The sequence below is a fragment of the Streptomyces lienomycini genome, assembly GCF_027947595.1.
In the GTDB taxonomy this organism is placed as follows: Bacteria; Actinomycetota; Actinomycetes; order Streptomycetales; family Streptomycetaceae; genus Streptomyces; species Streptomyces lienomycini.
Genome location: NZ_CP116257.1, coordinates 4,040,159 through 4,097,829, shown reverse-complemented (window position 1 = coordinate 4,097,829; position 57,671 = coordinate 4,040,159). Strand labels below are relative to the sequence as shown.

General features: G+C 71.9%; 39 protein-coding genes, 1 tRNA gene and 5 pseudogenes (2 of these 45 running past the window's edge). 23 read left to right on the top strand and 22 right to left on the bottom strand.

From position 1 onward, the window contains the following. The 9 genes from BJ961_RS18540 to arr form a co-directional block, all read left to right on the top strand. Positions 1 to 529: the end of a Gfo/Idh/MocA family oxidoreductase gene (locus BJ961_RS18540; RefSeq protein ID WP_271413909.1), read on the top strand. The gene continues 1,535 nt to the left of window position 1, outside the view; 529 of the gene's 2,064 nt are visible here — the last part of the coding sequence; its start codon lies beyond the left edge, outside the window; its stop codon occupies positions 527 to 529. Between the two features lie 7 nt (positions 530 to 536). Next, entirely contained in the window at positions 537 to 1,790 is a 1,254-nt protein-coding gene (locus BJ961_RS18535) for a cytochrome P450 (RefSeq protein WP_271413908.1), read from the top strand. After that, positions 1,787 to 2,656: a thioesterase II family protein gene (locus BJ961_RS18530; protein ID WP_271413907.1), complete on the top strand. Its 870-nt coding sequence runs from the start codon at positions 1,787 to 1,789 to the stop codon at positions 2,654 to 2,656. Before BJ961_RS18535 ends, BJ961_RS18530 begins: the two co-directional genes overlap by 4 nt. 52 nt (positions 2,657 to 2,708) lie before the next feature. Continuing rightward, positions 2,709 to 3,437: a class I SAM-dependent methyltransferase gene (locus BJ961_RS18525; RefSeq protein ID WP_271413906.1), complete on the top strand. Its 729-nt coding sequence runs from the start codon at positions 2,709 to 2,711 to the stop codon at positions 3,435 to 3,437. Beyond that, the gene (locus tag BJ961_RS18520; protein ID WP_271413905.1) at positions 3,434 to 5,302 is read left to right on the top strand and encodes an ABC transporter ATP-binding protein; all 1,869 of its coding nucleotides are present in this window, start codon (positions 3,434 to 3,436) and stop codon (positions 5,300 to 5,302) included. The genes BJ961_RS18525 and BJ961_RS18520 overlap by 4 nt, the downstream gene beginning before the upstream one ends. Beyond that, entirely contained in the window at positions 5,299 to 7,047 is a 1,749-nt protein-coding gene (locus tag BJ961_RS18515; RefSeq protein WP_271413904.1) for an ABC transporter ATP-binding protein, read from the top strand. Before BJ961_RS18520 ends, BJ961_RS18515 begins: the two co-directional genes overlap by 4 nt. Before the next feature lie 83 nt (positions 7,048 to 7,130). Beyond that, the gene (locus BJ961_RS18510; protein ID WP_271413903.1) at positions 7,131 to 8,537 is read left to right on the top strand and encodes a salicylate synthase; all 1,407 of its coding nucleotides are present in this window, start codon (positions 7,131 to 7,133) and stop codon (positions 8,535 to 8,537) included. A gap of 243 nt (positions 8,538 to 8,780) precedes the next feature. Further along, complete coding sequence (locus tag BJ961_RS18505; protein WP_271417089.1) at positions 8,781 to 9,044, top strand: chaplin; 264 nt, start codon at positions 8,781 to 8,783, stop codon at positions 9,042 to 9,044. 197 nt (positions 9,045 to 9,241) lie between these two features. Then, complete coding sequence (gene arr / locus BJ961_RS18500; protein ID WP_271413902.1) at positions 9,242 to 9,652, top strand: NAD(+)--rifampin ADP-ribosyltransferase; 411 nt, start codon at positions 9,242 to 9,244, stop codon at positions 9,650 to 9,652. A gap of 61 nt (positions 9,653 to 9,713) precedes the next feature. Here the strand turns inward: arr and BJ961_RS18495 are convergent, their stop codons facing one another. The 6 genes and pseudogenes from BJ961_RS18495 to BJ961_RS18470 form a co-directional block, all read right to left on the bottom strand. Further along, positions 9,714 to 10,085, bottom strand: coding sequence for a hypothetical protein (locus BJ961_RS18495; protein WP_271413901.1), 372 nt, complete (start codon positions 10,083 to 10,085; stop codon positions 9,714 to 9,716). Further along, positions 10,082 to 11,818 (bottom strand): aa3-type cytochrome oxidase subunit I, encoded by a 1,737-nt coding sequence (gene ctaD, locus BJ961_RS18490; protein WP_271413900.1) that lies wholly within the window; start codon positions 11,816 to 11,818, stop codon positions 10,082 to 10,084. Before ctaD ends, BJ961_RS18495 begins: the two co-directional genes overlap by 4 nt. A gap of 252 nt (positions 11,819 to 12,070) precedes the next feature. Further along, positions 12,071 to 13,033, bottom strand: coding sequence for an alpha/beta fold hydrolase (locus tag BJ961_RS18485; protein ID WP_271413899.1), 963 nt, complete (start codon positions 13,031 to 13,033; stop codon positions 12,071 to 12,073). 257 nt (positions 13,034 to 13,290) lie between these two features. Then, positions 13,291 to 14,037: a thioesterase domain-containing protein gene (locus tag BJ961_RS18480; RefSeq protein WP_271413898.1), complete on the bottom strand. Its 747-nt coding sequence runs from the start codon at positions 14,035 to 14,037 to the stop codon at positions 13,291 to 13,293. A 446-nt stretch (positions 14,038 to 14,483) separates the two neighbouring features. Next, positions 14,484 to 21,986: pseudogene (locus BJ961_RS18475) on the bottom strand (type I polyketide synthase); the annotation flags it as partial. A 143-nt stretch (positions 21,987 to 22,129) separates the two neighbouring features. Continuing rightward, complete coding sequence (locus BJ961_RS18470) at positions 22,130 to 22,984, bottom strand: FG-GAP repeat domain-containing protein (protein WP_271413897.1); 855 nt, start codon at positions 22,982 to 22,984, stop codon at positions 22,130 to 22,132. Between the two features lie 351 nt (positions 22,985 to 23,335). On the opposite strand from BJ961_RS18470, the gene BJ961_RS18465 reads away from it, so the two are divergent. The 3 genes from BJ961_RS18465 to fdh all read left to right on the top strand — a co-directional run bounded on the left by BJ961_RS18465 (position 23,336) and on the right by fdh (position 28,936). Next, positions 23,336 to 24,370, top strand: a complete 1,035-nt coding sequence (locus tag BJ961_RS18465; RefSeq protein WP_271413896.1) for a 4Fe-4S dicluster domain-containing protein — start codon at positions 23,336 to 23,338, stop codon at positions 24,368 to 24,370. Beyond that, the gene (gene nrfD / locus BJ961_RS18460) at positions 24,367 to 25,422 is read left to right on the top strand and encodes an NrfD/PsrC family molybdoenzyme membrane anchor subunit (RefSeq protein WP_271413895.1); all 1,056 of its coding nucleotides are present in this window, start codon (positions 24,367 to 24,369) and stop codon (positions 25,420 to 25,422) included. Before BJ961_RS18465 ends, nrfD begins: the two co-directional genes overlap by 4 nt. A gap of 253 nt (positions 25,423 to 25,675) precedes the next feature. Then, complete coding sequence (gene fdh / locus BJ961_RS18455; RefSeq protein WP_271413894.1) at positions 25,676 to 28,936, top strand: formate dehydrogenase; 3,261 nt, start codon at positions 25,676 to 25,678, stop codon at positions 28,934 to 28,936. A 21-nt stretch (positions 28,937 to 28,957) separates the two neighbouring features. On the opposite strand, the gene selD is transcribed toward fdh, so the two are convergent. Beyond that, positions 28,958 to 29,983 carry a selenide, water dikinase SelD gene (selD, locus tag BJ961_RS18450; RefSeq protein ID WP_271413893.1) on the bottom strand — a complete coding sequence of 342 codons (1,026 nt, stop codon included), beginning with the start codon at positions 29,981 to 29,983 and terminating at the stop codon, positions 28,958 to 28,960. Positions 29,984 to 30,054: 71 nt separating this feature from the next. Between selD and BJ961_RS18445 the strand changes: the two genes are divergently transcribed. Further along, positions 30,055 to 30,148 (top strand) — tRNA-Sec (locus BJ961_RS18445). A 34-nt stretch (positions 30,149 to 30,182) separates the two neighbouring features. On the opposite strand, the pseudogene BJ961_RS18440 reads toward BJ961_RS18445, so the two are convergent. Both BJ961_RS18440 and selA read right to left on the bottom strand, forming a co-directional pair. Beyond that, positions 30,183 to 31,949, bottom strand: a pseudogene (locus BJ961_RS18440) (SelB domain-containing protein); the annotation flags it as partial. Between the two features lie 3 nt (positions 31,950 to 31,952). Then, positions 31,953 to 33,305: an L-seryl-tRNA(Sec) selenium transferase gene (gene selA / locus BJ961_RS18435; protein WP_271417088.1), complete on the bottom strand. Its 1,353-nt coding sequence runs from the start codon at positions 33,303 to 33,305 to the stop codon at positions 31,953 to 31,955. Positions 33,306 to 33,631: 326 nt separating this feature from the next. Between selA and BJ961_RS18430 the strand changes: the two genes are divergently transcribed. After that, a complete protein-coding gene (locus BJ961_RS18430; RefSeq protein WP_271413892.1) occupies positions 33,632 to 34,453 on the top strand; it encodes a YncE family protein in 822 nt (273 codons plus the stop codon). Here the strand turns inward: BJ961_RS18430 and BJ961_RS18425 are convergent. Then, positions 34,378 to 35,301, bottom strand: a complete 924-nt coding sequence (locus BJ961_RS18425) for an NmrA family NAD(P)-binding protein (RefSeq protein WP_271413891.1) — start codon at positions 35,299 to 35,301, stop codon at positions 34,378 to 34,380. The two genes, BJ961_RS18430 and BJ961_RS18425, sit on opposite strands and share 76 nt — an antisense overlap. A 104-nt stretch (positions 35,302 to 35,405) precedes the next feature. Between BJ961_RS18425 and BJ961_RS18420 the strand changes: the two genes are divergently transcribed. Then, positions 35,406 to 35,960: a TetR/AcrR family transcriptional regulator gene (locus BJ961_RS18420; RefSeq protein WP_271413890.1), complete on the top strand. Its 555-nt coding sequence runs from the start codon at positions 35,406 to 35,408 to the stop codon at positions 35,958 to 35,960. A 324-nt stretch (positions 35,961 to 36,284) separates the two neighbouring features. Here BJ961_RS18420 and BJ961_RS18415 read toward each other — a convergent pair whose 3' ends face one another. Continuing rightward, positions 36,285 to 37,061 (bottom strand): CHRD domain-containing protein, encoded by a 777-nt coding sequence (locus tag BJ961_RS18415; RefSeq protein WP_271413889.1) that lies wholly within the window; start codon positions 37,059 to 37,061, stop codon positions 36,285 to 36,287. Between the two features lie 171 nt (positions 37,062 to 37,232). Beyond that, positions 37,233 to 38,789: an FMN-binding glutamate synthase family protein gene (locus tag BJ961_RS18410; RefSeq protein WP_271413888.1), complete on the bottom strand. Its 1,557-nt coding sequence runs from the start codon at positions 38,787 to 38,789 to the stop codon at positions 37,233 to 37,235. A gap of 759 nt (positions 38,790 to 39,548) precedes the next feature. Between BJ961_RS18410 and BJ961_RS18405 the strand changes: the two genes are divergently transcribed. The 3 genes and pseudogenes from BJ961_RS18405 to BJ961_RS36165 form a co-directional block, all read left to right on the top strand. After that, positions 39,549 to 40,814 (top strand): IS701 family transposase, encoded by a 1,266-nt coding sequence (locus BJ961_RS18405; RefSeq protein ID WP_381161038.1) that lies wholly within the window; start codon positions 39,549 to 39,551, stop codon positions 40,812 to 40,814. A 159-nt stretch (positions 40,815 to 40,973) separates the two neighbouring features. Continuing rightward, positions 40,974 to 41,803, top strand: a protein-coding gene (locus BJ961_RS18400) for an IS5 family transposase (protein WP_271417094.1) whose coding sequence is annotated in 2 segments (ribosomal slippage) — positions 40,974 to 41,315 and positions 41,318 to 41,803 — 828 coding nt in all. Because the reading frame shifts where the segments join, the coding sequence is not laid out codon by codon here. A 220-nt stretch (positions 41,804 to 42,023) separates the two neighbouring features. Beyond that, a pseudogene (locus BJ961_RS36165) lies at positions 42,024 to 42,197 on the top strand (transposase); the annotation flags it as partial. Positions 42,198 to 42,539: 342 nt separating this feature from the next. Here the strand turns inward: BJ961_RS36165 and BJ961_RS18390 are convergent. Further along, positions 42,540 to 43,265: an alpha/beta fold hydrolase gene (locus tag BJ961_RS18390; RefSeq protein ID WP_271417085.1), complete on the bottom strand. Its 726-nt coding sequence runs from the start codon at positions 43,263 to 43,265 to the stop codon at positions 42,540 to 42,542. Positions 43,266 to 43,438: 173 nt separating this feature from the next. On the opposite strand from BJ961_RS18390, the gene BJ961_RS18385 reads away from it, so the two are divergent. Next, complete coding sequence (locus BJ961_RS18385; RefSeq protein WP_271413887.1) at positions 43,439 to 43,837, top strand: winged helix-turn-helix transcriptional regulator; 399 nt, start codon at positions 43,439 to 43,441, stop codon at positions 43,835 to 43,837. Positions 43,838 to 44,003: 166 nt separating this feature from the next. On the opposite strand, the gene BJ961_RS18380 is transcribed toward BJ961_RS18385, so the two are convergent. Then, positions 44,004 to 45,053 (bottom strand): hypothetical protein, encoded by a 1,050-nt coding sequence (locus BJ961_RS18380; RefSeq protein ID WP_271413886.1) that lies wholly within the window; start codon positions 45,051 to 45,053, stop codon positions 44,004 to 44,006. Positions 45,054 to 45,129: 76 nt separating this feature from the next. After that, positions 45,130 to 45,258 (bottom strand): annotated as a pseudogene (locus tag BJ961_RS18375) (IS5/IS1182 family transposase); the annotation flags it as partial. Between the two features lie 344 nt (positions 45,259 to 45,602). On the opposite strand from BJ961_RS18375, the gene BJ961_RS18370 reads away from it, so the two are divergent. Further along, the gene (locus BJ961_RS18370) at positions 45,603 to 46,166 is read left to right on the top strand and encodes a GrpB family protein (RefSeq protein ID WP_271413885.1); all 564 of its coding nucleotides are present in this window, start codon (positions 45,603 to 45,605) and stop codon (positions 46,164 to 46,166) included. On the opposite strand, the gene BJ961_RS18365 is transcribed toward BJ961_RS18370, so the two are convergent. From BJ961_RS18365 to BJ961_RS18350, 4 genes are all read right to left on the bottom strand, one after another. Continuing rightward, positions 46,135 to 46,539 (bottom strand): aldo-keto reductase family protein, encoded by a 405-nt coding sequence (locus BJ961_RS18365; protein WP_271413884.1) that lies wholly within the window; start codon positions 46,537 to 46,539, stop codon positions 46,135 to 46,137. The two genes, BJ961_RS18370 and BJ961_RS18365, sit on opposite strands and share 32 nt — an antisense overlap. Positions 46,540 to 46,913: 374 nt before the next feature. Beyond that, positions 46,914 to 50,048, bottom strand: coding sequence for a discoidin domain-containing protein (locus BJ961_RS18360; protein WP_271413883.1), 3,135 nt, complete (start codon positions 50,046 to 50,048; stop codon positions 46,914 to 46,916). Positions 50,049 to 50,684: 636 nt separating this feature from the next. Next, positions 50,685 to 51,080: a hypothetical protein gene (locus BJ961_RS18355; RefSeq protein WP_271413882.1), complete on the bottom strand. Its 396-nt coding sequence runs from the start codon at positions 51,078 to 51,080 to the stop codon at positions 50,685 to 50,687. A 105-nt stretch (positions 51,081 to 51,185) separates the two neighbouring features. Beyond that, positions 51,186 to 52,772 carry a PH domain-containing protein gene (locus tag BJ961_RS18350; RefSeq protein ID WP_271413881.1) on the bottom strand — a complete coding sequence of 529 codons (1,587 nt, stop codon included), beginning with the start codon at positions 52,770 to 52,772 and terminating at the stop codon, positions 51,186 to 51,188. 183 nt (positions 52,773 to 52,955) lie between these two features. Between BJ961_RS18350 and BJ961_RS18345 the strand changes: the two genes are divergently transcribed. Continuing rightward, the gene (locus tag BJ961_RS18345) at positions 52,956 to 53,483 is read left to right on the top strand and encodes a hypothetical protein (protein WP_271413880.1); all 528 of its coding nucleotides are present in this window, start codon (positions 52,956 to 52,958) and stop codon (positions 53,481 to 53,483) included. A gap of 115 nt (positions 53,484 to 53,598) precedes the next feature. Here the strand turns inward: BJ961_RS18345 and BJ961_RS18340 are convergent. Both BJ961_RS18340 and BJ961_RS18335 read right to left on the bottom strand, forming a co-directional pair. After that, positions 53,599 to 53,724, bottom strand: a pseudogene (locus BJ961_RS18340) (phosphotransferase); the annotation flags it as partial. A gap of 601 nt (positions 53,725 to 54,325) precedes the next feature. After that, positions 54,326 to 55,612, bottom strand: coding sequence for an IS256 family transposase (locus BJ961_RS18335; RefSeq protein WP_271321273.1), 1,287 nt, complete (start codon positions 55,610 to 55,612; stop codon positions 54,326 to 54,328). A 267-nt stretch (positions 55,613 to 55,879) separates the two neighbouring features. On the opposite strand from BJ961_RS18335, the gene BJ961_RS18330 reads away from it, so the two are divergent. Then, a complete protein-coding gene (locus tag BJ961_RS18330; protein WP_271413879.1) occupies positions 55,880 to 56,476 on the top strand; it encodes a hypothetical protein in 597 nt (198 codons plus the stop codon). A 177-nt stretch (positions 56,477 to 56,653) separates the two neighbouring features. Here the strand turns inward: BJ961_RS18330 and BJ961_RS18325 are convergent, their stop codons facing one another. Next, positions 56,654 to 57,442, bottom strand: coding sequence for an SDR family NAD(P)-dependent oxidoreductase (locus BJ961_RS18325; protein WP_271413878.1), 789 nt, complete (start codon positions 57,440 to 57,442; stop codon positions 56,654 to 56,656). 63 nt (positions 57,443 to 57,505) lie between these two features. On the opposite strand from BJ961_RS18325, the gene BJ961_RS18320 reads away from it, so the two are divergent. Further along, a protein-coding gene (locus tag BJ961_RS18320) for a MerR family transcriptional regulator (protein ID WP_271413877.1) crosses the window boundary here: on the top strand, positions 57,506 to 57,671 show its start. It continues 218 nt past the right edge of the window; 166 of the gene's 384 nt are visible here — the first part of the coding sequence; the start codon lies at positions 57,506 to 57,508; the stop codon falls past the right edge of the window.

The following is a 57,671-nucleotide window of genomic DNA, read 5'->3' as shown; positions in this document are numbered from 1 at the left end:
CCACCTCGACGCCGAGGGGCGGGCCAGGCTGTGGCGGCGGGTGACCCAGCGGCTGGCGCCCAATGGCCTCGTGATCGTCGAACTCATGCAGTTCGAGGAACCGACGACCCTGGACGAGACCCGGCTCGCCACCGCCACCGCCGGACGCCACCGCTACGAGTGGTCGTTCCGAGGCGCACCCGACGAGGCGGAGGACGGCGTGATGCGCCTGCACTCCACGTGGCGGGTCTACCGGGACGGAGCCCCGCAGGCGGAACGCGAGGTGCACGACTCCTACCGCTGGGAGCCCTTCGGCCTGAAGGACGTGGTCGCCGAGTCCGGCATGACCGCACGCACCCTCCCCACCCGCCCCGGAGCACCCCCGCTGGCCGTCCTCACCCGGGGCCGGGACACACCCGACCCCGCCGCCGCACCACCCCTGCCGTACGCCCGGACCGCGCCCGGAGCCCAGGACACCCCTGGCAGCCCGGCCTCCCCGGACGGCCCGCGCACCGACACCCCTCTCGTCTCCTCCTCCACCGACGGCTAGGACCTCCATGAGAACCCCCGAGACACCCACCCCCGACCGGCCCCGCACGGATGCCGGGCCCCACCCCGAGGCCCCGCCCCGGGACTTCCCCGTCCAGCGCGGCTGCCCCTTCGCCGCGCCCGCGGAGTACGAAGCGCTGCGCACCCACGACCCGGTCGCCCGCGTGACCCTGCCGACGAACAAGGAAGCGTGGGTGATCACCCGCTACGACGACGTACGCGAACTGCTCTCCGACCCCCGGGCCAGCGCCGACATCCGCCGGCCGAACTTCCCCGCCCTCGGTGAGGGCGAACAGGAGGCCGGGGCGAAGTTCCGCCCGTTCATCCGCACCGACGCCCCCGAGCACACCAAATACCGGCGGATGCTCCTGCCGGTGTTCACCGTGCGCCGGGTGCGGGCGATGCGGCCCGCCGTGCAGGCCCGCGTCGACGAGATCCTGGACGGCATGCTCGCCGGCGGCGGTCCCGTGGACTTCGTCTCCGTGTACGCCAACGCGGTATCCACCTCGGTGATCTGCGAACTGCTCGGCATCCCCCGCGAGAACCTGGAGTTCTTCCGGGACGTCACCCGCGTCTCCGGCTCCCGCACCAGCACCGCCGAACAGGTCTCCCAAGCCCTCGGCGGCCTCTTCGGCCTGCTCGCCGAACTGGTCGGCAAGCGGCGCGAGGAACCCCGCGACGACCTGATCTCCCAGCTCGTCACCGAGCACCTCGTCCCGGGCCACGTGACCATGGACCAGCTCCTGTCCACGCTCGGCATCACCATCAACGCCGGCCGCGAGACCACCACCAGCATGATCGCCCTGAGCACGCTGCTTCTCCTGGACCGACCGGAGCTGAGGGAGGAACTCCGCCGCGACCCCTCCCTGATGCCCGCCGCCGTCGACGAACTCCTGCGCGTCCTGTCCGTCGCCGACTCCATCCCCCTGCGCGTGGCCGCCGAGGACATCGACCTGTCCGGCCGGACGATCCCCGCCGACGACGGCGTCATCGCCCTCCTGGCCGGCGCCAACCACGACCCCGAGCAGTTCGACGACCCGGCGCGGGTCGACTTCCACCGCACCGACAACCACCACGTCGCCTTCGGCCACGGCGTCCACCAGTGCGTCGGGCAGCACCTCGCCAGGCTGGAACTGGAGGTCGCCCTCGAGACCCTGATCCGCCGCGTGCCCACCCTCCGCCTCGCGGGGGAGCGGGACGACGTCGCCGTCAAGCACGACTCGGCCACCTTCGGCCTCGAAGAACTGAGGGTCGCCTGGTGACCGCGTCCTCCGCACCCAACGCGTCCGTCCAGCGCTCGGCGCAGCCTCCCGCACAGCCCTCCGCGCGCGCCGCGAAGGCCGACAACCCGTGGATCCGGCGGTGGAGCGGCGCGGCCGCGCCCCGGTACACCCTGATCTGCCTGCCGCACGCGGGTGGCAGCGCGGGCTTCTACCGGCCCTGGGCGGCGCTCACGCCCCCCGAGGTCGAACTCCTCGCCCTCCAGTACCCCGGCCGCGAGGACCGCTTCGAGGACCCGGAGGCGGCCGACATGGCCGACCTGGTGGGAGCCGTGGCGGACGCCGTCGCGCCGCTGCTCGACCTGCCGTACGCCCTCTTCGGGCACAGCATGGGCTCCGCCGTGGCCTGGGAACTCGCCCACGAGCTGGAAAGGCGCCGCATCCCGGGCCCACGCCGCCTGTTCGCGTCCGGCCGGGCAGCCCCCGGCACCGCGGTCACCGGACGGCTGCACCGCCAGGACGACGACATCCTGGGCGCCGAGCTGGCCCGACTGGGCGGCACCGGCCGAGAGGTCCTGGACGACCCCGCACTGCGCTCCCTGGTCCTGACGGCCGTGCGCCACGACTACCGGATCATCGAGACGTACCGTCCGCCCGAGCGGCCGCCGCTGACCTGCCCCCTGCACGTCCTGACCGGGAGCACGGACCCGGAACTCGGCGCGGAACGCACCCGTGAACGGGCGGGCGGCTGGGCGGACCTCACCACCGCGCGCACCGAGGTGCGCGTCTTCCCCGGCGACCACTTCTACCTCACCCCGCGCCGCCGCGAGGTCGTCGCCACCGTCCTGCGCAGGCTGGACCCCTCCCTGACCACCGGCGGCGCGCACACCTGGCCGAGCACCCCGTGAGCCGCCGTCCCACCGCGTCGGCCCGCCCGGCCACCCACGACCGGAGGCCATCGTGATCGACTACTACTCGACCTCGGCCGAGTTCTACGAACTGGTCGCCACCCGGCACACCGCCAGCAGCGGCCCCCCGCTCACCGGAGTCCTCTCCGGCCTCGACGTGTCCCACGGCCCCGTCCTGGAGATCGGCGCGGGCACCGGCCGCGTCACGGAGGTGATCGCCGCCGCCCTGCCGGACGCGGAGATCCTGGCCGCCGAGCCGTCGGCGACCATGCGCGCCATGCTCACCTCCCGGGTCGCCCGCGACCCGGACCTGCGCCCGCGGGTGACCGTCGTCGACGGATCGGCCCAGGACCTCGTCCTGCCCGAACGCCTCTCCGCCGTCGTCGTCTTCGGCGTCGCCGGCCACCTCACCGTTCCCGAACGCGTGACGCTGTGGAAGCGGCTCGCGGACCGCCTGCCCGACGGGGCACCCATCGTCGTCGAACTGATGGGAGTCTCCTCGCCCCGCGTCCTCCCCCCGGTGATGTCCCTCAGGGAGACCATCGGACGCCAGACCTACGAGTGGTGGATCGGCGGCGAACCCACCGAGGGCGACGGCATGCGGTTCACCACCACCTGGAAGGTCCTGCGCGACGGCCACACCGTCCGCGAGGTCGCCGACAGCTACGAATGGCACACCTTCGACGTCGCCCGGCTGGCCCGCGAGGCCGGCATGACCAGCCGCCGCATCACCGAGGCGGGCGGCAGGCCCATCCCCGAAATCGGAGTACTCGTCAAGTGAAGTCACAACCGCCCGGGCCCGGACCGGCCACGGCAGCCGAGGAGGCCGTCGGCGCGGGCACCTCCGCCGCCCCGCCGTCCCCGCTGCGCGGGCTCGCCGAGCCCGTCCGCGGCCGACTGGCCCTCGCCGTCGGCCTCCAGGCCGTCGCCGCCCTCGCCGGAGTGGTCCCGTTCATCGCCGTCTCCCGTATCGCCGAACGCCTCACCGAGGGTTCCGCGGCCGAGGGCGACGCCCTCTGGCCGCTGGTGGCGCTGGCCTGCTCGGCCGGCTTCGCCGCCCTGGTGTGCGGCACGGCGGCCGGCGCCCTCGCCCACCTCGCCGACAACGACCTCCAGCTCACCCTCCGCCGCCGGCTCGCCCGGCACATCGGACGGCTGCCGCTCGGCCGGCTCACCGACCGGGGCACCGGCGAGGTCAAGCAGGCCGTGCAGGACGACGTGAGCGCCCTGCACACCCTGTTCGCCCACACCCTCCTCGACGTCGTCTCCGTCCTCACCGCCCCGCTGCTCACCCTCGCCTACCTGTTCACCGTCGACTGGCGCCTCGCCCTGATCAGCGTGGCCCCCCTGCTGCTCGGCGTGCTCCTGTTCGGCCGGGCCATGGCGGGCGCGGCGGCGCAGATGGCCGAGTTCGGCGCCGCGACGGGCCGGATCTCCGCCGCAGCCGTGGAGTTCGCCTCCGGAATCGCCGTCTTCAAGAGCTTCGGGCGCGGCCACAGGGCCCACGAGCGCTTCGTCCGTGCCACCGAGGGCTTCGCCGACTTCTTCTCCGGCTGGGTCCGGTCCACCCTCGCCACCTCCACCGCCGCGATCCTGGTGGTCGCCCCGGCCGTGGTCCTGCTGCTCCTGGCCGTCCCCGGCGCGGTGTTCGTCACCCAGGGATGGATGACCGGCGCCGCACTCGTCCCCTTCCTCCTGCTCGGCCCCGCGGTCGCCGCCCCCATGGGCGTGGTCGGCCCCCGCATCCAGCAGATCCGGGCCGGCCAGGCAGCCGCCGTACGCGTCACCGCACTCCTGGACACTCCCACCCTCCCCGAACCCACGGCCCCCGCCCTCCCCGACGGCCACCACGTCCGTCTGCGCGCGGTGTCCTTCTCCTACGACGGGAACACCGACGTCCTCAGCGGAGTCGACCTCGACCTCGCGCCCGGCACCGTCACCGCGCTCGTCGGCCCCTCCGGCTCGGGCAAGTCCACCCTGGCCTCGCTGCTGCCCCGCTTCCACGACGTCACGGCCGGCACGGTGACACTCGGCGGCGCCGACCTGCGGGACATCCCCGCCACCGAGCTGTACCGAAGGGTGGGCTTCGTCCTCCAGGACGTACGGCTGCTGCGGGCCGGCGTCGCCGACAACATCCGGCTCGGCCGCCCCGAAGCCACCGACGAGGAAGTCGAACGGTGCGCCCGCGCCGCCCGCATCCACGACCGGATCACGGAGCTGCCCGACGGCTACGCGACCGAACTCGGCACGGCCGTCACCCTCTCCGGAGGAGAGGCCCAACGCCTGTCCATCGCACGGGCGTTGCTCGCCGACGCCCCCGTCCTCGTGCTCGACGAGGCGACCGCCTACGCCGACCCGCACTCCGAGGCACTGATCCAGGACGCCCTGTCCGCGCTCGCGGCAGGCCGCACCCTGCTCGTCATCGCCCACCGGCTGTCGACCGTCCGCTCCGCCGACCGGATCGTGGTGCTGGAGGACGGACGCGTCACCGAACAGGGCCGCCACGACGACCTGCTGGCCGCCGGGGGCCGCTACACCGCGCTGTGGGACGCCCAGCGAAACGCGGACCCGGACGGCGCCGACGGCGTCCCGGACCAGCGGCCCACCCGCGCGGGGGCCGACATCCGAGAGGGAAGCGCACGATGATCCGTCAGCTCTACCGCGTCCTGGGACCGGAAGGCTCCCGGCCGCTGAACCGGCTGCTGCTCCTCCAGTGCGGCGCGGCCGTACTCCAGGGCGCCGCCTTCGCCCTTCTGGTGCCCGTCCTCAAGGCGCTGCTCGGGACCGACCCCGCCGACGTCCGGCCGTGGCTGGCGGCGTTCGCCGGCTGCGTGATCGCCTACGCGGCACTCCAGGGGGCCGCTCTCAGCGGCGGGTTCACGGTCGGCTCACAGCTCTCCCGGGTGCTGCACCGGCGGCTGGCCGACCAGGCGCTGCGCCTGCCGCTGGGCTGGTTCACCGCCGGCCGGACCGCCGAGTTCAGCCGTCTCGCCGGGCAGAACGTCATCCAGGTGATGAGCACACCGGCCCACCTGCTGCGCCCGTTCATCAGCTCCGTCCTCACCCCGGTGACCCTGATCGCGGCCACGTTCTTCTTCGACGTCCGCACCGGCCTGGTGCTCCTGGTCTGCGCACCCGTGCTGTACGCCGTCCAGCAGGGGAGCACGTCACTGATGCGCCGGCTCGACCTCGGCCGTGACGCCGCGATCGGTGAGTCCGCAGACCGGGTGCTGGAGTACACCCGCAACCAGCCGGTCCTACGGGCGTTCGGCCGGACCGCGGAGGGCTACGGCGCGCTGGACGACGCCCTGGTGGCCGAGGCGCGCGCCGACCGTCGGCTCATCGTGCGCGGCCTGCCCGGCCTGGTCTCCTTCACCTTCGCCACCCGGCTCGTCTTCGCCCTGCTGCTGGCCCTCGGCGTGTCCTGGCAGCTCGACGGGTCGCTCACCGTGCCCACGCTGCTGGCGCTCCTGGTGCTGCTGGTCCGCCTGATCGACAGCGTGTCGTCCGCCGCCGAGGCCGGCGCCGGCATGCGCATCGCCCGCAACACCCTGGAACGGCTCGGCGCGGTCCTCGACGAACCGCCCTTCCCCCAGCCCGCCGAGCCGCAGACGCCCCATGACGCGAGCGTGGAGTTCACCGGGGTGACCTTCCGCTACGGTGCGGGTGGGACCGGCGAACGCGCGGTCCTGGACGATGTGACCTTCCGCCTGCCCGAGCGCAGTATGACGGCGCTGGTGGGCCCGTCCGGTGCCGGCAAGACCACGGTCGCCTCGCTGATCGCCCGCTTCCGGGACACCACGCAGGGCACCGTCCGCATCGGCGGCGTCGACGTCCGCGACATCACCGCCGACGACCTGGCGGCTCACGTCTCGCTCGTCTTCCAGGACGTCTACCTCTTCGACGGCACGATCGAGGAGAACGTCAGGATCGCCGCCCCGGACGCGGACTCCGCCGACCTGGCCGAGGCCGCCGCCCTGTCCGGGCTCGACCGGGTGATCGGGGAACTGCCCGACGGCTGGGACACCAAGGTGGGAGAGGGCGGCGCGCGGCTGTCCGGCGGGCAGCGCCAGCGGGTGTCCATCGCCCGCGCCCTGCTGAAGGACGCGCCGATCCTCGTCCTCGACGAGGCCACCGCCGCGCTCGACCAGGAGAACGAGGCGCTGTTCGCCGAGGCCGTGCGCGTCCTCGCCGACCGCAAGACGCTGCTGGTCATCGCACACCGGCTCAGCACCGTCGTCCACGCCGACCAGATCCTGGTCCTGGAGAACGGCCGGATCACCGAGCGCGGCACCCACGACGACCTGATCACGGCGTGCGGCACGTACGCCTCCTTCTGGCAGCGCCGGGCCCGCGCTCACGGCTGGCGCCTGGAGGGAGCACGGCCATGAACCCGCACCCGGAGGCACCGATTCACCCGGATCCGTCGGACCCGGCAGCAGAGGAAGGGCACGACAGGATGGGGCACGACCGGATGAGCAACGGACTCCGTAACACCTGGGACTCCTGGGCGCGCTCCGTGCGGCCTCTCTCGCACGCGAGCACCCTGGAACCCAGCCCCGACCCCGCGGCCACCGCCGCCCGTCTCGCCCGGGCACGCCTGACCGACCAGTACATCGTGTACGAGGCGGAAGGCGGCGTCTGGCACTTCGCGGCGGGTTCCGCCGTCAGCCTCACCGCACACGCGAACTCCGTCACCGCGCGGGCCGCCGGGCGGACCTGGACCTCCCGCACCGAGGGGCGACCGGTGCCCGCGTTCGCCGCCGCGCTGAGCACCCTGTCCGCGACGCACGGCACGTCCGAGGGGGCACGTCCCTTCTACGGCTGGGCAGCCTTCGAACTCGCCCACCTCCTGCACGCCGACCCCGAAGCCGCAGGGGACCAGCCGCTGCTGCATGCCCTCGTCCCGGCCGTCGAGGTGACCTTCACCAGGGAGGGCACCGTGGTGCGCGCAGTGGACGAGGCGTGGCTGCGCAAGGTCGCGGACCTGCTGGCCGAAGAGAGCGCCGAGCAGCCGCCGCCGGACGGAAGGACGCCGGAGGCGGCCGAACGCGTCATCGCCGCGGGCATCGCCGCCTACGGCAGCGCGGTGGCCCGGACGGTCGAGGACATCCGTGCCGGGCTCCTGGAGAAGGCCGTGGTCTCCCGGAAGGTCCCGCTGCCCGCCGCACCGGCCGTGGACTTCGCCGCGACCTATCTCGCGGGACGCCGGTCCAACACCCCGGCCCGTTCCTACCTGCTGGACCTCGGCGGCTACCGGGCGGCCGGGTTCAGCCCGGAAACCGTCCTGGAGATCACGGAGAACGGCCGGGTCAGCACCCAGCCCCTCGCCGGCACCCGCGCACACGGACTCGACCCGGCGGAGAACGACCGGCGGCGTGCGGAACTGCTCAGGGATCCCAAGGAGATACACGAGCACGCGGTGTCCGTACGCCAGGCCTGGGACGAGATGGCCGCGGTGTGCCGGCCCGGCTCCGTCGTGGCCGAGGAGTTCATGGCGGTCCGGCCGCGTGGTTCGGTGCAGCACCTGGCCTCACGGCTGACGGGCCGCCTCCGTGAGAACGCCGGGCCGTGGAACGCCTTCGCCTCCCTCTTCCCCGCGATCACCGCCACCGGTGTCTCCAAGCGCGACGCCCTCCAGGCCTTGGCCCGCCACGAGGAAGGGCCCAGGGGTCTGTACGGCGGCGCGGTCTTCCGCGGCAGCACCGCCGGAGCCCTCGACGCCGCCCTCGTCCTGCGCACCCTCATCGGCGACGGCGAGGAGACCTGGCTGCGCGCGGGCGCGGGAGTCACCGCCCAGTCCAGCCCGGACCGGGAGATCGAGGAGACCTGCGAGAAACTGCGCAGCGTCGCCCCGTACCTGCGGTTCACCACGGATTGACGGGGCGTGGTGCGACCGCGTCCTGCGTCGGCCGGGCGCCGGCGATCTTCCTTCCTGCCGGGCGTATCGAAGTTCGATACTCGGCTTGATACTCGACCGCGTTGGTTCTTTCGAATGAGCATCCCTCTCGCGTGCAATCCGGTTCGCCGTCCAGCGCGGATTACGGTCGCCGCCGCGTTCCGAACCAGAACGGCGACGGCAGGCCCTCCAATGAACGCACACGAGATGGAGAACCAAATGAAGATGCGCGCGATCGTGACTGCCGGTTTCCTCGCCGTCAGCGGTGCCCTGGTCCTGGGCGGAGCCGGAGCCGCGTCCGCAGACAGCGGAGCCCAGGGCACGGCGGTCGGCTCCCCGGGCGTGGCTTCGGGCAACGTGGTGCAGGTTCCGGTCCACGTACCGGTGAATGTCTGTGGGAACACGGTCAACGTCATCGGTCTGCTCAACCCGGCCTTCGGCAACAGCTGCGCCAACGTGAGCGACCACGGCTGGAGCATGGGCCACTGACGGGATCCGCACCTGCCGTCCGCATCCCGGCCGATCCCGGGATGCGGACCGTCAGCGGTGGGGCGTTGAACGGTTCCAGTGACAGGGCACAGCTCACATCGAGCCGGCCGCACCCCACCAGTCCACGCCAGCCTGACGCCGGGTACGGGGCTGACGGAACTCATGCTCGCGACGGCTTGGCTTGATAACCTGCGTCGATGGACGAGGTGTTGGACGAGGGGCCGTTCTTCTACGGCACAAAGGCCGAGCTGCGGGTCGGTGATCACCTCACCGCCGGTTTCCGTTCGAACTACCGACCCGAAGTCGTGATGAACCACATCTACTTCACCGCGTTGCGCGACGGCGCGGGGCTCGCCGCCGAACTCGCCGCCGGCGCCGGGACCCCGCGAGTGTATTGCGTCGAACCGACGGGGGAGTTCGAGAACGATCCCAACGTCACGGACAAGAAGTTCCCCGGCAATCCCACCCGCTCCTATCGCAGCGGGGAACCGCTCCGGATCGTCGGCGAGGTCACCGACTGGACGCGGCAGACACCCGAAGCCCTCCAGATGTGGCGAGACCGGCTGGCCGCGATCCTTCTGGACGGCCGCGGCGAAATCATCAACTGAAGGTTGCCCGGTATCGGCAGCAAGCACGGCCGCAGTGCCCGTGGGCTCCAGCCCCCTACGTCTACCGCAGCCAGAACCAGGCCGCTGTGTGCAGGGCGGCAGCAGAGGCCAGCGCGACCGACACCCCGGCTGCGTGCCGTCTGAGTAGGTCGCGCCGCAGGTGGAGGTAGCGTCCTTCGTACTCTTGGCGCAGTTCTCCCGCGCGTGCCACGGTCGCGCTGAGCATGACGCGCACGAGGACGAGCCGATGGTCGACGTAGTGCCGAGTGAAGTCCTCGGCCTGGGCCGTGGTCATCCACGGCATGCGGCTGCACAGCGCTTCCGCTTCGGTGCGGGCCTCGTCGTAATGAGCCTGGGCCCGCAGATAGCCCTCCGCCTGTGCGGCGATGGTGTCGGTGTCGGCGGGCAGGTGTCGGCGCCGGCTGTGGTTCACGACCGCTCGCCTTCGTGTCCCGCCGCGTCGATGACGTCACGTCGGCCGGTGTTCTCCTTCTGATCCAGAGAGGTGAGGTCGAAGTGGTGCAGGTCGAAGGCGGGCGATTCGGAGCGGATGCGCGGCAGGGTGCAGAAGTTGTGCCGCGGCGGCGGGCAGGACGTCGCCCACTCCAGCGAACGGCCGTAGCCCCACGGGTCGTCCACCCCGACCGGCTTGCCGTACTTGGCCGTCTTCCACACGTTGTAGAGGAACGGGAGCATGGACAGGCCCAGCAGGAAGGAAGCGATCGTCGAGACCGTGTTCAGGGCGGTGAAGCCGTCCGCGGCCAGGTAGTCGGCGTAGCGGCGCGGCATGCCCTCGGCGCCCAGCCAGTGCTGGACCAGGAAGGTGCCGTGGAAGCCGATGAACAGCGTCCAGAAGGTGATCTTGCCGAGGCGCTCGTCCAGCAGCTTGCCGGTGAACTTGGGCCACCAGAAGTGGAAGCCGGCGAACATCGCGAACACCACGGTGCCGAACACCACGTAGTGGAAGTGCGCCACCACGAAGTACGAGTCCGAGACGTGGAAGTCCAGCGGCGGCGAGGCCAGGATGACACCGGTCAGACCACCGAAGAGGAAGGTGATCAGGAAGCCGGTGGACCACAGCATCGGTGTCTCGAAGCTGAGTGATCCCTTCCACATGGTGCCGATCCAGTTGAAGAACTTCACACCGGTCGGAACCGCGATCAGGAAGGTCATGAAGGAGAAGAACGGCAGCAGCACACCGCCCGTGACGTACATGTGGTGCGCCCACACCGTCACCGACAGGCCCGCGATCGCGATCGTCGCGCCGATCAGACCCATGTAGCCGAAGATCGGCTTGCGGGAGAAGACCGGGATGATCTCACTGACGATGCCGAAGAACGGCAGCGCGATGATGTACACCTCTGGATGCCCGAAGAACCAGAAGAGGTGTTGCCACAGCAGCGCCCCGCCGTTGGACGAGTCGAAGATGTGGGCACCGAACTTGCGGTCGGCCTCCAGCGCGAACAGGGCCGCGGCCAGCACCGGGAAGGCCAGCAGGACCAGCACACCGGTCAGCAGCACGTTCCAGGTGAAGATCGGCATCCGGAACATGGTCATGCCCGGCGCGCGCATGCAGATGATCGTGGTGATGAAGTTGACCGAGCCGAGGATGGTGCCGAAGCCGGAGAAGGCCAGACCCATGATCCACAGTTCGCTGCCCAGGCCCGGCGAGTGCTCCGCGTTGGACAGCGGGTTGTAGGCGAACCAGCCGAAGTCGGCCGCGCCCTGCGGGGTCAGGAACCCGCCCACCGCGATCGTCGAGCCGAACAGGTACAGCCAGTAGGCGAACATGTTCAGCCGGGGGAAGGCCACGTCCGGAGCGCCGATCTGGAGCGGCATGATCCAGTTCGCGAAGCCGGAGAACAGCGGCGTCGCGAACATCAGCAGCATGATCGTGCCGTGCATCGTGAACGCCTGGTTGTACTGCTCGTTCGACACGATCTGCAGACCGGGTCGGGCCAGCTCGGCGCGCATGACCAGCGCCATCACGCCGCCGATCAGGAAGAACGCGAACGACGTCACCAGATACAGCGTGCCGATCGTCTTGTGGTCAGTGGTCGTCAACCATTTGATCACTACGTTGCCGGGCGTCTTGCCCCGAAGGGGCAGTTCGTCCGAGTAGTACTCGCCGGCTTCGGGCCTCGGAGGCTCGTGGACTGTGGTCACGGCGCGTATGTCTCCCGCTGCATGAGGTGATGTTCGGGTTCATCCTCGCGATACGGAGCGCGGCACGACTCCTGGGGCAAACGACACGCGGGCCGGTTCACATGGGATGCACTCGGATGGGGGTCGGCCAAGAAGCGCAGTGATCACGTTCACCCCGTCACGCGGGCGAGAGGCCATGCCGGACCACGTCGCCGTCGGGGCCTCGCCGTTGGGCAGCGTTCCGTTCCCCACGGGCCCCGACTCCGGGACCCGTCAGGAGAGTCTGCCGAGCATCCTCTCGATCTCCTCGAGTACCAGGCCGGGGCGGTCGTGAGGGATCGCATGGGAGCTGCCCCACGCGGTGACCAGGGCCCGGTTGGGTGCCGCGGCGGCGAACTCCGCGGCGGCCTCGCGCCAGCGCCGGGCGTCCTGGGGCGATCCGTCGAAGGGTGTCTTCTCGGAGACGACGACGGTGGCGGGGACGGACGAGGGCCAGGTGACCTCGTGGTAGGCCTCGTGCAGGGGGACGTAGCTCTCCGCGGTGGCGATGAGCTGGCGGTTGGCCTTCTTCGAGGTGTCCTTCCTCGCCGCCTCGACCTGCGGTGCGGTGGCGGCGACCAGTCGGGCGATCTGCTCGTCGGTGTAGAGCTGGGGCAGGCTCGCGTCGATGAGGACCGCGCCGGAGACGAGACGTGGGTTGTCCCGGGTGAAGTACGTGGCGACCTCACCTGCCTGGGAATGGGCCACGAGAACCACGTTCCTGGTGACGCCCAGCTCCCGCAGACCCGCCTCGAGGTCGCTGACGGCGTTCTCCACCTTCCAGGGGCCTGGTACTTCGTCGCTGGCCCCCATGCCGGCCCGGTCGTAGGTGATGATCTGCGAGCCGGTGGCCGAGTGGAGCCTCGGCGCGATCTCCTTCCACTGGGAGGAGTCCTCCCCGCCGCCGGCATCCAGGACGATGGCCGGCAGGTGTCCGGGAGTGACGTGGAACGCGAGCCGGTGGCCGCCGTTGGCGATCATGCGAAGTGCCGAGTCGGAAGGTCCTTCCGCGCCGGGTGAGGCCGCCGGCGAGGACGCCCCGGCGGCCGGCGCGGAGGCGGCGGGCGACGACGCCGACGCGGAGGCGTCGTCGTGCCCGTTGCCGCAGGCGGTGAGCGTGCAGGCGGTGATGGCCAGCAGCGCCGTGGCCCGCAGTGCCCGGCCCTTGGGCCGGTGTGCGAGACGAGTGTGGTTCATGAGAGAGGCCCTCTGACTTCCGCGGTTGCCGCTGTGGGCTGGACACGGACCATCTTTCAGAAGCGGGGAGGTGGCGGGCCATCCAGCGAGCTGGCCTCCCGCTGGTGTCGCTGGACGGTGCCGGAAACTGGTGCCACCCCCCCTGCGGAACGGGACGGAGGCAGGGAGAGCGCGCCGGGCGGCGGGGCCCGCAGCCGCGGCATGCGCCGCAACCATGGACTGAACGCATCGGCCCCCAGCCGCCCGACGGGGCGACCTCAGACCCGGTCGGCCAACCACCGGTGGACGGCGAGCGCGGTGGTACGGGCGTGCTCCTCCAGCATGGTGAAGTGATCCCCGGGCACCGTGACTTCAGCGTGCGGCAGACCCCAGCGCGGGGCGGACTCGGTGTCGGGCAGCGGGTCACCCGCCCGTACGTACAAGGTGGGGCAGGAAAGCGGCGCGGGCTCCCATGCATCGAAGAGCTCGAAGTACCCCGCCATGGCGGTGAGCCGGTCGAGGTCTGCCGAGGCGAACTCCGCCGCCCGCCGCAGCATGTCCGACGTCATCGCCGACAGCGCCCGATCCCGGTCGCCGTGACCGGGCGGATACGTGTCCAGGAGGACCACGGCAACCGGCGCGGCGCCCTCGGAGCCCAGCCGCTCGGCGACGGCATGGGCCACCCAGCCACCGGCCGACCGGCCCAGCAGCACCAGGGGGCCCTCGGCCGCGGCCGCGCGAACGGTGGCCGCCTCGGCGGCGACGAGCGCGTCCACATCGGCGGGCAACGCCTCCCCGGGACCGAACCCCGGATGCCGCAGGGCGGAAACCGGCCGCATTCCCCGCAGCCCGGCCCCGAGCCGCGCGTACTCCTGAGGGCCCGAAAGCGCGCTGAGCGCGGGGAGGCAGAGCAGCCGGGGGCCCGCGCCGCCCACCGCGAGCGGGACCGGTTCGTGTGCCGCGCCGACGGTCCCGGCCCGGCCGAACACCGGGCGCAGGCGCGCGGCGACGGTGAGGAGCGCCATGCCGTCCCAGGTCTGCCCACGGGCGCACGCGGTACGGAAGAGCGCACCCAGGGAGTCGGACGTACCCAGGGACTCGGACGTACCCGGGGAATCGGACGCGGCGTCGGTGTTCGCCGCGCTCCCGGCCCGCACCTCGGACCCCGGTCGGGCGGTCGGGGTGGTGACCGGACCTCCGTCCGGGCCGTACGGCGCCGGCCGACCGGGGAGTGCGAAGGGTCCGCGGCGGCGAGCCGTGCCGGGCCCCGGGCCACCGGGCCGGCGCCGCGGGCGTCGCTGGTCGCCGGGCGGCTGGTCACCGACTCGTGAGCCGTCGAAACGTCTTCGGCCACCGAGCCGCCCGCCACGGGGCCGCCGGTGTCGGGGCTGCCGCCGGCCACCGGGGCGTGGTCCGCGTGACCGGCGGGACGCGTCCCGGCGGCACGGCGCCGTGTCAGTTCGGCGGCGAGCGCACGCGCCGTGGGGAAGTCGAACACCAGCGTGGACGGCAGGTCCAGCCCCGTCGATGCGGTGAGCTCATTGCGCAGGTCGACCGCGGCGAGGGAGTCCAGCCCCAGGTCCGCCAACAGCACGTCCTCGTCGATCGCGTTCGCCCCTTCCGGATGGCCGAGCACCCGGGCCGCCAGAGCCCGGACCTCCGCGAGCAGCAGCCCGCCCCGTTCGCCGGGCGGAGCGGACGCGAGTGCCCGACGGAGCCGGTCTCCGTTGCCCTCCCCGGCGACAGGCGTTCGTCGGGTGCCGGCCACCGGACCGCCGTCGTCCGGAGCGACCCGCTCGATGCGGGCCGCCACCACCACGGGGTCGTCACCGGCCACGGCGGCGTCGAAGAGGGCCAGCCCCTCTTCCGGCCCGAGCGGGCCGAACCCGGAGCGGGCCATCCGCATCCGGTCCGCGTCGCCCAGGTGCGCCGTCATGCCGTCGGTCTGCCGCCACGGGCCCCAGACGATCGACGTACCGGGCAGTCCGAGCCGCAGACGGTGCCGTGCCAGGGCGTCGAGTACGCAGTTGGCCGCGGCGTAGTTCGCCTGTCCGGCCGAGCCGAAGGTACCGGCCACCGAGGAGAACAGCGCGAACACGGCCAGGTCCTGCCCCCGGGTCAGGTCGTGCAGTGCGAGGGCGGCGTCGGCCTTGGGCCGCAGTACCCGCTGCAGACGGTCGGTGGTGAGCGACGCGACGACACCGTCGTCCAGCACGCCCGCGGCGTGCACCACACCGGTGAGCGGGTGGGCCGCCGGTACCGTGTCGAGCAGAGCGGCGAGCGCCGTCCGGTCCGCGACGTCGCACGCGCGCACGGTCACCCGGGCTCCCGCCTCGCCCAACTCCCGGACGAGATCCCGTGCGCCCGGCGCGTCCGGCCCCCGCCGGCCGACGAGCAGCAGGTGCCGGACTCCGTGCGCGGCGACCAGGTGCCGTGCCATCAGCACGCCCAGGGAGCCGGTGCCGCCGGTGACCAGGACGGTGCCTTGTGGGTCGAGTGACAGTCGGGTTCTCGGCTCCGGCTCCCCGCCGGCCAAGGACACCAGCTTCGGCACGTACACCGCCCCCCTGCGTACGGCAGCCTCCGGTACCGCTGCGGCCGCCACGGAGGGCACGACCCTCCAGGAGTCCGGGTGTTCGTCCACGTCGATCAGGGCGAAACGGCCCGGGTGCTCCCGCACGGCCGAGCGGACCAGCCCCCAGACCGGGGTGTGCGGCGGTACGGACTCCGTCGTGCCGGGGTCTCCGGCGGCGCCGGACGTCACCAGGACGAGACGGGAGCCGGACAAGTGCGGTTCGGCGAGCCACCGCTGCAAGAGGCCCAGCGCCCAGCTCGCCGTCCACGACAGCCCGGCTGCCGGGTCCCGGCCGGGTCCGGTCCTGCCGGGCGGCGGCGGGCACGGCGCCACGACCACCCCGGCCGACACGTCGCACGTCGCCGGGCCGGAGTACACCGGGACGCCGGAACCCGGCGGCGCCAGGAGGTTCGTCGTCCGGGGGCCCGCCGTTCCCATCACCCCCCACCGGACCGCCGTCACGGGTGCGGGCGGCTCGGCGAGCGGCACCCAGTCGGTCCGGTGAAGAGCAGCGTGAAGAGCAGCGGGGCGTGCGTCCGGCGCCGGTGATCCGTTTCGTGGCAGCGCCCGGAGCACCAGCGAACGCACCGACAGCACCGGTGTGCCCGTCTCGTCGGTCAGCTCCACCGCGGCCCGCCCGTCCGCCGAGGGCGTCACGCGTACCCGCACCCGCTCCACACGGGTGGCAGCCACGCGCACCCCGCTGAAGGAGAACGGCAGAGACAACCCCGCGCCCACCGTCTCAGGCGTCTCAGCCGATCCCGCCACCCCGGCCCGCTCCGTGACGAGACCGTCCAGGGCCACCGCGTGCAGTGCCGCGTCGAGCAGCGCGGGATGCAGGAGAAACCGCGGGCCGCCCGTCTCCGGGTGCGGGCCCCGGGCCGCGTCGGGCAGCACGACGTCGGCGAACAGCTCCTCCCCGTGCCGCCAGGTCGCGCGCAGCCCCTGGAAGGCCGGGCCGTAGCGCAACCCCGAGGCGGTGAGCCGCTCGTACGGTCCGCTTCCCGGGCCGTCGGCGTACGCGTGCAGCGGCACCGCGGCCTCCGGTGGCCAGGGCGCGTGTGGCCGCGGTGGGCCGCCGTGCACACCGGGGACGGCATCCCGGTCCGCGAGCGGCTGCCGCGGCGCGAGCGTCCCGACGGCGTGCCGGACCCAGGCCCGGTCTTCCACCGGTGCGCACGGCCGGGAGTGGAACAGCACCTTCCGCCGTCCCCCGCCGTCCGGTCCCGCCACCTTCACCTGCAACTCGACGGCACCCTCCGGGGGCAGTGCCAGCGGCGCCGTCAGGACGAGTTCGTCGACGACGGCCGCGCCCGCCGCCGCACCGGCGTGGAGGGCCATTTCGACGAACGCGGTCGCCGGCAGCAGGACCTCCCCCGCCACCATGTGGTCGGCGAGCCACGGCTGTTCGGGCACCGAGAGCAGCCCGGTCAGCAGCATCCCGTCGTCGTCGGCCGTCCGGGTGGCCGAGCGCAGGAACGGATGGGCCGGCCCGGCCGGCGAGGACACCGGGCGCTCCGGGGCGGGCTCCTGCTCCAGCCAGTACCGGCGGCGCTGGAAGGCGTACGTGGGCAGGGCGACGCGGCCGCCGCCGCGCCCGGCGAAGACGGTCCGCCAGTCGACGGGGACACCGTGCGCGTGCAGCGCGGCGAGGGTGTCGAGCAACGCCTCCGGCTCCGGCCGGCTCCCGCGCAGTGTCGGCAGGACCTGCGGTGCCGGGCCCGCCCCACCGCCCGGGGCGGCGTCCTGCGGCGCCCCGGCCTCCCCGGGCACGGCGAGGCAGTCCCGTACCAGGCCGGTGAGCACCCCGTCCGGTCCCAGTTCGACGTAGTGAGCCACGCCCCGTTCCGCCAGGTGCGCCACCGACTCGGCGAAACGGACCGGGCGACGGACGTGCTCCACCCAGAACTCCGGTGTGCTCAGCTCCGCGTCGGTGGCCTCCCGGCCCGGCACGGCGCTGACCAGAGGCAGCCGGGGCGCGGCAAGGGAAAGCTGCCCCACCACGTCCGCGAAGTCGGCGAGCACGGGCTCCATCAGGGCCGAGTGGAAGGCATGGCGCACCCGCAGCGGCCGCGCCGCACGACCCCGCTCCCGGAAGTGCGCGACGACGCCGCGGACCGCGCTTTCGTCGCCGGAAACGACCACCGCGGCAGGCCCGTTGACGGCGGCGATCTCCGCGGCGCATCCGCTCGCCGCGAGGTGGGCGGCAACCTCGTCCGCGCCGGCGCCCACGGCGGCCATCGCACCCCCCGGAGGCAGCGCGTCCATCAGCCTGCCCCGGGCCGCGACGAGCGTGCAGGCGTCCGGGAGCGACAGGACTCCCGCCACGTGGGCCGCCGTCACCTCGCCGACCGAGTGCCCGGCCACCACGTCAGGACGCACCCCCCAGGCCTCCAACTGCCGGAACAGGGCCGTCTCCAGGGCGAAGAGAGCCGGCTGCGTGTACCGGGTCGTGCGCAGGAGCGCGTCCGCCCGCAGCCCCGCCCGCCCGCGCGGCTGGGCGAACAGCACCTCCCGCAGGGGCACCGGCAGCAGCGGATCGAGCAGCACACCACACTCGTCGAACGAACGGGCGAATGCCGGATGCAGATCCCGCGACGCGTACAGTTCCCGCCCCATGCCCACGCGCTGACTGCCCTGGCCGGTGAACAGCAGGGCCAGCGGCCCACGCCGACGGGACGTGCCCGCGTGCACCCCGCGTCGGCGGCCGACGTCCTCCGCCCCGGCCCCGACCCCGGTGCCGCTGTCCGCCACGGCACGCAGTGAGCCGAGCAGTTCGGCGCGGTCCCGGGCCACCACCACGGCACGGTGCTCGAACGCCGTGCGCGTGGTGGCGAGGGAGTACGCGACGTCCAACGGGTCCGCTCCGGGGTCGGCGGCCATCCGGTCGTGCAGCCGCCGCGCCTGGGCCCGCAGACCCGGCACGCTCCTGGCCGACACCAAGAAACCCACCGCGGCCGGTCCGGTCCGCGCCGCGTCCCCCGGCACCGGAGCGGGCTGGGCGCCACCGGACCCGGATGAGCCACCACCACGGCGAGTCCTGGCTCCGCCCCGGTCGTCGGCGACGGCGTACGGCGATGCGGCCGCCCCGTGTCGCGGCGCCTCTTCGAGCAGTACGTGGGCGTTGGTGCCGCTGATGCCGAAGGAGGACACTCCCGCCCGGCGCGGACGGTCCGTCGCGGGCCACTCCTCGGCCCCGTTCAGCAGTGCGATCCGACCAGTCGACCAGTCGACCCGGGGCGTCGGCTCGTCGGCGTGCAGTGTGCGCGGCAGCACACCGTGCTCCATCGCCTGCACCATTTTGATCACCCCGGCCACCCCGGCCGCGGCCTGGGAGTGACCGATGTTCGACTTCACCGAGCCCAGCCGCAGCGCCCGCCGCCGCGCCCGCCGCCCGTACGTGGCGAAGAACGCCTCCGCCTCGATGACGTCTCCCAGCCGGGTGCCGGTGCCGTGCGCCTCCACCACGTCGACGTCGTCGAACGCCAGCCCGGCGTCGGAGAGCGCCTGCTGGATCACCCGCTGCTGGGCCGGTCCGTGGGGCGCGGTCAGCCCGTTGCTGGCCCCGTCCTGGTTCACCGCCGAACCCCTCACCACGGCCAGTACCGGCAGGCCGGTCCGGCGTGCTCCCGACAGCCGGCTCAGCAGCAGCATTCCGGCGCCCTCGGCCCACCCCGTGCCGTCGGCCGACGCGCCGAACGCCTTGCAGCGGCCGTCCGGAGCCAGCGCCCGCTGCCGGCTGAACTCGACGAACGACGACGGCCCCGACATCACCGTGGCACCGCCGGCCAACGCGAAGGCGCACTCGCCCCGGCGCAGTGCCTGAGCCGCCAGATGCAGGGCCACCAGGGACGAGGAGCACGCCGTGTCCACGGTCAGGGCCGGGCCCTGGAGACCGAAGGTGTACGCGATACGGCCCGAGGCGACACTCCCGGCGTTGCCGAGGCCGAGGTATCCCTCGACGTGCTCGGGCGTCCTCGTCAGGCGTCGGGCGTAGTCGCTGTACATCAGCCCTACGTACACCCCGGTCGCCGAGCCGCGCAGGGCGGCGGGGAGCAGCCCCGCGTGCTCGAAGGCCTCCCACGCGACTTCCAACAGCAGCCGGTGCTGCGGGTCCATGGCCGGCGCCTCGCGGGGGGAGATGCCGAAGAAGGCCGGGTCGAAGCGGTCCACACCCGTCAGGAAGCCGCCCTCGCGCACATAGGTACGTCCGGGGCGTCCCGGCTCCGGGTCGTACAGCGCGCCGGTGTCCCAGCCCCGGTCGGTGGGGAAGGGGCCGATGGCGTCCCTCCCGTCGGCCACCAGCCGCCACAGTTCCTCGGGCGACGTCACGTCCCCGGGGTACCGGCACGCCATCCCCACGATCACCACGGGGTCCTCGTCCGGGCGGGCCGGGTTCCGGCGCGCGCGCCCGGCACCGGCCGACGCGGCGGCGTGCCGCGCTCCGAGGTGGGCGGCCAGCGCGGCGGCCGTGGGGTAGTCGAAGGCCACGGCCTCGGAGAGCGTCACGCCCGTCGCCGCCGACAACCTCTCCCGCAGCACCGTCGCCGCGAGGGAGTCCATGCCGAGGTCCCGCAGTGCCGTGTCCGGCTCCACCGCCCGGGCCGTGCAGCCCAGCACCGCCGCGGCCTCGTCGCGCACCAGGGTCAGCAGGTCCCGGGCCGGTTTCCCGGCGGTTTCGGCACCCAGCGCCCGCGCGGGCAGACCGCCGAGTTCCCGCCGGACGATCTTCCCGGAGGCGGTGCGGGGGAGGTCCGTCACCTCGTAGAGCTCGACGGGGACCTTGAAGCCGGAGAGCTCCGCACGGCACGCGGTGAGGACGCGCCCCCGGTCCAGCGCGCCGCCACCCGGCTCGGGGACCAGATAGCCGACCGGCACCTCACCGAAGACGGGGTGCGGGCGCTCGGCCACGGCGGCGTCCGCCACCCCCGGCAGGCGTCGCAACACCGCCTCCACCTCCGAGGGATGGATGTTCTCCCCGCCCCGGACGATGAGCTCGCTCACCCGGCCGATCAGTGTGAGTCCCCCCGCGTCGTCGATCCTGGCCAGGTCACCCGTGCGGAACCAGCCGTCGCGCAGGACCTCGGCGGTGGCCTCCGGCCTGCCGTGGTAGCCGGCCATCACCCCCGGCCCGCCGACCCACAGCTCGCCCTCACCCGTGTCCCGTCCGTCGGCGCCTCCGCCGACCCGCATCCGGGTGCCGGGCAGTACTCGGCCGCACGTTCCCGGAGCCGTCGGCCCTCCCGGCGCCGTCATGGTGACCGGGCCCGCCTCCGTGCTGCCGTAGTGCTCCAGGTAGGGCACCCGGCAGACGGCCTCGAAAGTCTCGCGGAACTCGGGTCCCGCCGCGGCGCCGCCACTGATGCACCCCCGCAGCGCGGGAGCGCCGAGCCCGCCGCGGCTCTCCCGGCCGTCCTTGCGGCCGGGGGCGTCGCGACTCACGCCGTCATCCCGGCAGCCGACTTGGCCACCGGCCTCGCCTGCGCTCCGGCTGACGAGCCCGCCGTCGCCCTCGCCACCGCCGGCTTCGCCGCCGTCCTGGTCGCGGGACCCGCCGCCGAGCCCGCCCCCGTCTTCGTCCCGGACCGTGTCGAGCAGGGCCGAGTAAGTCGTCGGGACTCCGCCGAGCAAGGTGAACACGGCGTCCTCACGGCGCAGTTCGCCGAAGACTCCCGCCACCGAGAACCGGGGCAGCAGCACGGCGCTCGCCCCCACGGCGGTCACCCCGAGGACGCACACCACCTGGCTCATCGCGTGGTGCAGGGGCAACGGCCACAGCACCCGGTCCCGTTCGGACAAACCCAGGACGTCGACGAGGCCGGCCGAGACCGGCGCCAGGCGGTTGCGCTGGGTGGACAGCACTCCCTTGGGCGCGCCCGAGGATCCAGAGGTGTACAACAGCCAGGCCACCTCGTCCAGTGCGAGGTCGTCCCGGGCCGGTGTGCGCGGTTCGGTGCCCACCAGCCCCTCGTACCGCAGTAAGCGGTCCCCGGACGAAGACACTTCGTCCCCGTTGCCACCGGCCACCACCGTGCTCAGCCCGGGGCGGGACGTCAGCGCCCGCCGCCGCGCCAGGCACGCGTCATCGGTGATGAGTACCCGCGCCCCGCTGTCGTCCAGCAGACGTGCCAGCTCCGCCTCGGAGCCCTCGGGGTCCAGTGGGACGCCCACCCCGCTCGCCCTGGTGACGGCGAGCAGACTCTCGACCGCCTCGACACGGTTGCCGAGCAGGATCGCCACCCGGTCGCCGCGGACCAGGCCGAGCCCGGCGAGATGACCGGCCAGTCGAGCGGTCCGCTGCTCGAGTTCCCGGTAGGTCACGCGCGTGAACGGATCCTGGAAGCAGACCTTGTCCCCGAGACGTCGGGCGTGGCCCTTCAGCAACTCCGGCAGGGGCATGACGATGTCGGCGTGCAAACCCATAGGTTCTCCCCTTTTGTCGACTCATGCCCCAAGACGTCGACAAACCCCACCGAGTTGCCCGGCAAGAGGGTGAACAGGTCAGAGTGCGATCGCTCCCCGAGCGTGGCAGGACCCGGCCGTCACCCTCGCCCCGCTCCTGATGCGGGCCTGGCGTCCGAGGGCTCTCTCCGGACCGACGGCGTGCTCTCGGGGCTGGTGTACACGCAGGTACCGAAGTCGCTCCACCCGGGCTGGAGCTCGTCCCAGTCACCATGGCTGTAGTAGCCGGTGTCGGCCGCGCTCAGGGTCACGCCGCCGTCCTTCTGACGGCCGACGTACTCCGCGTAGCCTCCGTCTCCGGCAGACTGGAACACGTGCAGTTCGGCACGCCCGTCCTGGTCTTCGTCGGTCGCACGCACCGCGGCGACGAAGAACGAGACCTGAACGCGGATGGTGCCGCTCCGGCTGCCGCTGAGGTCCCGGGCCAGCGGTCCGTAGCGCACCTCATGCACGAGCAGGTTGGGGCGGGGGTTGTCCCCGATGTCCTCCTGGCTGCGGAACAACGCCAGATCGAGATAGCCGTCGCCGTCGAAGTCGCCGAACGTGCCCCTGGTCTCCAGGTCCGACGTCAGCAGACCACGGGCCTTCTGCCATACGCCGAGAGCCTCGCCGACACCGACCTCGACACGGTCATCGGCCCGGCTGAAGAGGACCGTACCCCTTCCCGAGCGGTCGGGGTCGTGTATCTCGTCCAGCCGCCCGTCCGCGTCCACGTCGGCGGTCAGGCTGGTGTTGCCGGTGTCGGTGCACACCACCGTCGGTGCGTGATCGCCGGGCTCGGGCCCGGACCAGAGGACGAGCGTCGTGGCGCCCGCGGCCAGAGCGGCTCCCGTGCCGAGGACGAGCCGCCTTCGCCCGCGTGTGTACGGTCGTCTCAGCCGGGCGGTGAACGCGCGGCTGGCACTGGCCTGTTGTGGACTCACGGGTTCCGCCATGATGGGATTCTAGTGTCCCGTGCCCGGAGTTGATCGTCAGTGAGCCGTCTCCCACCTGACGGTGATCGGGTCGGCTCCGCTACGAGCTGCCCCTGCCCGAGCGGCTCGACGTCAGCGACCCTCGCCAGCTGTCCGTGCACACGCGCGGCGGTTCCCAGGCCGCGCCCACCCGTCGTACGGCCGACTGACGAGCGGCCGGGGCACCGGATCTCCGGGCCCCACCGGCGGGGACGGACCGGGTGACCCACGAGGTCCTCGCGTCGCCGTTTGACCGGGCGGCTTCGGGGGCACTCAGGCCCCGGCCGGCTCGACGACACACGGGCACCGGCGAAGGGCGAGGAGGCCCCGGAGATGACCGACAACACCGAGGCCCCGGTCGGCGGGCCGGGCGGGAACCGGCTGTCCGGTCCGCAGCCGGAGGTGGCGCGTGCCGCCGGCTACCCGGATGCGCCGCCCCGCATGGGCTTCTTCACGGACACCTCCGTGTGCATCGGGTGCAAGGCGTGCGAGGTGGCGTGCAAGGAATGGAACGCGATCCCCGAGGACGGCCTGGAGCTGACCGGCATGTCCTACGACAACACCCAGGGGCTCGGCGCGGACACCTGGCGGCACGTGGCCTTCATCGAACAGCGAAAGCCACTGGGCGGACAGGAACCCGGCGTCGGCCACGAAGCCGTCGACGTCTTCGCCGCCGCCGGTGCGCTGGGCACCTCCCCGTCCTCGCCGGGCCCGGGCGCCACCGCTCCCGCGCCCGGCGACGGGACGCCGACCGCCGCGCCCGCCGGGGACATCTCCCCCCTGGCGCCGGAAGGCCGCACCGAACTGCGCTGGCTGATGTCCTCCGATGTGTGCAAGCACTGCACCCACGCCGCCTGCCTGGACGTCTGCCCCACGGGCTCCCTGTTCCGCACCGAGTTCGGCACCGTCGTGGTCCAGGAGGACATCTGCAACGGCTGCGGCTACTGCGTGCCCGCCTGCCCGTACGGCGTCATCGACCAGCGCCCCGACGACGGACGGGTCTGGAAGTGCACCCTGTGCTACGACCGGCTCGGCGTCGGAATGGAACCCGCCTGCGCCAAGGCCTGCCCGACCGACTCCATCCAGTTCGGCCCGCTGGACGAGCTGCGCGAGCGGGCCGCGGACCGGGTCGCCCAGCTGCACTCCGCCGGGGTCACCGACGCCCAGCTCTACGGTGAGAGTCCCGAGGACGGCGTCGGCGGCGACGGCGCCTTCTTCCTGCTGCTCGACGAACCGGAGGTCTACGGCCTGCCCCCGGACCCGGTCGTCACCACCCGCGACCTGCCCGCCATGTGGCGGCACGCGGCGACGGCCGCCGCCTCGCTCGCCGCGCTCGCCGTCGTCAGCTTCGCCAGGAGGCCGCGATGAGCGGTTCCGACGTCACCCGGAACGGCGTGGAGGGCGCCCGCCCCGGTCGTGAGGCCCTCACCGGGGCCCACGCCGGGCGCCGCCGCCGGCGCAGGGGGCGGGGCCGCGGCGAGCGTGCGATGGTGCCCGACGCCGAGTTCTCCTCGTACTACGGCAGACCGATCCTGAACAAACCGACGTGGAAGCCCCTCGACATCGCGGGCTACCTCTACCTCGGCGGACTCGCGGGCGCCTCCTCGCTGCTGGCCGCCGGCGCGCACGCCACCGCCCGGCCCGCACTCGCCCGGACGGCCAAGATCGGGGCGGCGGGCGCCGTCTCCCTGTCCCTGGCCGCGCTGGTGCACGACCTGGGCCGCCCCGCCCGCTTCCTCAACATGCTCCGGGTCTTCAAGCCCACCTCCCCGATGAGCGTGGGCTCGTGGCTGCTGGCCGGTTACGCGCCGCTCACCGTCGCCGCTGCCGCCGCCGACGTCGCCGGCCGGTACCGCCTGGTGGGCGCTGCCGCCACCGTGTCCGCCGCCGTGCTGGGCCCCGCGGTCGCCACCTACACCGCCGTACTGGTCTCCGACACGGCCGTGCCGTCCTGGCACGAGGGACACCGGGAGCTCCCGTACGTCTTCGCCGGATCCGGGGCCACCGCCGCCGCCGGGCTCGCGCTGGTCTGCGCACCGGCGGGTCAGACGGGCCCCGCGCGGCGCATGGCGGTGCTGGGCGCCCTCCTCGAACTCGGGTCGTTCCGGCTGATGAAGCGGCGCATGGGGCTGGCCGCGGAGCCCTTCGAGAACGGCAGGGCCCACACGCTGCTCCGCGCGGCCGAGACGCTCACCTCCGTGGGTGCCGTGCTCGGGGCGGGCCTCGGCGGGCGCAACCGGACGGTCGCCGCGATCGCCGGCGCGGCCCTCCTCACCGGTTCCGCCGCCCTGCGGTTCGGTGTCTTCCACGCCGGGGTCGCCTCGGCGGAGGACCCCAAGTACACGGTGCTGCCCCAGCGGGAGCGGCTGGCGGCCGAGGCGCGGTCCCCAGAGCCCGGCAACGCTCCTCCGGCGTCCTGAGCCGGCCCGCGCCCAGCTGCCGGGCCAGGTCGGCCACCGAGCCGGCGGTACGGTCGGCGGGCCGCAGCGCCGACGGGTGCGGGACGCCCCGGCAGCGGGTGTACGAGGTCGACGCGGTGACGTCGGCGGTGCTCAGCAGCCGCACCGCGGGGCCGGCGGAGACTCCCGAGGATTCCGGGTGATTGACCCGGGCCCTGTGGGGCACTCGCGCTGGCGATCGGCATGACGGGACACGAAGAGAAGGGCAGGGGTGATGGGCGTACGCACCTGGATCGACTCCTGGCCGGTCTACCGCCAGCTGAAGGGGACCGATCCCCTGGGCCGGGGGGCCGCCGCCAAGAGCGGGACCAGCGCGCGTCTCACCCCGCGCGTCGCCTCCGCCGACCGGGTCGTCAAGTCGATCTGCCCCTACTGCGCGGTGGGCTGCGGACAGAACGTCTACGTCGAGGACGGCCGCGTCACCCAGATCGAGGGCGACCCCGACTCCCCGATCTCCCGCGGCAGACTGTGCCCCAAGGGCTCGGCCAGCCTGCAGCTCACCACGGGCAGTGCCCGTGAGCACCACGTCCTGTACCGCCGCCCGCACGGCACCGAGTGGGAGCGGCTGGACCTGGACACGGCGATGGACATGATCGCCGACCGGGTGATCGCGGCACGGCGCTCCGGCTGGCAGTGGGAGGTCGACGAGACCCGCACCCGGCGCACCCTCGGTGTCGCCAGCCTCGGCGGGGCGACGCTGGACAACGAGGAGAACTACCTGATCAAGAAGCTGTTCACCGCCCTGGGCGCGGTGCAGATCGAGAATCAGGCGCGTGTTTGACACTCCTCCACCGTTCCCAGTCTGGGAACCTCGTTCGGCCGCGGCGGCGCGACCACCTTCCAGCAGGACCTGCAGCACTCCGACTGCATCGTCATCCAGGGCTCGAACATGGCCGAGTGCCATCCGGTCGGGTTCCAGTGGGTGATGGAGGCGAAGGCCCGCGGTGCGAAGGTGATCCACGTCGACCCGCGTTTCACCCGCACCAGCGCCCTGGCAGACGTCCACGTGCCGCTGCGCGCCGGCTCGGACATCGCCTTCCTCGGCGGGATCATCAACCACGTGCTGCGGACCGAGAGCTACTTCCGTGACTACGTGGTCGCCTACACCAACGGTCCGGTCGTCCTGAGGGAGGACTTCCGCGACACCGAGGACCTCGACGGCGTCTTCTCCGGTCTCGACCCCGACAGCCGCAGCTACGACAACGGCAGCTGGCAGTACGAGGGCACGGAGATGCAGGCAGCGTCGGGCCAGCGCGACCAGGGGTACGACAGGCGGACCGGGGGCGGCAGCAGCGTGACGGAGGCCGCCCGTGGCGAGGCGCACGGCTCGGGCGGTGCCGACATCGGTGAGGGCGAACCGGAGCGGGACGAGACCATGTCCCATCCGCGCTGCGTCTTCCAGGTCCTCAAGCGGCACTACGCCCGCTACACGCCCGAGGTGGTCGAGCAGATCTGCGGCGTGCCGCAGGACGTCTTCCGCCAGGTGTGCGAGCTGGTGACGGAGAACTCGGGACGGGACCGGACCACGGCGTTCGCCTACGCGGTCGGCTGGACCCAGCACACGGTGGGGGTGCAGTACATCCGGGCGGCCTCGGTCCTGCAGAGCCTGCTGGGCAACATCGGCCGGCCGGGCGGCGGCATCCTCGCCCTGCGCGGCCACGCCTCCATCCAGGGCTCCACCGACATCCCGACGCTGTTCAACCTGCTGCCGGGCTACATCCCCATGCCGCACGCCCACCAGCAGCAGGACCTCGACGCCTTCGTCGAGGCGGATTCGGCCCGCAAGGGCTACTGGGGCAACATGCGCTCCTACCTCGTCAGTCTCCTCAAGGCGTACTGGGGCGAGGCCGCCACCGACGCCAACGACTTCTGCTTCGACTACCTCCCGCGGCTGACCGGCTCGCACTCCACGTACGAGACGGTCATGGCCCAGCTGGAGGGCGTCTGCAAGGGCTACTTCCTCGTGGGCGAGAACCCCGCCGTCGGCTCCGCCAACGCCAAGCTGCAACGCCTGGGCATGGCCAACCTGGACTGGCTGGTCGTGCGGGACTTCTCCCTCATCGAGTCGGCCACCTGGTGGAAGGACGGCCCGGAGATCGAGACGGGGGAGATGCGCACCGAGGACATCGGCACGGAGGTGTTCTTCCTGCCGGCCGCCGCGCACACCGAGAAGGACGGCAGCTTCACCAACACCCAGCGCCTGCTGCAGTGGCACCACCAGGCCGTGCCGCCGCCCGGCGAGGCCCGCAGCGACCTCTGGTTCGCCTTCCACCTCGGCCGGATCATCCGGGAGAAGCTCGCGGCGTCCACCGACGAGATGGACCGGCCGCTGCTCGACCTGACCTGGGGCTACCCCACGAAGGGCGAGCACGCCGAGCCGGACGCGGAGGCCGTCCTCGCCGAGATCAACGGCCACGACGCCGACGGCAACCCCCTGGCGTCGTACGAGGAGTTGAAGGACGACGGGTCGACGGTCTGCGGCTGCTGGATCTACTGCGGGGTCTACGCGGACGGTGTCAACCAGGCGGCCCGCCGCAAGCCGGGACGGGAGCAGGACTGGGTCGCGAAGGAGTGGGGCTGGGCCTGGCCCGCCAACCGCCGGATCCTGTACAACCGCGCCTCGGCGGACCCGGACGGCCGGCCCTGGAGCGAGCGCAAGGCCCTGGTGTGGTGGGACGCGGACGAGGGTTCCTGGACGGGCCACGACGTTCCCGACTTCAAGCCCGACAAGGCCCCCGACCACCGGCCTCCGCCGGACGCCAGGGGACCGGCGGCGCTCTCCGGTACCGACCCGTTCATCATGCAGGCGGACGGCAAGGCGTGGCTGTACGTGCCCTCCGGCCTCACCGACGGCCCGCTGCCCACGCACTACGAGCCGCAGGACTCGCCCTTCCCGAACCTGCTGTACGGCCAACAGCGCAACCCGGTACGCCACTTGCTGCCGCCGCACCCGGACAACCGCTACCAGCCCAGCGGCACCGAGCCCGGCTCCGGGGTCTTCCCGTACGTCGCCACCACCTACCGGCTGACCGAGCATCACACCGCGGGCGGGATGTCCCGCTGGCAGCCCTATCTCGCGGAGCTCCAGCCGGAGTTCTTCTGCGAGGTCTCACCCGAACTGGCCGCCGCGCGCGGGCTGGAACACACCGGCTGGGCGACGATCGTCAGCGCCCGCGGCGTGGTCGAGGCGCGGGTGCTGGTCACCGACCGCATGGCGCCGCTCACCGTGCAGGGCCGACGGCTGCACCAGGTCGGCCTGCCCTACCACTGGGGTCCCAACGGCTACGCCACCGGCGACGCCGCGAACGAACTGCTGCACCTGTCCCTGGACCCCAACAGCCACATCCAGGAGGCCAAGGCGTTCGCCGTCGACATCAGGGCGGGCCGCCGCCCGAGGGGCCCGGCCGCACTGGAGCTGGTGCGGGAGTACCGGGCCAGGGCCGGCATCGACGAGGACACCGGCACCGAGCCGTAGGGGGAGGGGGAGGTGCCGTGGTCACCCGAGCACGACGGAGTGGGCGCCCTTCGGCACCAGTTCCCCGATGACGGGGGCGCCCGGCACCTCACCCGCCACCAGCAGTCCGCCCGAGGTCTGCGCGTCGGCGAGGAGCAGCCGGGTGTCGGCGTCGGCACGGCCGAAGTCGGTGAACGGGGCCACCCACTCCAGGTTGCGCCGGGTGCCGCCGCTGACGTACCCCTCCCGGACGGCCTCCCGGGCCCCGTCGAGGTAGGGCACGGCGGCGGGGTCGAGCACGGCGGTGACCCCGGAGGCGCGGGCGAGCTTGTGCAGGTGACCGAGCAGGCCGAAGCCGGTGACGTCGGTGGCGCAGGTGGCCCCGGCCGCCAGGGCCGCCGCGGACGCGTCCCGGTTCAGCGCCACCATCGTCGCCACGGCCTCCTCGAACCGCTCGCCGGTGGCCTTGTGCCGGTTGTTGAGGACGCCGAGGCCCAAGGGCTTGGTGAGCGACAGCGGCAGTCCCGGGCGGCCCGCGTCATTGCGCAGCAGCCGCTCCGGGTCCGCGACGCCGGTGACGGCCATGCCGTACTTGGGTTCCGGGTCGTCGACACTGTGCCCGCCGCCCACGTGGCAGCCGGCCTCGGCGGCGACGTCCAGTCCGCCGCGCAGCACCTCGCGCGCGAGCTCGAACGGCAGTACGTCGCGGGGCCAGGCCAGCAGGTTGACGGCGACGAGCGGCCGGCCGCCCATCGCGTAGACGTCCGACAGGGCGTTGGCCGCGGCGATGCGGCCCCAGTCGTAGGCGTCGTCGACGACCGGCGTGAAGAAGTCCGCCGTGGAGACCACCGCCTGGGCCGGACCGCCGCCCGGCGCGGGCAGGGTGACCACGGCGGCGTCGTCGCCGGTGGCCAGCCCGACGAGCAGGGAGCCGTCCGCGGACGCCGTCCCGGGCCGGACGAGGCCGCCGAGCACGTCCTCCAGTTCACCCGGCGGAATCTTGCAGGCGCAGCCGCCGCCGTGCGCGAACTGCGTGAGCCGTACGGGTGTTTCGCGGGCGGTCGTCATGACTGGTCCTTCTGGTGGGTCGGTTTCGGTCGTGGTGGGCAGACGGCGCTCCTGTAGCCTGGCCGGGCGGTGGAGGCGTGTGGGTGCCTGGTGGCCCTCCCGGTCTTCAAAACCGAGGTGTCCGAGGATCTCGGGCAGGCGGGTTCGATTCCCGTCCGCCTCCGCTTCCCGCGGTCTCCCGGCAGCGCCGGCGCTGGTCGTCCACGCGTTCGGTGTGTCCCTGCCGGTCCAGCAGCTCCAGCAGGGGCACGGCGACGCGGCGCGTGGTGTCGAGGGCGCGGCGTGCCTCGCTCAGCGTGAACGGCCGGGGCAGCGACCGCAGTACGGCGGTGGCCTCCGCGTCCGCGCCGGGCAGCAGCACGACGCCCTCGGCGACCCGCAGCAGCGCGCCGGCCGCGACGGCGGCGGCCAGCGTCCTGTGGTCCAGCCCCAGTTCGGCCAGCCGGCCGGCCTCGGGAGCGCGGAACGGCGACCGGCGCAGGTCCTCCCCCAAGGCATCGACGGCCCTGCGGACCGCAGGCGGCAGCGACGGCCGCGCGTCGCCGGGCCCGTGCAGGCGTCCTTGCCGGTGCCTCAGTACGGCCCCGCCGGGCGTGTCGACGAGGGCCTGGACGAGGGCGCGGTCCGGCAGGCCGAGCAGGTGTCTGGCCGCCTCGGTGGGCAGCCCGGGGTCCAGCGGCTGCCGCTCGGCGTGTCGCGCCACCTCCGCTGCCAGGCGCTCGCGCAGTCCGGCCCAGTGCGCGGGGTCGGCCAGCCAGTCGCCCGTGACGGGCGGGCCGGGAGCGGCGATGCCCATGGCTTCCAGGTCCGGGCGGCGGACGAGTCGGCGTCGCCGCAGTTCGGCGGCACCGTCCGGCCGGCCGGTCATGGCCGTCAGCTCGGCCGCCCTGGTCCGGGCCGCCCCGCGCCGTGTCAGCCCCGGCGGTGCGACGTCCAGCACGGTCAGGCCGCACGGGGCACGCCGTCCGCCCGCCTCCCGCAGGACGGCCCGGTCACCGACCCGCAGCGGGAGCCCGCGGGTCAGGGTGAGCCTGGCGGTGTCCTCGCCCAGCGGCCGGACGGTCACCGGTACCGCGGCGGTCCCGATGTGCAGGGTGGCCGTGCGGGGGAGCTCCGCCACGGGTGTTCCGGGCACCCGGACGTCGGTCACGGTGGTGAGCAGCCAGCGGTCGGGGGTGAGCAGCACCTCGCCCCGGCCGAGCCGGGTGTCGGCGCCGCCGTGGACGTTGACCGCCACCCGGGCCACGCCGCTGACCGACGTCCGCTCCTCGTGCAGGCACTGCAGTCCCCTCACCCGCAGGACGCTCGTGCCGTCGCCCGTCACGAGCCGGTCGCCGACGCGCAGGGTCCCCGCTCCCAGGGTGCCGGTGACGACGGTGCCGTGGCCGCGCACGGTGAAGGCGCGGTCCAGCCAGAGCCGTACGTCGGCGTCGGCCGGCGATTCCGGCAGCGCGGCGCTCAGCCGGGCCAGTTCGCCGCGCAGTTCGTCCAGTCCCGTGCCCGTCACCGCGCTGACCGCGACGGACGGCACGGTGCCGAGAGAGGTGGCGGCCAGCCGTTCGACGGCGTCCGCCCGTACCGGTGCCGGGTCCGCCAGGTCTCCACGGGTCACGGCGAGCACGGCGTGCCGGACGCCGAGCGCGTCCAGGATCTCCAGGTGCTCCTGGGACTGCTGCTGCCATCCCTGGTCGGCGGCGACCACGAAGAGCACGCCGGGCACCGGGCCGACGCCCGCCAGCATGGTGGAGACGAAGCGCTCGTGGCCCGGTACGTCGACGAAGGCGAGGTGCTCGCCGCCCGCGCCGCCCGGTGCGTAAGGTTCCAGCCGGGTCCAGACGAAGCCGAGGTCGAGCGTCAGGCCGCGGCGCCGCTCCTCCTCGTAGCGGTCGGGTTCCATTCCCGTCAGGGCCCGTACGAGGGCGGACTTGCCGTGGTCGACGTGCCCGGCGGTGGCCAGTACCCGCATGCCCTACCTCCCCCCTGCCCGTACGCGGCGCACGGCCTCGGCCAGCAACTCGTCGTCCTCGGCAGGCACCGACCCGAGGTCCAGCAGGCACCGCCCGCCATCCAGCCGTCCGACCACGGGAACGCGTCCTTCGCGCAGCGCGGTGGCGTACGGCTCGGGCAGGGACAGCGCGGCGCTCGGCAGTGTCACGCCGGGCGCTCCGCCCCCGCCCACGGTGGCCCGGCCGGCGACCGCCCGCACATCGACGCCGTCGGCTCGCAGCGCGGTGGCCAGCAGCTCGGCACGGCGGGCGAGCTGCTCCGGGTCAGCGTCGAGCGCCTGTCCGGTCGGCGTCTTCGGACCGGTCAGCGTGGCCTCCAGCGCGGCCAGGGTCAGTTTGTCGACGCGCAGCGCCCGGGCGAGCGGATGCCGGGACATGGCGCGGACCAGGTCCTCCCGGCCGAGGACCAGTCCGCACTGGGGCCCGCCCAGCAGCTTGTCCCCGCTGGCGGTGACAAGGGCGGCTCCGGCCTCCAGTTGGCTCCGGGCGTCCGGTTCCTCCGGCAGGCGCGGATGGGGGGCCAGCAGACCCGACCCGATGTCGGCGACCACCGGGACACCGAGCGGCGCCAGTTCCGAGATGTCGGCTGCGCGGGTGAAGCCGGTGATGCGGAAGTTGGAGGGGTGCACCTTCAGGACGAAGCCCGTCTCGGGGCCGAGGGCCCCGGCGTAGTCCTGGACGGTCGTGCGGTTGGTCGTGCCCACCTCGCGCAGCCGGGCGCCGGTGGACACCAGGAGGTCGGGCAGCCGGAAGCCGTCCCCGATCTCCACCATCTCCCCGCGGCTGACCACGATCTCCTTGCCGGCGGCCAGCGCGGTGGCGGCGAGGACGAGCGCGGCGGCTCCGTTGTTGACGACGTGCACCGCGGCGGCGGACGGCACCCGGGCCCGCAGCGCGGCCAGCGCGGTCCGGCCGCGGCGGGCCCGTACGCCGGTCTCCAGGTCCAGTTCGACATCGGTGGGTCCGGCAGCGTCCTGTACCGCCTGCCGGGCGGCGGCGGACAGCGGTGCCCGGCCGAGGTTCGTGTGGAGCAGCACCCCGGTCGCGTTGATCACGGGCCGGAGTCCGCACGCCGTCCGCGGCAGGAGGGCGAACGCCGCGTCGGCCACCGCGTCCGGCGGCAGGGCACCTTCCCTCGCCCGCTGCTGTGCGCCGCGGACCGCCGACTTGACCCGTTCCTGCCCGAGCCGGTCCGCCGCGTCCAGGAGACGGGGGTCGCGCAGCAACGCGTCGGTGCGCGGGATACGCCGCCGTGCGTCCGGTACGGCGCGCGCCGCGTGGCCGGTCTCGGCGGCACCGCTCGCATCCGCCGCCACGCTCTCTCCGCACCGCTCGGCCGCGTCCCGCTGTTCCACGTGTGTCCTCCGCTCCGGCCCGGCCGCGCACTGCCCGGGAACCTGCATCGTTCCCCCAGTGCCCGTTACCGGTTCCGGGACACGCCGGACGACGACGAGGGCGTACGGGCGAGCGGCTTGTCAGACGGTGCGCTCGGAGAGCGTCGGGGGAGCGGTCTCAGCGCTGTCGAGGAAGGTGCCGTCGCCCGGGAGGCCCCGGACGTGCTCCACACGGTGATCTCGCGACGTCCGTCCGCTGCCCGTAATCCCTCAAGTTCACGTACTCCGTTCTGCGTCTGGATACTCCGGTGCGGGAGCCGGTCTGGTCGAAGGAGGCCGGGGCGGTGGTCGGGCTCGCCGAGACGGAGCCCCGGATCGTCAAGTTCACCCCCGGTGAGGACTCCGGACGGCTGACGGCGTGTACCACCCTCTCCGACCGCGTCCCCGGCCTGGGCGAGAACCTGGCCCCGAGCGCGACGGACGGGAACGTGGTCTACGCGCCCCGTCCGGACGCGGACCGGGTCGCCGTCCTCGACGCCGGGACCCTTCGGGTGAAGGGGTCGTTGCGAGCAGGTGAGGCACCGGCCTACGTCACCGTCGACTCCGGCGCGGACGTGCTCCTGGCGTTGTCCCGGGACGGTTCCACCGTCACCGGCGTGGACGTTCAGCCGGACCCCGGTGAGGACCCGGCAGTGGTGACCCGGAACGAGGCCCGGCTCGGCCCCACCGGTGAGGTGGACGGCCCCGAGCGCGGGCGTCTCGTCGAGTTCCATACCGTCGGCCCGGACCTGATCAGCCACTACAAGGGCGCCGTGGGCGGGGTGGAGAAGACCGCCGACATCGCCTTCCGCGCCGAGACGACCACCGGCGACCTCGTCAAGGAGCTCCTCACGGTGGCCCAGTCCCGCCTCGGGGCGCCGGTAGTGCACCTGGGAGCTGACGACAACCGCCTCTACGCCGTCACCGAGGACCGTTCGGTGGTGCTGGAGACGAACAGCTGCGAGGAGGAGCAGGGGAGACGACCTGGCCCTCCTGGCGAGATCCCGGGGCCGTGTCAGGCGGTGGGGCGCATGTGCTCCTGCGCCCACTGCTCGAAGCTGGTCAGTGGGATGCCGAGGTCGCTCGCGTAGTGCGGGCGGCCCGGCTGGCCGGCCACGTTCAGCCACTCGTGGCCAGCCCCCATCGCCGGCATGCCGGCGGAGAGGGCCTCCTCCTCGGTCATGTCCGGCGCGGACAGCCGCGTGTCCAGAACACGAGAGAGGACCTCGGCGATCTCCGTCATAGACAGGTAGTCGCTCGCCAACTCCAGTTCGACCCCGTCGAATCGCTCGGGCGCGGTGATGGCTGCGGCGGCCGCCCTGCCGATGTCGTCCACCGCGACCAGGGACAGTCGGGTCTCGGGGTTGAGAACGCTCACCAGGCCGCCCTCGATGCCGCGGGGGAACAGGAACGCCATGGACGGGAGGAAGTTCTCCATGAAGAAGCCCGGCTTGAGGAGCGTCCAGTGGGGGAAGCCGGCCGCGCGGACCCGGTCCTGGATCGCACTCTTGGCGCCCAGCGTGGGTTCCATCGAAGCCCAGCGACCGTCGGCCCAGCCGGGAGTCTCGGTGTGCTGGCCGGCGCCGGTGACGGATGTGTGCACGAACTGCGGCACTCCGGCGGCCTTCGCGCCCTCGACGAGGTTGACCCCCTGGGCCACCTCCCCTTCGAAATCGAAGCCTTCCGCGGTGATGCCGGGCATCTGCACGGAGAAGACGGCGCGGGCGCCCTCGGCGGCCCGGATGACGGACTCACGGTCATGCAGGTCGCCCGTGACCAGTTCGGCGCCGAGTGCCTCGACGGCCTCGGCCCGGTCGGTGGCCGGGTCGCGCACCAGGGCGCGGACGGGAACGCCCGCAGCAAGCAATGCGCGGGCGGTGGCCCCACCCTGTCTGCCGGTCGCGCCGGTGACCAGGACGGGCGCGGAGTTCGTGGACATGGCGCTTCCTCGGGGTAGTCGCCGATTAAACGGCGAGGCCCGCCGTTTATAGTCCGGGTACGATACGGCGGGGGCCGCCATTTATCAATCCCGGAGGTGACGCCATGCCCGAGCGCCAGCGTGCGGACGCCCGACGCAACTACACGCGCATCCTCGCCGTGGCCGAGAAGGAGGTCGCTGCCCATGGTGCCGACGCCTCCCTGGAACAGATCGCCCGCACCGCGCAGGTCGGCTCAGCAACCGTGCGCCGACACTTCCCCACGCGCCGTGCACTGTTGGAGGCAGTCTCCCGGGAACGGATCGAGGCGCTGTGCGTCCGCGCCCATGACCTCACGGGCAAGGGCGACAGCCGGAACGCGCTCCTGGAGTGGCTTGATGACGTCGTCGCCTACTCCGTCTCCGCCCGGGGGTTGGCGGCCGCGCTCGCCTACGACGGCCCGATGCACGAGAACGGCTGCTCGGCGGCGCTGCAAGAGGCGGCAGGCCCTCTGCTGCGCCGCGCCGTGCAGGACGGCGCGGTGGCGGCCGGCGTCACTGTCGCCGACCTGATCACGCTGATCGTCGGCATCGTCCTGGCCACGGAGCACTACCCCGACCCCGCCGCCCAGGCGAACCGGCTGTTCCGGCTGGCCGTGGCGGGACTGAGTCCGCAGAGCTGAACCAGTCACACGACCGGCTGCACCGAGAACGGCTCGCACCCTCCCGGCGTCCTCCCCACTGAAGCGGCGCGCTTGGACGAGGCGGGGTGCGTTCACGGCCGCCCGCGGGTACCGGGGCCGTCAGGCGCGCATCTTCGAAGGACCACTTGAAAGGGCCGCCGCCCTCGGTATCACTGTGGAATCCGCAGGAGGCTCGTCGCAGCTCACCACCGACTCTCCCGGTGTGCTCTCCCTCCTGACGTGACGGCTGCTGCCGGAGGCCCGACAGCCGCCGTGGGCACGGGTCCCACGGCGGCTTCGAGCAGACGTGCTGGGGCGAGCCGGTCAGTTCTGCCGACTGCGGCGACGCAGAGCGTAGGCGCCCACGGCGGCGATCAGCATCGCGCTGCCGCCCGCGGCGGTCGCGGTGGCGTAGCCGAGGCCGCCGGCCTGGGTGCCTCCCTCTCCCGCGTGGACGGCGCCCTTGGCGGCCATCGTGAGCGGGCCGCACAGGGCGGGATCGGTGGCTTCGGCGGGCAGTTTCGGGTCGAGGTCGCTGGCGCCCAGAACGTCGTCGTACTTGCCGTTGCCGTTGTAGTCGATGCCGTGCACGACGACGACGGCGTTGCCTTCACGGACGCTCTCGGCCGCCTCGTCGCTGAGGGTGATGGTCCGCTCGTACTGGAAGCTCGAGCCCGCCGGGAAGCGGTCGACGGCCAGACCCGAGGCGGGACCGGTGTCGCCCGTGGTGGTGAGGGAGGTGCCGATCATCCCGTAGAAGGGGTGGCCGTCGGTGGTGGTGAGGCTGAGCAGGCCGTTGTGCTTCTTGGCCGCGGAGTCCGGGGGACAGACGCCCTTGGCTCCGATGTGGAAGTGCTGAGCGTGCGGAGCGTCCTTGAGCAGCCCGCTGGTGTGGATCGTGACGTGGGCCCGGTTGCCGTCCAGCACCACGGTGGCCGTGCCGGAGCCGGTCACCTTGTTGACCTTGATCGGGTCGAGGGTCGCGTGGAGGGTCCTGCTGTCCTCGTGCGACATGTCGCCCGCCGCGGCGGGGCCGGCGAGCGCCACCACGGGGGCGGTCGCGGCCAGTGCGGCTATGCACGCGGCGGTGATCCTGTTCATCGATGAGACTCCTGCCTGGGGGCTGGGAAGACGTGTCGTGCCGTGACCCGCTGTCGGTACGGCACGCCTCTCACGGTTGCGCCGCACAGGGACACACGCCCACCGCTGATGAGGCATCCAGGTGACAGTCGCGCCGCGTGAACGCCCCCGCGCCACCGATGGGATGGCCTGTCAGGCCTGCAGAATGTCCCGTGCCGTGCTCGGCTCGGCCGCGAGCAGCGCGGTGATCCCGTGGGCGAGGTGCGCTCCGAGTTCGCCCCAGCCGTCCTTGTAGCCGTAGGCAGCGGCCAGGGTACGGGCGTCGTAGTCACCGTTGAGTATTTCGATGTCCGTGGCCGTGATGAGCCCCGGGTGGGCCACGCCGACGGCCGCCGAGAGCTTCGTCAGCTCCTTGCGCAGGGTGCGCAGATACACGGCGGCGCGGGTGGCCTTCGACTCCGGGTCGAGGCCGCGGGCCAGCCACGGGTTCTGGGTGGCGACACCGGTGGGGCACTTGTCCGTGTGGCACTTCTGCGACTGGATGCAGCCGATGGACAGCATCGCCTCCCGGCCCACATTGACCATGTCGGCGCCGAGGGCGAAGGCGACCGCCGCGTTGTCGGGCAGACCGAGCTTGCCGGAGCCGATGAACGTCAGCTCGTCGGTCAGACCGCGCTCGGCGAAGGTGCCGTAGACCCGTGAGAAGCCCATCCGGAAGGGCAGCGACACGGAGTCCGTGAAGGTGAGCGGTGCCGCCCCGGTGCCGCCCTCGCCGCCGTCGACGGTCACGAAGTCGACCCCGCGGTCGCCACGCGCCATCAGTGTGGCCAGCTCGTGCCAGAAGTCCATCTCACCTACCGCGCTCTTGATGCCGACCGGCACACCGGTCTCGGCGGCGATCAGTTCGACGAAGTCCAGCATCGAGTCGACGTCGCCGAACGCGGTGTGGCGGGACGGCGAGGCGCAGTCCCTGCCCTGGGGGATGCCGCGGATCTCTGCGATCTCCGGCGTCACTTTCGCGCCGGGCAGCATCCCGCCCAGCCCGGGCTTGGCGCCCTGGGACAGCTTGATCTCTATCGCCCTGACCGGGGCGCCGGCGACCACTTCCTTGAGCCGGTCGAGGTCGAAGCTGCCGTCCTCGTTGCGGCAGCCGAAGTACGCCGTACCGATCTGGAGGACGAGGTCGGCGCCGTTGCGGTGATACGGAGACAGGCCGCCCTCGCCCGTGTTGTGCATCGTCCCGGCCAACGCCGCCCCCTTGTTGAGGGCCGTGACCGCGGCGCCGGAGAGCGATCCGAAGCTCATCGCCGAGATGTTCACGACGCTCTTCGGCCGGAACGCCTTGGCCCGGCCGCGGGGTCCTCCCAGCACCTTGGCGGACGGCACGGCGTCGGGCAGATCCGGTCGGCCGTGGGACTCGGGCAGGCTGTCGGCGAACGTGCGCTGCTTCACGTACGCCCGTCCCTGCACGTGCTCGACGTCGACGTCGGTGCCGAACCCGAAGTAGTTGTTCTCCTCCTTCGCCGACGCGTAGATCCACGTCCGCTGATCACGGCTGAAGGGCCGCTCCTCCTCGTTGGACGTCACGATGTACTGCCGCAGCTCCGGCCCGATGGTCTCCAGCAGGTACCGGGCGTGTCCGACCAAGGGGAAGTTCCTCAGCAGCGCGTGCTTCTTCTGGAGGAGGTCGCGGGCGGCCACCAGGGCCAGTGCCGCTGCGGTCGCGGTGCCGATGCTCCGGGCGCGCATGAGTCTTCCCTTTCTCGATGGCCGGCTTCGTCGCCCCGTCCGTGGACGTCGTCTGGTCACGTGGGGCGGCGGGCATGGCCGAACCGGTGTCAATGTCCGCCAAGGAACGCAGTGTGATGGTAGGGGGCCCGTGGAAGGGGGCATGCGGCCGGGGGTGACAGTCGACGAAGGGGGAGGCTCGCCCCCAACGCCTCGGTCGTCCTCCAGGGTCGTCCGCATGACGATCGGCACGGAAGCCGCCGGTTTGCTCTGCGCGTCCCTCCGGCGGACGCCCTCACCAGCCCAGCCCAGCCCAGCCCAGTCCGGCCCAGCCCAGCCCAGCCCGGCCCGGCCCGGCTCCGCGAGCCGTAGCCGAACCCGAGCCCGTCGGGAGTGCCGGTCAGGCCCGTGCAAAGCCTGGGGACCGGAGCGGCGGGCGCCTGCTGACCCGCAGCCGACCCGCCCACTCGCACGGACGAGTCGTCCTCTGCGACCCGTCATAGCTGAGGCGGAGCGCCCGGATTCGTGCTCGCCCGCCCGGCGGATGTTGTTCGGTCCGTGGCGCGATCCTGACCGGCCTCGCCTGCTGGGAGCCTCGAAGGCGCACGGGCGGGTCCGGCCCGTGGACGTGAGGAGCGCAGATGTTCCAGGCCACGCCGACCACGACCGCCGACGAAGCAGCAAACGCGTCTCGCCGCGAGGGCCGCCTGCCTAGTAGGGCTTGGTCATGTGCAGGTCGTGGTGGCGTGTCTTCTTGATCGGTCGTGTCGTTGACCGGGTGTGCTGAGTGAGGAGTTGGCTGGGGTCCGGTGTGATCTGGAGGGCTTCGCGGCGGAGATGTTCGAGCCGTTCGCGCGGGCGGATCAGCGGCGGTGGGGCGGGGTATATCTGCGGGGCCTGCTGTTGGACGGCGGGCGTAAGTCGGTGGAGCCGATGGCCGCCCGCCTGGGCGAGGACGGTAACCGGCAAGCGCTGGCCCACTTCGTGACCTCCAGCCCGTGGGATGCGGCGCATGTGCGGGCCCGTCTGGCCTGGCGTATGCAGCCGGCCGTCAAGCCCACCGCGTTGATCATTGATGACACCGGGTTCCTCAAGGACGGGGACGCATCCGCGTGCGTGACCCGGCAGTACACCGGCACCGCGGGCAAGGTCACCAACTGCCAGGCCGGAGTCTCGCTGCACCTGGCTTCCAACGGCGCCTCGGCGGCAGTGAACTGGCGTCTGTTCCTGCCCGGAAGCTGGGATCCCTCCTCACCCAAGGCCGATCCGGCCAAAGTGGCCCGCCGTGACACGTGCGCCATTCCTGCCCAGGTCGGCCATATCGAGAAGTGGCAGCTGGCCCTCGACATGATCGACGAGACGCGGTCCTGGGGCATCGACGTGCCCCAGGTCATCGCCGACGGCGGCTACGGTGATGCCGCCGCCTTCCGGCTCGGCCTGGAAGAACGCGGCCTCGACTACGTGGTGGGCATCTCGACCACGACCACCGCGCAACCCGAAGACGCACAGCCCTGCATCCCGGCCTACTCCGGCCGCGGCCCACGGCCGGTTCCTGCCTACCCCGAGCCGGCCCAGCGGGTGAAGAGCCTGGTCATCGCGGCCGGTAAATCTTCCGCGCGGCCGGTGCAGTGGAGGGAAGGATCGCGACCGGGCAACGGCCGAAGCGGATACAAGCGCATGTACTCGCGCTTCGTGGCCCTGCGGATCCGGCCCGCCGGACGTGAGATCCGCAAAGCCACGGCCACCGCCGAGCTTCCGGTCCGCTGGCTGCTGGCCGAATGGCCCGCCGACCAGGACGAGCCCGTGCAGTTCTGGCTCTCCAACCTGCCCGAGACCACCCCGCTGCCCGTCCTCGTGCGCACCGCGAAGCTCCGCTGGCGCATCGAGAACGACTACCGCGAGATGAAACAGGCCCTGGGCCTGGCCCACTTCGAAGGCCGGACCTGGCCGGGCTGGCACCACCACGTCACCCTCGTCTCGGTCGCCCACGCCTTCTGCACCCTCCAGCGACTGAGCCGATCCCCAAAAGAGACGGCGTCGGCCTGAGCCTCTACCGAGTCGTCCGCGAGCTGCAGATACTCCTCGCGACCTGGACCGGCGCCTGCCCCACCTGTCACCGCGACATGCCAGACCCCGCACCAACATGACCAAGCCCTACTAGGCGGTGTCTTCAAATGATCTTGGGTGGTGGATCATGGTGGCGTGATACGTCGCCATGAACTGTCGGATGCCGAGTGGGAGTTCGTCCGGCCGCTGCTGCCCGAGTCGTTGCGGGGACGCAAGCGGCTGGATGACCGCCGGGTCCTGAACGGAATCGTGTGGAAGTTCCGGACCGGGACGGCCTGGCGGGACGTGCCCGAGCGTTACGGGCCGTGGGCCACGCTCCACACCCGTTTTCGCAGGTGGGCGGCGGACGGCACGTTCGACCGGATGCTGCGGGCCGCGCAGGCGAAGGCGGACGCGGCAGGCGACATCGAGTGGCTGGTGTCGGTCGACTCCACGGTCGTCCGCGCCCATCAGCACGCGGCCGGGGCCAGAAAAGGGGGCTCCGCGACCCGGCCCTCGGCCGGTCCAGAGGCGGTCTGACCAGCAAGATCCATCTGGCCTGCGACGGGCGGGGCCGTCCGCTCGGCTTCGTTGTCACGGGCGGCAACACCAACGACTGCACCCGGTTCACCGCCGTGATGGATACGATCCGGGTGCCCCGGATCGGACCGGGACGGCCCCGCGTCCGGCCCGATCACGTCCTGGGCGACAAGGGCTACAGCTCGAAAGCGATCCGCGCCTGGCTCCGCCGGCGGAGCATCGCCCACACGATTCCCGAGCGGGCCGACCAGGCCCGCAACCGGACCCGGCGAGGCCGCCGCGGAGGCCGCCCGCCGGCCTTCGACCGCGAGACCTACAAGCACCGCAACGTCGTCGAACGCTGCTTCAACCGCCTGAAGCAGTGGCGCGGCATAGCCACCCGCTACGACAAGACCGCCGAGTCCTACGAGGCAGCCGTCACCCTCGCATCACTCCTGATGTGGGCGTGACATTTGACGACAGAACCTAGGGCGTGGCGTGCGGCGCACGAGCCCGCCGCAGGGGTGCCGCGCTGGGCCCGCCGGGTCGCCTACGCGGTGCCGCTGGTGGTGCTCCCGTCCGGAATCTGGCGCCTGGGCGTGCTGTTCACCGCGGACAAGCGTGGCGGGTCGATCGAGGACTGGGCGATGAACGGCTACGTCGTCCTCCTCACCCTCATCTCCGAGGTCCTTGCCTTCACGACCGTCGGGCTGGTCGCCCACTGGGACGAGGTGTTCCCGCCCGCTGCTGCCCGTGTCGTTGCGTGGGCGGAAGCGATTGGACGACCGAACCGTGCTCAACGGGACCGTGTGGAAGTTCCGGACGCGTACGGCTTGGCGGGCCGTACCCGAGCGGTACGGCCCCTGGCACATGCTGCGGAGGTGGTCCGACCAGCAAGTTCACCTGGTCTGCGATGCCTTCGGGCGTCCGCTCGCCTTTGTGCTCACGGGCGGCGACACCAACGACTGTACCCAGTTCACCACCGTGACGGAGGCGATCCGGGTGCCTCGCATGGGCCCCGGACCGTCCCCGGGCACGGCCCACCCAGATGCTGGGCGACAAGGGCTACAGCTCCCGAGCGACACGGACTGGCTGCGACGCCGCGGCATCGCGACCCGCTACGACAAGACAGCCGAGTCCTACCGGGCAGCTGTCACCCTCGCCTCGCTCCTGATGTGGGCGTGACACATTGACGACAGCCCCTGGCTAGGAGAGTTTGAGAAGCAGTTCGCTGAGTTCGCTCGGCATGGTGATCATGCAGTCGTGACCGGTCGGCAGCTCCCAGACCTGGGCGGCAGTGCCATTGGGTTGGATCGCGGGGACGGGGCGACGGGTGACGCCCGACGGCATGGCGCCGACATTGTGAATGTGCGTGCGCGGGATCGCGTCAACGGCTGGGTTGTCCAGTCGCACCGGCTGCTGCAGACAGCGCACCGGCTGGTCCGAGAGTATCCCGCGCAGCCAGGCGACGTCGGCCGGGTCGGTGACGCCGAACAGGCCGAAGGGCGCGGGCTGCTCGGGCATCGGCGGCACGCGCCATCCGCTCTCGGACTTCTCAGCGAGGTCGATCAGCTGCCGTGTCACGGGTTGGCAGTCGACTGCGGAATCCCCGTCCTCCGGGACCATCGCGTCGAGGTAGACCAGGTGCGCGATGCGTTCCGGAACTCGGTTGGCCGCGGAGGAGATCACCAACCCCGCGTAGCTGTGGCCGACGAGTACGACGTCGCTGAGGTTCTCCTCGGTGATCAGCCCGACCACGTCGTCGACGTGCGTATCGAGACCCACCTCCGGACCGAGCAGGTGTGCCTTGTCGCCGAAGCCGGTCAGGGACGGCGCGAACACCCGGTGCCCGGCGGCCTTCAGCAGCGGTACCACCCGCTCCCAGCACCGCCCGTTGTGCCAAGCACCGTGTACCAGCAGAAATGTGGACATCAATCTTCCTTCGCAGGAGCAGAAGAGCACGGTCACGCGCATGCCGCTGGTCGCGGCTCTGGCAGTTACCTTTCGTGCCTCGGTACTGTTTGAGTACCAAGAGCATGCTGGTGCACACGACGCGCCGCAGGCAATAAGGCACTTTTCGGTGCCTCGGTTCTCTGGAGGTAACCATGGACGTGGTACAGGGCGATCCGCAGTCGGCGGCGCGGCCCAGCGACGCGTGCCGGACCCGGGTGGTGCTCGACATCGTCGGAGACAAGTGGTCGCTGCTGGTCGTGCGCAATCTCAGGGATGGACCGCGCCGTTTCACCGAGCTCAAAAGGGCCATCGACGGAATCAGCCAGCGCATGCTCACCGTGACGCTGCGCAGCCTGGAGCGCGACGGGATCCTGACCCGCACCGTCTACGACGTGATGCCGCCACATGTCAGCTATGAGCTCACCGACATGGGCATCACCCTGCGCGAGGCCACCGCGCCTCTGCTCGAATGGAGCGTCGGGCACCTCGCCCGGATCGACGATGCCCGCGCCGCCTACGATGCCCGCACGGATCCGCCGGTGCCCTCATAGCGGGACCACAAGCCGAGTGTGACCCGACAATCCCACTTCCAAGACACGGCCGTACTGTAGGGCCCGTTCTTCGGGTCATCTGGTAGTTGACCGAAGTTCCTGCTGACTGGAGTCGTTCGCGGTGCCGATCGTGGCGTGCGCGTCGGCGTAGGAGTTCCGCAAGGACTCACTGGATCAGCTCGATGTGGGGGTGGGAGGGGTCGGTCGGGCAGGCGTGGAGCTGGAGGTTGTAGCCGCCGGCGATGTCGATCAATGTGAAGTTGCCGTCCCGCGCTCCCGGGGGAGACGCGGCCGGGTTCGTCGGCTCCTCCTCGGCGACCCAGGTTCCGCTGCCGCCGTCCCATTCCGAGGAAGCGATGGTGAGAAGCGGCACCTCATCCGTGCCGCACTCAGGGCAGGGTCGGTCGACGGGGTCGCTGAGGCCCCAGCAGGTCCAGCCGCCGGTCTTCCAGCCCGGCGCGTGGCAGAGGTTGTTCAAGTACAGCTCCCCCGGGTCGTACGCGTACTTGCTGTACAGCGCAGGGCCGACGGACGCCCATCGGCTCATGTCTTCCAGCTGGGCGCGCAACTCCTTGGGCATCTCTGAGGGATTGGGATATTCCGTGACCTGTTCCGGTGAGAACAGGCACGGCTCCGGGAGGTACCACTGGGCCTGGATGACCGGTGGCTCGGGCGGTGCGTCGAGGACGTCGGTGACAGTGGCGGAGGAGCGCCAGAAGAGTGCGGTCGTGGGGTGGGCGCGTTCGGCGTGGTCGAAGGGGCACCACAGGACCTGGAGGAGGTCCGCGTCGGGCGGGCACGGGAAGGGGATGTCACGGGCGTAGAGCTGAGCGACGGGGAGCAGGGGGACCGGGCCGTCGAACCACGGGCGTCCCACCTTGATCCGCTCCCAGTTCTCCCGTTCCTCGGGGGTGACCTCGGGCGCCTCGGGATCGAGCCGCAGCCGCTCCTCCGCGGCGGCGAGATCGCGGCGCAGCAGCCTGACGTCGTCCGGCGAGTGGACCGTCTGCGACGCGTGTATGTCGTGCGGCTCGTCGCAGTGCGGCCACGGTTCGTCGGCGGGCCACAGGAGCGGCCCGCCGACGGAGCTGTCGTGCAGGGTCGGCGCCCCCGGCCGCGGGTGCAGCCGGGTCGCCGTGCGCGCCAGCGGGGCCAGCCGGGGGAAGAGCGCGGTGATGTCGAACGGCCGCGGCGGGGTGGTATAGATGGCGTTCACTGCGGTGATGCTGCCAGCAACGTCTGACAGTGGGTGTACCGATCTACGTCAGCTGACACTGCACAGCTTCCCCGAGTCAGCGGGCGGACCAGAGGAAGATGCCAGCGATATGGAGTCCGGCCAGGTAGACGGTCGCGGTCTTCGCGTAGCGCGTGGCGATGCCGCGCCACTGCTTCAGACGGTCGATGCACCGTTCGACGGTGTTGATCGCGTCGATCACCTCACGATGGTCCCGCCAGCGGCCACCCGCACCAACGATCGGCTGATCCAAACGAAACCGTCAAGGCGTTGGGTTCGTCGACGCTGATGTGGCACGCCCGGTCCGGCACACCGGACCGAACGCTCAACTCCCGTCCGGGTCACGGCACGCACAGTAAACTCGGCCTCCTTCAGCCGAATCTCAGCCGAGTAGGAACACGTCGCCCCCTTCGGCGCTGCGTACGTCCTGATCCGCTGAGCCCGGGTGAGGAGGGCAGGAGCCATGAAGCCGCCGACCGCAGCCCCGCCGACCGAGGCCGTGAGCCGGCGCAAGACGCGAAGGATGTGTTGATGACGAACGGCAGCAAGCCTCGTCGGCCGGACGTCACGACGGTCGAGATCATCGGGGGGCCGGAAGCGCTCGAGGTCGGCCTCAGCAGTTACGACGCCCGGTGGGCGGAGGACTACCTGCGTCACCGGCGTCGGATCCTGGACGCGTTGGCGGCAGCGGACGTCGATGTCGAGCACATCGGATCCACTTCGGTTCCGGGCCTGGCCGCCAAGCCGATCGTGGACATCGTCGTCGCCGTGGTCGACATCACGGCAGAGGAGGACTACCTCGACGGGCTGTTGGCCGCCGGCTACGAACTGCGGGTGCGCGAGCCAGGACATCGACTCGTGCGCACGCCGACTCGCGACGTTCATGTGCACGTATATGAACGAGGGAACCCTGCGGTGCACGAGTACCTCCTCCTCCGTGACCACCTGCGCAGCCACGCAGACGACCGCGCCCTGTATGAGAGCGTCAAACGAGCCCTGCTCAACCGGCAGTGGAGCGACATGAACCACTACTCCGACGCCAAGAGCGACGTCATCCTCGCGATCAAGACCCGAGCCAGGGCAGCTCGCCAATAGCGCGGGGAGACGTCACGGGACAGGTTGCCCGGTCGTCGTGGATCCGGTCTTCGCCGCGTGGGTGGTCAACGCCTTGATCCGGGCCACATTCAGCCGTACCGGCACCGCGTCGACGGCCCGAGCGAGCAGCCAGGCGAGCCCCGACAGCACCCTCATCAACCACGCCGCACAGATCGGTGTCACACCGGCTCGGGTCGAGCTCGCCATCGCGTTGGCGCCGCGTGATGCTGTACTGGCTCTGTCCGGAGTCGATCTCGACGAGCTCCAGGGCAGCGATGATCTGACCCACGGCTACCTCGTTGGGTCCGATCGCTCCGATCTTCCGGTCCTCCTTCACCTTCTTCAGCTCACGGATCCGGTCCTCGAACGGCATCGGGGGCGGCCTGGTGCAGCTGGCAGAGATCGATGTGATGGACGCCGAGACGGCGCATGCTCGGCATTCCTGCCGCAGGGATTCCGGCCGGGCGTCATCCGCCGGTGAGGGAGGTCGACCGGACGGCCGCCGCTGCCCGCGTGCACGCGTGCGGTGCGGCGGATCGTGCCGGCTGGCACACCGAACTCGACGCGTGGGCCGACCGACGAAGCGCCGAGGCGATCCGACGGCCAGGACTGCCGGCCGCCACCCTGGCGGCCCGTGTCGCGGTATGTGCCGCCGCCGTCGGTCGTGCCGCACCACCCGTTCGACACCCGGACACCCCTGCGGCAGGTCTTCGGCACCCTGGAGCCCCCGTACGTCGGCGAGCTGCGTCAGCCCACGGAGAGCCGGACCAGCCCGTCGTGCGCGTGCGGGGCTCCCTGCACCGTCAACGCGACGTACCGTACCGAGCCGGCACAGGCGAGCCGGCGTACCCGTCCGCGGCCGTCCAGGATGCCGACCCGCTGGTAGCTCACCCCGTCCGTGCTGAACTCCAGGCGGGCCGCCGGCGCCGCGCCGGTCCTCCACTGCGCCTGCACCCACCGCACCCCGGTGCGCGCCCCCAGGTCGACCACCATGCGGCCGTCGCGACCGGGGCGCCAGGCCGTGTCCGGGTCGCCGTCCACGGCGGCGTCGGGGCTGGACATGCCCGGCGGCAGTGGGGCGGTCGGGAAGGTGTTCCTGCCCAGGGCGTGGTCATGGTGCGGAAATGCCTGCGCCCCGCGCAACGTCACCCGTGTCTCGCGTCCGCCCCGCACGGTCGCGTCGGTGCTGCTGCCCTGCCCCTCGACCCGCAGCCGGCAGTGTGCGCCGGACAGGACCAGGGTCGCCCCGTCGGCCACCCGGACCCGCAACCCGGACGGCACGGTGCCGCCGGACAGCGCGGTGAGGGTGAAGCGGGGCGCGAGCAGCGATGCCGACGCGGCGTCCAGCCGCGCACGGTAGTCGATGCCCTCCCGGGTCACCGTCTGCTCCCCCTCCCAGACCTGCCGGTGTCCGCCCCGCTGCGGCACCGCGACCGGGGTCTCCACCGCGTCCGTCGACAGATTGAACAGGCTCAGGTACCCGTCCACCAGCGCCGCCCGGACCCGGCCGTCCCCGGCGGTGGGCGCGGCGCGAAGCGCCAGTACGCGCAACTCGTCGGCGGACACCCCGCAGTGCCCCTCGATCACCAGCGGCTCGCGGGCCCCTTCGGCCGGGACGATCGAGTCGCCGTACACGGCCAGCGTGTGCTCGTCCGTGCCGCGCACGACCAGCCCGGCACGGCCGTCGACGTCGAGCCACCCGCCGTGGCTGCGCAGCGATGGGGCAGGGCCGGTCACCAGGTCCGTCCACCGCTCGCCGTCGGACGAACCCTGCACCCGGTAGGAGCGACCGGCGGCCGCCTCCCAGCGCAGCGTGACCCGGTCCAGCGCACGCCCGGCGCCGAGATCCACCGCCCACCAGCTGTCCGCCCGCTTGCGGTCCTGGCGCGAAACCGCCCACCGCGTCCCGGCGTCGCCGTCCACGGCCAGCCCCGGCCCCATGCCGGCCGACTGGGAGGAGGCCGTCGCCGTGCCGCCCCGCGCGAGGTCGGGCCCCTCGGCCCCGTCCCGCACCTCGACCGCGTACAGCGAGTACCCGTACGCCGGATCCGGCTGCACGCCCAGCATGCGGACGTACCGCATCGTCACCCGGGCGAAGGAGAGTTCGTCGACGCGCCCGGCGGCCGAGGGGCCGGCGTCCTGCGCGCGAACCGTGGCCGAGCCCTCCGCGAACCGGTAGGTGCGGCTGCCGTCGAGGCCCGCCACACCGGGCATGGTCAGGTTGTGCACCTCCAGCCGCGAACCGCCCGCGACCGGGCCCTCGCAGGCGTAGACGACCGAGCCCGACGGCAGTGTCGCGTACCCGGCGAAGCCCTCGCCCAGCCGCAGCATCGTGGCGCTGCCGTCGAAGCCGTCGCGCAGCGCCGTGTGCACGCGCACTGTCCTGCCGGTGACCTCCGCGGCGGTCGAGGGCAGGAACATCGGGGTGGCGCCACCGAGCCGGAACAGCCAGTCGTCGTGCGCCGGCTGCCAGGCGAACTTCACGAACCCGGGCTTCGTCACCGCACCCGCCCAGGCCGCGGGGGACTGGTGGGACACCAGACCGGGGCCGGTCCCGAAGTCGGTGGCACCCGACGCGTACGCGAACAACTCCGCGCGCGACAGGGGACGCACCCGGGGTCCCGCGTCCGGCCACACGTGCAGCAGATAGCTGATGGCCAGTTCGGCGCGCGCCTCCGGCTCGTACTTCGGCTCGCCCGAGAACTTCGCGAGCCGGTACTCGGGCGGGTACGCCTGGTACGCCTCCAGACGCGAGGCCAGCTCCGTCTCCGCACGGGCCGCCGCGCGGTCTCCCACGACCCGGGACAGGAAGGCCAGCGGTATCACGTCCCTGCCGTACAGGTGCTCGCGGTCGTCCACCATCGGCATCAGCGGCTCACCCGCGTCCGACATGACGCCCAGCAGCGTCCGCCACAGTGGCTCCGCGTTGGGCTGCCTGGTCAGAACCTCGGGTAGCGGTTGGCCCGCGGCCAGGAAGTGTGCCGCGTTGCGCCCGGAGGTGCGCCACATCTCCTCCTGGTAGTGCGGCCCGAACGAGCCGTGGTTCTCGACGATGAAGGTGTCGTACGTGTTGTGCGCGGTGTTGCGCGAGACCGGAACCCCGTCCACCCGCGCGGGGTTGGCGAGGTCCGCCGGCGGCAGTCCTCCCTCGTTGCGCGACCAGGTGCCGTAGTCGGCCGCCCACTCGGAGCGGCGCCGGTCGTCGGGCGCCCAGGCCAGCGCCGGAGCGATGGTCTGCGCGTAGAGCCCCATCTCCTCCAGCTTGGTGTCGCCGACGTGGCCGCCCAGGAGTCCGTTCGGCGTCCAGGAGCCGGAGTCCGGGTCGTCGCCCGTGCCCAAGGAGTGTGTGTAGGCGGCCTGTTCGCGGGTGATGGTGTCGACCGCGGAGCGGGTGGCGGCGTCGAGCTCGTCCCACAGCAGGTGCGCGGCGAGGACGAAGTACGACTGGAAGGTGGTGTCGAAGAACAGTTTGCGGCCCCACTGGGTGCCACCGGTGAGGCGGTTGGAGGCCGCGTAGTGGCGCAGGGTGGCCAAGGTGCGTCTCCTGAGCGTTTCCCGGTCGATGCCGGCCGCGTCCTCGTCGAAGGTCCCGTGCGTCAGCAGCACGGCATGTCCGAGGACGACGGCGAACCCGAAGTCCCGGTCGGTGTACACCCCCTTGGCCTCGTCCCACTGGGTCTCGGACCAGCGGGTGTGCCGCAGGAGCACGCGGTGGTACGTGGCGGCGACGTCGTCCGGCGGGTCGACGGTCCGGGCGGCACCGGACATGGGGGCGGCGGCCGAAGGGGACCCCAGCACCGGCTGGAGGGCGGCCGCGGCGCCGGTCGCACCGAGGAGCTGGAGCAGGAGTCTGCGGCGGACGGGGAGAGAAACGGGGCCCATGATGGTCCTCTTCAGCAGGCGACAACGTTGTCAACGAGGGTCATCCTTGAACGACTCGAATGCGCGTGTCAATGGTCGTTCAGCGCGGTATGCGCCGGCGGTAGGTACCCAGGGGGCGGCGCCGGACCCCCCCGCCCGATTCGGAGTCTGCGCCGCCTGCTTCGCGGGCCACCACGGGGGAGGGGCGATCCCGTCACCACACAAGCGGCCGACTCGGCCGGACACCGGCAACGGACCGAGGGATCACGATGGCCAGTCACACGAGGCGGAGACTGCCCAAAAGCGGCCGCGGTCGCGGCAGCGGGCAGCGTGGTCGGGAGCAGTCTTGGGCCCGGCTTCTTCACGACCGCGGCTGCGGCCTCGGCTGCGGAGCGGGCGGCCCCGCGACCCCGAAGGGCGGCAGGACTGGGGGAATGCCTTCCCTGGGTGGGACCTTCGTGCCGATCACCGAGGAGTTGACCGTCCACTCCGGCAGGTTGTCGAACACGCCAACTGAGATGACCTGTTACTCACCGTCGGCCCCCGGGCACGTCGGGAACCCCATGACAGGACGGGTGAAACCCGCCGCGGGATCCCTCCGTTACCGATCACGGGCAATCCCCGGGGGAGTTCGCGGACGACTCGACGGGCTACGGCTTACCCGTGGGCGAGGTACTCCCAGAAGTAGGCCGCGGCTCCAGTGCAAGCCGTGCCCGACCCGATCATCCAGTACAGGGAAAAGGTGTTGAGGGGGACCTTGTCCCAGGGCTTCTCCTCCTGTTCTCGGATGTCGGCCGCGACCTTCTTGGCGATCGGCGCCAGCATGACGACGAACGTGAGCAGGACACCGCTGTAGATGTAGAGGGTGTGCGGGACGGAGTAGCCCTTCACCGTGGCGTTGGGCAGCAGGAACAGCCAGCCGACCAGCGGGGCGGCGAACGTGCGCAGCCGGGCCTTGCGCGTCGGCATGCACCAGTACATCGCGGCTGTGTAGACGACGGTGACGCCGAAGGCAATCAGCCACCAGTCGTCCGTGCTCAGTCGAACAGACATGATCGCGGCCCCCTTTCGGACGGAAGCCTAGGCAACCCGGCCGCCCGGCGTGAGCGTGTCTTCCGGCACCGGAGGCCGGTCGAAGGCTGCCGTGTTCCGGCAACTTCAGGCACCGTCCTGTCGGGCCCGGGCGGGCGTGGGGTCCGTGGCGGTTCCCGCCGCGCCCAGGGCGTGCAGGATGCGGGTCAGGTCGGCCGGGGCCGCTGCGAGGCGGACCGGCTCGCCCGCGTCGTCGAGGTCGGCGATGTGCCAGCCGCGGGGCACGCCGTCGCCGTCGCCGCCGCGCGGACGCCGTACGCCCTTGACGGTGAGCCGGTGCGCGGGAACGGGCTTCGCCGCGAACCGCCCCGGCCCGGGGTGGGGGACGACGGCGGGCGGACCGTCGCCGAGCACGACATGGGTGCCGAAGTGGTTCGGGTTGTAGTCGGTACTCTCCAGGAAGTGGGCGGCGAGAAACACGTCCTCTCCGGCGGCCTCCCGGGGCACCGCTCCGGTCGCCGTGACCGTCGCGGCGACCTGCGGCGTCCGGATCCGGGTCGCACGCCACGCCAGGACGAGGAGGCCCAGCGTGACCAGCGACCCCGCGGCCGCCCAGGTGAGAGGCCCGGGGGAACTCGGCGGGCCCATGGGGTGGACATAGCAGAACGGCAGCAGCCACAGCGCGGTGACGACCAGAACACCCGCGAACGGCAGCGCAGACGGCAGCACCTCGTCGTCGGGAAGCCGGCGCCCGCGCCGGTGCATCAGCACCCTGGCACCCGGATACCCGGCCGCGAGGGCGAGCGCGGCGGCGAGGACGGCCGCCGAACCTGCGCTGGTGAAGTGCTCGCGCCACACGTTCTGTTCCGCCGCCACCACCCTCACCTGCCCGCGCCACAGGGTGAGTTCGACGCGGTCGCCGGCCCGGAATCCCTGGGCGCCCTCCCGCGAGACCGTGAGCCGGTCCACCGGCCGGCCGTCGGCGAAGTAGAGCCGGCTGGGCTGCTTCGCCCGGCCCACCTCGGTCCGCGCGATCACGGCCGGCAAGGTGGCGAGGCACGCGCCGCGCTCCGCGGACGGCGTCCCCGCGGCGCACGGGACCGCCGAGTCCCACGCCTCCTTCGTAGCCCCCGTGACCGGCACGAACCAAGCGGCCAGCCCCGCCCCCGCGAGCAGCAGCAGGGACAGGAACAGCGGCCCGGCGGCGCCCCGCCCCGCGGTGCGCCTGGAGAGGACGACGAGATGGTCCGACTCGGGGCTCCCATGCCGACGGTGCAGGGCCCGCAGCGCGTCCAGTGTCGCGTCGAAGTCCGGCCGGTCGTCCCGGGACCCGGACACCGGCAGGGGCAGCCGCCGCGTCCGCCCGTCGCGCAGCAGCACGCCGACGCGGAAGTACTCCTCCCCGTGCCGCCCGTACTGGATGTGGACGCGCAGGTCGGCGATGTCGTCCCACGGCATGCTCCGGTGACGGCGCAGCAGCGAGCTGTACCGCACGCCGTACGCGTCGGCGCCCACCTGAAGGGTGACCCCGTGGAGGAAGGCGACGCCCACCAGAGCGGCCAGCAGACCGGCGCCCACCCACCAGTCCACGAACGTACCCGAGTACACCAGGCGCCCCGCGGCCACAACGGCCCCGGCCGCTCCCACCCCGACGCACACCCACAGGGGCCGCCTGCGCGGCGGCCGCACGCTCACTTCCTGCCCGACGGTCATGCGCGCATGGTGCCGCCGGTCCGCGACTGGAAGGCGTTCCCACAGAGCATCGTTCACCTTCACATTGAAGCGCCCCGGCGTCGCTGGCTCCCCAAGCTCCCACAGGTCCGGCAGCACCTTGACCAAACATCATCACCAGGACCAAGGCACTCTTCAAGGAGACCCGCACCCGCGGCTGATGTCATGCTGCTGGGCGTGAGTTTCTCCGATGCGACACCCAAGGCCGAACAGGTGCAGGACCGTTGGCGTGTCCGCGAGGCGCCCGCCGGGGACTTCATCCTGTACGCCGACGGTTCACTGTCGGTGATGAACCTCCTCCAGCTCCACCAGCCCGGCCGACGCCACGACCTCCGTGCTCAGGACTGGCACTGGTCGGAGCTGCTCCGGGCCACTGCGTGGACCGCCAGTGACTGGATGGACGTCGATGTGACATTGGCGTCGTGTGCTCACGCCGGAAGCCGTGCCCTCGCAGGCGAATCACCGGACCACGGCAGTATCGGCTGGGTTGCCCTGACCCGGGACGGCGACGAAGGCACCCTGGAGTGGGTCGCGGTCTCCTGCAACTCCGATCCGTTCGCCGAAGTCACCCTGGACGCCACCACCGTGACCGCCACCAGCACCTCAGGCCGGATCTGGGCCTTCCCACGTAACACTCCTCATCAGGTGGAGATCACCTCCGATCCGGGCTTCCCGTGGCGCCAGGTGGACTGACAGGCCGAGCGAGGGTGGTGCTCAGCGGGTGTGGTGCGTGACGATCTCGCGAACCGCCCACACGGCAGACGATCACCCTCTGCCCGATCACGCCCCTGCCCGGTCTGGCACCGGCGGAGCCAGCGGGGTTGAGCAGCTTCAGGGGCAGCCCCGCCCACTGCGGGGACTGAGTGTCGACCAGGCGCCTGACCAGTGCCTCATCGATTTGGGGGTGGGTTTCGACGGTTCTCGCAGTCACCAAGAGCAGCTCCCGTGGTCGGCCCTGTCCGTGCGACGGGCACTCGCCGTCATCACAGTGGTTCGCGGCTGTGCATGTCGACCGATTTTGCGACGCACGGCAACCGCGTCGAGGCGTGGCTTGCATGCCCGCATCGCAGACTGAGGGGCGATCCACCTCTTCACCGACACCGGGCTGGGCGGTCCGTTCCCGTTGTGTCGTGCGAGGACGGAGCCGGACACGGCTCGCGAGTGGCTGACATGGACGAGAGCCGGTGTAGAGGGGCTGTGTCTCAAGCGGCTGTCGGAGTCGTACCGGCCCAGCGCCAGGACGTGGTGGAAGCACAAGGTCCGGGCCCCCGTCGACGCCCTTGTCGGTGCAGTCACCGGCCTCGTCACCCTGCTGCTCGGCCGCTACGACCGTGCCGGCGCGCCGCGCTACATGGGCCGGACGGGGTTCGCTCGTCCGCGCGGCGGCGGCCTCGCTCGCCGGGTTGCTGCGCCGCCCGTGGGCGGGGTGGGAGTTCACCACGGGGTGGGGCAGCCGCGTGCGCCGGACGTCTTGCTCGTTGCTCCTCGGCTGGTGGGGGTCTGTACAGCGAGTGGTGTAACTCGTGGGGTGGTAGTTACAGTTGGGCCGCGGTGAGACGGCCGTCGAAGGTGATGTCGAAAGCCTGGAGAGCCGGCTTCCATCGCCTGGTCCAACGCTTCGCTCCGGTCCCGGTCGGGTCCAGGCTCATTACTGCGAGGTAGACGCACTTCAGGGCGGCCTGTTCCGTGGGGAAGTGTCCGCGAGCACGGACGGCCTTGCGGATTCGGGCGTTCACGGACTCGATCGCGTTGGTCGTGCACACGATCCGGCGGATCTCGACGTCGAACTGAAGGAAGGGCACGAACTCCGCCCAGGCCCGCTCCCACAGCCGGACGATGGCCGGGTACTTCGCACCCCATTCCTCCGAGAACTCCAGGAACCTTTCCGTGGCGGCATCCTCCGTGGGCGCGGTGTAGACCGGCCGGAGAGCCTTAGCGATCTTCTCCCAGTCCTGCCGGCCCGCGTATTTGAAGCTGTTACGAAGCAGGTGAACCACGCAGGTCTGCACGATCGTCGCAGGCCAGACGGTGTTCACCGCGTCGGGGAGTCCGGTCAGCCCATCGCAGACAAGCATCAGGACGTCGCGCACGCCCCGGTTCTTGATCTCGGTGAGGACCTGGAGCCAGTATTTGGCTCCCTCGCCGCCATCGCCAACCCATAGCCCCAGGATGTCCCGGGTCCCCTCGGCGGTCACGGCCAATGCCATGTAGACCGGGCGATTGGCAACCTGCCCATCCCTGACCTTGACGTGCACACAGTCGATGAAGACGACCGGATACACCGCGTCCAGCGGCCGGTTCTGCCATTCCACCATGCCCGCGACCACACTGTCGGTGATCGTGGAGATGGTCGACTTCGACACCTCGGTCCCGTACACCTGGGCCAGGTGCGCGGAGATCTCACCGTGCGTGAGACCCTTTGCCGACAGTGACAGCACCATCTCGTCGATCCCACCCAGACGCCGCTGTCGCTTCTTGACCAGCATCGGCTCGAAGGACCCCGCCCGGTCCCGCGGGACGGAGATCCCGACCGGGCCGACCTCGGTGGCCACAGTCTTGGACCGGTGGCCGTTGCGGTAGTTCTCCCGCCCGCCCTCGGCCCGCTCACCGTGCTCATGACCCAGGTGATCAGTCAGCTCACCTTCCAGCGCCGACTCCAGCACCCGCTTGGTCAGCTGCTGCAGCAGGCCGCCCTCACCGGTCAGCTTCAACCCGTCGGCCTGAGCTCGGGTCACCAGCTGACCGATCAGCTCGTCATCCACGGCGGCCGCCAGCTCGCCGACGCCACTCTCGGTACCGGTCTCACGCATCACGTCAGTCATCAACTTCCGCTTCTTGCTCGGGAGTTACACCGGTTACCGTACAGACCCGGTCGGGGCGCCGTGTCCTGCAGCGAGTCAACGCCCACCGAGACGGTCGACTTGCGCACCGAACCTACGCGTCGGAGGGACAGTTCGGCCCGACAGCGAGCGGGTTCCGGCGTCCGCACGCACCGGATTCCCGGAACTCGCGCGCTTTCGCCCTCGACCTGCTGCGGCTGCGCGGCACCGACTGTCGGCGTACTCGTTGAAGTGCTCAGTCAGGTACGGATGAACGTGCTCAGCTTGGTGATCGTCGTCAGGATGCTGGTCGTGTGGTGGGAACGTCGGGGTGGACGGCCCTTGTCGTTGGCAGTGGAGAGAACGCATGATCGCCTCATGCGAGGTGCTTTCGACGATGTCCCATTGGCCATGCTTTTCCCCCGCCTGTCACCTGCCGACGTCGAATCCCTGGAGCAAGCCGCCAGTGCAGTCGATGAGGCTCACTCGGACGGAGACAAGGCTGAGTGGGAGTGGGCACTGGATCACGTGGTCTTCCCGGGCCCGCAACCGTGGACGCCGGTCATTCTCGGCCTGGGTGTGATCGAGCATGCGGACGGGGGGGACCAGCTGGAGTTCCTGCTTCAAGTCGTGTGGACAGACCTCGGCCAGCTCGCGGTCGACGCGGCGGTGAACGTGGCCTGCTGGTGCGACACGGATCACGCCAGCCATGACGTCGACGCCCTCGGGCTTGTCGTCGGTCATGAGACCTCATTGCCTCACGCTTTCCAAGCGGGTGCCGAGCGTCTGATCGGATGGCTCACCGACCCTCGCGACCCAGATACCTGGCGTGCACGAGCGGCCCTGCCTCCCCGCCAGCCCGTCTAGTGCTCTGACCGCGTAGGTTCGCCGGGCTGATGGTCTGAGCCGAGGCACGATAGGCGTCACCAAGGCAGGCTGGTGTCACTTCGCGTCGGTGCCTGGTCCGGCGTGGTGGCGGAAGGGCGTTTGCACCGACAATGCTGCTTCCTGACGAGGCGTCATAGGTCCGGGAGGTAGGGAGCCTCAGTGCCCGAGCGCCGCCCTGCGCAGGGATCGCTCGGCGATCCGGGCAGCCAGTGACGCGGGCAGCAGGCGACCGAATACGAAGGTCTGGAAGCCGTTGAGACCGCCATCGACAACTGCCGGGCCCCGGCTGCGCAAGGCAGACATCACGGTGTCCGCGACGGAACCGGGCTCGCGCTTGCCCGGTATGTGCCGCGTGTTCATCGCAGTGTCGGTGGGGCCGGGGCTGACCGCCACGACCCGCACCCCCGTCGCCTTCGTCTCGGCCCACACCGCCTGGGTGAAGGAGAGCACGAACGCTTTCGAGGCCGCATAAGCGGCCACATACGGAGCGGGTGCGTACGCACCGGTGCTCGCGATGTTGACGACAGCCCCCCGCCCCCGCGCGACCATCGCGGGCAGCAAGAGCGCTGTCAGCTCCGCCATCGCGCCGACATTGAGGTTGACCAGGCCCCGAAGCCGCGCGGGATCGCTGTTGGCGACCGGCCCCATCAGGCTCGCGCCAGCATTGTTGACCAGCACGTCGACCTCGGTTCCCGAACCCGTCAGCCACTTGGCCAGCCGAGCTGGAGCACTCTGCTGCGACAGGTCCAGCGCGAGCGTCGACACCTGGGCCCCGTACTCGGCGTGCAGCCGCTTGGCCGCCGCCTCCAGGCGGGCGCCGTCCCGTGCGACCAGGACCAGGTGCATGCCCTGTTCGGCCAGCCGCTCGGTGATCGCGGCCCCAATGCCTGTCGCGGCACCGGTCACGACAGCAACACCCTGCATCGTCTCTTTCTTCGACTTCATGCCCGGAACGGTAAACTCTGACATTAACGTCAATGTCAAGCCTGGCCCGGCGGAGGAGAGAGTATGCGCATCGGAGAACTCAGCAGCGCCACCGGGGCCAGCACCCGTTCGCTCCGGTACTACGAGAGCCAAGGGCTGCTCTCCAGCGACCGCCGCTCCAACGGATACCGGGACTACGGCGAGGAGGCCGTACGCCAGGTCGCCTTCATCCAGGACCTCTACCGCGCGG

What these genes read in the sequence shown, in the direction of transcription:
- BJ961_RS18330 (WP_271413879.1), top strand. Translation starts at nt 55,880, where the DNA reads ATGAACGTGCTCAGCTTGGTGATCGTCGTCAGGATGCTGGTCGTGTGG.
- BJ961_RS18355 (WP_271413882.1), bottom strand. Translation starts at nt 51,080, where the DNA reads ATGTCTGTTCGACTGAGCACGGACGACTGGTGGCTGATTGCCTTCGGC.
- BJ961_RS18485 (WP_271413899.1), bottom strand. Translation starts at nt 13,033, where the DNA reads ATGAACCACACTCGTCTCGCACACCGGCCCAAGGGCCGGGCACTGCGG.
- BJ961_RS18385 (WP_271413887.1), top strand. Translation starts at nt 43,439, where the DNA reads ATGGACGTGGTACAGGGCGATCCGCAGTCGGCGGCGCGGCCCAGCGAC.
- BJ961_RS18420 (WP_271413890.1), top strand. Translation starts at nt 35,406, where the DNA reads ATGCCCGAGCGCCAGCGTGCGGACGCCCGACGCAACTACACGCGCATC.
- selD (WP_271413893.1), bottom strand. Translation starts at nt 29,983, where the DNA reads ATGACGACCGCCCGCGAAACACCCGTACGGCTCACGCAGTTCGCGCAC.
- BJ961_RS18465 (WP_271413896.1), top strand. Translation starts at nt 23,336, where the DNA reads ATGACCGACAACACCGAGGCCCCGGTCGGCGGGCCGGGCGGGAACCGG.
- BJ961_RS18370 (WP_271413885.1), top strand. Translation starts at nt 45,603, where the DNA reads ATGACGAACGGCAGCAAGCCTCGTCGGCCGGACGTCACGACGGTCGAG.
- BJ961_RS18515 (WP_271413904.1), top strand. Translation starts at nt 5,299, where the DNA reads ATGATCCGTCAGCTCTACCGCGTCCTGGGACCGGAAGGCTCCCGGCCG.
- BJ961_RS18480 (WP_271413898.1), bottom strand. Translation starts at nt 14,037, where the DNA reads ATGGCGCTCCTCACCGTCGCCGCGCGCCTGCGCCCGGTGTTCGGCCGG.
- BJ961_RS18535 (WP_271413908.1), top strand. Translation starts at nt 537, where the DNA reads ATGAGAACCCCCGAGACACCCACCCCCGACCGGCCCCGCACGGATGCC.
- BJ961_RS18325 (WP_271413878.1), bottom strand. Translation starts at nt 57,442, where the DNA reads ATGAAGTCGAAGAAAGAGACGATGCAGGGTGTTGCTGTCGTGACCGGT.
- BJ961_RS18335 (WP_271321273.1), bottom strand. Translation starts at nt 55,612, where the DNA reads ATGACTGACGTGATGCGTGAGACCGGTACCGAGAGTGGCGTCGGCGAG.
- BJ961_RS18505 (WP_271417089.1), top strand. Translation starts at nt 8,781, where the DNA reads ATGCGCGCGATCGTGACTGCCGGTTTCCTCGCCGTCAGCGGTGCCCTG.
- arr (WP_271413902.1), top strand. Translation starts at nt 9,242, where the DNA reads ATGGACGAGGTGTTGGACGAGGGGCCGTTCTTCTACGGCACAAAGGCC.
- BJ961_RS18390 (WP_271417085.1), bottom strand. Translation starts at nt 43,265, where the DNA reads ATGTCCACATTTCTGCTGGTACACGGTGCTTGGCACAACGGGCGGTGC.
- BJ961_RS18510 (WP_271413903.1), top strand. Translation starts at nt 7,131, where the DNA reads ATGAGCAACGGACTCCGTAACACCTGGGACTCCTGGGCGCGCTCCGTG.
- BJ961_RS18345 (WP_271413880.1), top strand. Translation starts at nt 52,956, where the DNA reads ATGCTGCTGGGCGTGAGTTTCTCCGATGCGACACCCAAGGCCGAACAG.
- BJ961_RS18470 (WP_271413897.1), bottom strand. Translation starts at nt 22,984, where the DNA reads ATGGCGGAACCCGTGAGTCCACAACAGGCCAGTGCCAGCCGCGCGTTC.
- BJ961_RS18425 (WP_271413891.1), bottom strand. Translation starts at nt 35,301, where the DNA reads ATGTCCACGAACTCCGCGCCCGTCCTGGTCACCGGCGCGACCGGCAGA.
- BJ961_RS18360 (WP_271413883.1), bottom strand. Translation starts at nt 50,048, where the DNA reads ATGGGCCCCGTTTCTCTCCCCGTCCGCCGCAGACTCCTGCTCCAGCTC.
- BJ961_RS18415 (WP_271413889.1), bottom strand. Translation starts at nt 37,061, where the DNA reads ATGAACAGGATCACCGCCGCGTGCATAGCCGCACTGGCCGCGACCGCC.
- BJ961_RS18365 (WP_271413884.1), bottom strand. Translation starts at nt 46,539, where the DNA reads ATGCCGTTCGAGGACCGGATCCGTGAGCTGAAGAAGGTGAAGGAGGAC.
- BJ961_RS18410 (WP_271413888.1), bottom strand. Translation starts at nt 38,789, where the DNA reads ATGCGCGCCCGGAGCATCGGCACCGCGACCGCAGCGGCACTGGCCCTG.
- BJ961_RS18350 (WP_271413881.1), bottom strand. Translation starts at nt 52,772, where the DNA reads ATGACCGTCGGGCAGGAAGTGAGCGTGCGGCCGCCGCGCAGGCGGCCC.
- nrfD (WP_271413895.1), top strand. Translation starts at nt 24,367, where the DNA reads ATGAGCGGTTCCGACGTCACCCGGAACGGCGTGGAGGGCGCCCGCCCC.